Origin of the sequence: Nonomuraea sp. NPDC048916, assembly GCF_040649575.1 — a bacterium.
GTDB lineage: Bacteria > Actinomycetota > Actinomycetes > Streptosporangiales > Streptosporangiaceae > Nonomuraea.
The window spans coordinates 223011-275146 of sequence record NZ_JBEZFS010000013.1; the positions used below are offsets into that span (position 1 = coordinate 223011).

Below are 52136 nucleotides of genomic sequence, written 5' to 3' on the forward strand. Positions count from 1 at the left end.
GGGTCGTTTTCGCGTCCAGCGAGCCCATGTTCACCGTGACGCCGGTCGGCACGGCAAAATCCGCTCAGGCCACCATCGGCAGGCTGCGGTCCAGGCCGTGATGCGCAGCCGGGACATGTACGGGCGGGGAGCCTGCGCCTGCCGGAACTCCGTCCATGCAGTTCAAGCGGCATGCGAGTATTCGTGGAGGACTCCGCCGAGCCGATCTCGTCGGCGTACGTTCAGGCCGACGACTGTGGCCGGATCGGTGGTTGGGTCCGGGACGGCGCGTAGTGGAGCCGCCTGGTCCTGCGCTTGATGGGCTCGGTGCTCGTTGTAGAACTTCTCATGTTCGCGCAGGGCGTGCCGCAGGTGGCGTTCGTTCCAGAGCAGGCAGCGGTCGAGGAGCTCACGGCGGCATGATTGCACCCACCGCTCCATGACCGCGTTCATCCGCGGCATCCGGATACCGGTGAGCACCGTGTGGATACCGCTGTCGGCGAGGATCCCCCTCCATAAGGGCCGGGAACTTCCCATCCCGGTCCCTGATCAGATAGCGCGCCCGGCAGCCCGCGTCCTCCAGATCCATCACGAGATTCTTGAACGCCTGGATGACCCAGGTGGCGGCCGGGTGGGCAGTGGTGCCGAGCATGTGGACCCTGTAGGACCCAGCTGGTTAACTCGCGCGGTGTCGACTGGTTCGTGATCTGATGGGGTGAGGTGTTCGCCGATGAGGCGTTCGCAGGCGCCTTCGGTAAGGAGGGCAGGCCGGGCTGGTCGCCGGGACGGCTGGCGTTGATCACGGTGCTGCAGCGGGTGGGCAACCTCACCGACCGGCAGGCCGCTGAGGCGGTGGCCACCGATCTGACCTGGAAGTACGCTCTCGGCCTGAACCTGGACGACCCGGGCTTCGATGCGAGCGTGCTGAGTGAGTTCCGCCCCCGAGTGATCGCCCACGAGCTGGAGGAAAGCCGCTGGATCTGCTGCTTGCCGCGTTGCAGGAGCGCGGCATGCTGGCGGCGGGCGGCAAGCAGCGCACCGACTCCACGCATGTGGTCTCCGCGGTGCGGGATGTGAACAGGGTGGAGTTGGCCGGGGAATGTGTGCGGGCCGCGTTGGAGGCGTTGGCGGTGGCCGAGCCCGGCTGGGTGCAACAGGTGCTGGAGGTGCCCGGCTGGGCCGGACGCTATCGGCTGCGGGCCGATTCCTGGCGGATGCCCACCTCCGAGACCAAGCAAAAGGAACTGGCGCGGGTCTATGGGGCGGATGGGTATGCGCTGGTCGAGGCCGTGTATGCGCCGTTCTCCCCGACCTGGCTGCGCCACCTGCGGCCGTCGACACTCTGCGCGTCATGCTGATCCAGCACTATGTGCGCACCACTGATCGGCGGGGACGGCAGGTGATCAAACGGCGGCAGGACCTCGCATCGGGCGGCGAGGGCCTGCCGCCGGGCAGATACCGGCTGAGTTCGCCCTATGACCTCGATGCCCGCTGGGCGGCCAAGGGCAGCGAGCTGATGTGGAACGGCTACAAGGTGCACATCAGCGAAACCTGCCAGCGCAGCGCCGACCCCCAAGACATCCTCGCCGACACCGGCGGCACCGACTTCGGCGCCGACCTCGACATGAGGCCGCCGAACCTGATCACGAACGTGGCCACCACCGAGGCCACCGTGCCCGACACGGCGATGACCGAGACCATCCACCAGCACTTGGTCCGGCGCGGCCTTCTGCCCGCCGAGCACTACATGGATGCCGGCTACTCCTCCGCCGAACTGATCGTCGCCGCCCGCCAGCAGCACCAGGTGAGGCTGATCACGCCGTTGCGGAACGACAACTCCGTCCAAGCCCGCACCCGCAACGGCTACGACCGCACCGCCTTCACCATCGACTGGGAACGCCGGCATGGAACAGCTCGCATTCCCTCGACGATCGGCGGACGACGGGCAGGCGATCACCGCTTGTCGGCCCGAGGGAGCGAACAGCGCGGAGAACAGATCGAATCTCGGCCTCGCGCGAGGCTCTCGAGAACCGAGAAATCCCATGTCAGGTGGGGTGTGGGGTGGTAGGGCGCCCGGGGCTCGAACCCGGAACCTACGGACTAAAAGATCCAGTTCGAGCCTTCCGGATCGTTCAATGCAGGTCAGTGGCTGTGTGCGGTCTTCCCAGAACGCTCCTGAACGGCGTGGAACTGCAACAGAAACTGCAACTGGCGACGGCTCCATCCAGCCAGTAGACCGGGCACCGATGACTTCCGGGCGGCAGTGTTGTCTAGAGCATTAGCGACAGGCCACAGACGCCGCGGCCACGCGAGCGCTGCGGCCCGGGACACGCACGCCCCCCCGGCAAGCACGGTCCCCAGACGACCCGAGACCACGGAGTTTTGATCATGCGGAAGCTGATAGCGACAGTGTTCAACTACTCCCTCGACGGCCTCCTCGCCGACGAGGGCACCGAGTTCTGGAAGTTCTGCTTCGACCTGCCCGAAAACCGTGAGCCCGACGACCCGGCGCACCTCGACTTTCTCCAGAGCGCCTACGCGCACATCATGGGCCGCACCGCCTACGAGAGCATCGCCGGGGCCATGACAACGTCCACCGACCACCCGTTCGCCGACATCCTGAACGCCGGCCGCAAGGTCGTCTTCTCCCGGACCCTGAAGACGGCCGACTGGGCCAACACCACTATCGCCGCTGGCGACACGACAGACGAGATCGACAAGCTCAGGCTGGGCGGCGACGGCCACATCGTGGTCTGGGGCGGCGTCAGCCTCTGGCGGTCGCTCATGCGGCTCGACCTGATCGACGAGCTCCAGCTGAGCATGTTCCCCTACGTTTCAGGCGAGGGCACCCGGCTGTTCGACGGCGTCCCCAAGTCCTATCAGCTCGACCTGGTCTCCAGCACCGCCTCCAGCAACGGGCTCGTCTATCTGCAGTACCGGCGACACCGCTAACCCAGCGACCGGACATGCACAACGAGCGGCAGTCACGCGAGCGCCGCTACCTGTCCGAGGAGTCCACGACCCAACTCAAACCAACCAGCGGACACCGGCGGCATCACCGCGATCGACAACGGCAAGTAGACACCGAGGCTCAACCTGAAAACCCACCACTCCTCGGGGCTTTGCCCGCGTTTCCGGTGAGCCAGGGTGAGGAGCGAACCCTGGATCGTCGATCGCCCCCAAGCACGTACGGCGTCCAGCCATGCAGTGGCGATCGTAGGGCTGCATCTGTGCGGCGGCGCGGCAACCCCGGCCGGGGCGTTCGGTTGATACGGCGGGGCCGGCACGCGGCGCCCGGCCCAGGGGTCGGCGATGATGGCGGCGGCTTCGGCGGTCATTCCCGCGGCGAGGATGAGGATGGTTCGGCGGTCCACGTGTGCGTCCAGCCTTCCGGCGATCCAGGCCAGCGTCAGCACGTCCACGTCTTGGGTGTCGTCTTGTTGCCGCTGGCCGACAGCGACTTGTTCCACGCTAAGCAGGGCACTTGTTGGTGTCCCATCCCTCGGCGTGTGCGGCGAAGCGGGACACCGGTGATGACGTGGGGGCAGGCCGAGAGTCAGGCGGGCGGGGTTGGGCATGCGCAGGCCCTCGGCGACGCGTTCGAAGACGTCCAGTGAGGTGACCTGGACGGAGCCCTTCATGATCTCGCTGACCTTGGTCAGCCGATACAACGACCGGTTCTGCCGCATCTGCGGGCATCTGCCGTTTCCCTTGCGTCCTTGGACTGCCGGTGACTACACGCTCACGTTTCGAAGTTATCCCGTCAAGGGATAGCGCACATCCGGCAGAGAGATTCCGCCTCGGGATGGGCTGCGTAAGCGCAGGTGAAGACCCTTGATCCATGACTGGCAAGGGAGAGCCGACGATCACGAGGTGCCGGGCCTGCAGAGGCTCCATTCCGCGTATATTCCGCGATGACTGGCACACGCCTGCTTCCGGCGGCATCCACCTGCCTGCGGGGCACGAGCGGTACCAGCAAGAAAGCCCAGCTCAGCGGCGGGATTCGAGGGTGTGAAGTGGTAGGGCGCCCGGGGCTCGAACCCGGAACCTACGGATTAAAAGTCCGCAGCTCTGCCAATTGAGCTAACGCCCCCTGCAACAGCAAGGGTACAGAGATTACCGCCCTCCACGCGACGCACTTCCCGCCCCCCTCAGCGGTAAGCGGACAGCCCGGTCAGCGCCTCGCCCAGCACCAGCGTGTGGATCTCCTGAGTGCCCTCGTATGTCAGCACACTCTCCAGATTGTTCATGTGCCTGATCACAGGGTACTCCAGCGTGATCCCGTTGCCCCCGAGGATCGATCGTGCCTGCCGGGCGATGTCCAGCGCGGCGCGTACGTTGGCCAGTTTGCCGAAGCTGATCTGCCGCGGCTCCAGTTGCCCCGCGTCCTTCAGCTGCCCCAGGTGCAACGCGGTCAGCCCGGCCTGGGCCACCCCTACGTACATCCACGCCAGCTTCTCCTGCGTCAGCTGGAACGCCCCGATCGGCTTGTCGAACTGCACGCGCGTCTTGGCGTACGAGACCGCGGCCTCCAGGCACGCGCGAGCGGCCCCCACGACCCCCCAGATGATCCCGAACCGCGCCTCCGACAGGCACGACAGCGGCCCCTTCAGCCCGGAGACGCCGGGGAGCACGGCGGAGGCCGGGAGCCGGACGTCGTCGAAGTAGAGGGAAGAGGTGACGGATGCCCTCAGGGACAGTTTCTTGTGGATCTCAGGGGCGGAGAACCCCGGGGCGTCGGTGGGCACGACGAAGCCGCGGATCCCGTCGTCGGTCTGCGCCCACACCACGGCCACGTCGGCGATGGAGCCGTTGGTGATCCACATCTTGGAGCCGTTGAGCACCCAGTCGGACCCGTCGCGCTTGGCGTGGGTGCGCATGTTGGCGGGGTCGGAGCCGTGGTCGGGCTCGGTGAGGCCGAAGCAGCCGATCGCCTCGCCGGCCGCCATCCGGGGCAGCCACTCGTCCTTCTGCTCGTCGGAGCCGTACCGCCAGATGGGGAACATCGCCAGCGAGCCCTGCACCGACACGAACGACCGCAGGCCGGAGTCGGCGGCCTCCAGCTCGCGGCAGGCCACGCCGTACGAGATGGCGTCCGTGCCCGCGCAGCCGTAGCCCTCGAGGTGCATGCCGAGCAGGCCCAGCGCGCCCAGTTGGGGCGCGAGCTCGCGCGCCGGGAAGGTGGCCTTCTCGAACCAGTCGCCCACGTACGGCAGGACGCGGTCGGCCACGAAGGAGCTGACGGTGTCGCGGATCAGCCTCTGGTCACCGCTGAGCCGGTCGTCGAGGCGCAGCAGGTCGTCCATCGCGGATCCTCTCCTCGAAAGTAAGGGGCTACCAGGGTTGTACCAGGGGCAATCCTGATGTGCGAACACCGGGTTCAGGGGCAGGCTTGAGGCATGAACGAACAGAACATCAAGCAACTGCGCAGGACCCACAACGGCCGGATCATCGCCGGCGTCTGCTCGGGCGTCGGACAGTACGTCGGCATCGACGCCAACCTCATCCGCATCGGGCTCGCCATCGCGACGCTGTTCGGCGGTGTCGGGATCGGTGTGTACGCGATCGCCTGGCTCCTCATGCCCGAGGAGGGCAAGGACACCTCGATCATCCAGGACCTGCTGAGCAAGCAGCAGAGCAAATCCAACTGGCAGGGCAACACCGACACGTGGGGTGACGAGCAGAAGCCGCAGCAGTGATCAGGCGGTGGCCTGCGCACTCCCGCGGGCGGCACTCTCCTCACGGGACTCGGCCCAGATCATGGCGAGCACGGCCGCACACGTCACCCCCATGACGCCGGCCAGCGCGACCACGGGCTCCGGGCCGAGTCTCTCCGCGGCCAGCCCGCCGGCCAGGATGCCGATGCCCTGCGCGGCCATCAACCCCGCATGCACGAGACCGAACGCCTGGCCGCGCCGCTCGGCGGGCACGCGCTGGACGAACGCGGCGTTCGCGGCCAGTTGGTAGGCCCCTCCGATGCCCGACACGACCCACGCCACCAGCACCACGGCGAGCGGTGGCCGCATCGCGGTCACGACCAGCGGCAGGCAGCTGAGCATGGCCAGCCAGCCCATCATCCGCAGCCGCCCCGACGGCGACACGAACCTGCTGAACAGGAACGCCCCCAGCACGGTCCCCGTCGGCATCGCGGCCATCAGCAATCCCGTGATCACCGGCACGGGCAGCGCGCCCGTGTAGAGCGCGGCGGCGTACGGGGCGGCGATGCCCTCCGGCAGGATGTAGAAGCCGCAGAGCCAGGCGAACAGCACGAGCGTGCGCAGCTTCCGGTCACCGAAGACCAGCCGCGCTCCCGCTCTCGTCATCGTCCACATGGACGGCTTGGCTCCGTCGCCGCTCGCGGCCGGCCGTCGCCGTACACCGGTGACCAGGATCAGTGCCGAGCCCAGGAACGTGGCCGCGTCGAGCGCGAGGGCCCGGTAGGGGCCCATGGTGGCGATCATCGCGCCGCCCGCCGCGAAGCCGAGCATCTGTACGGCCTGGTTCGTCATGTTCTGCAACGCCGAGCCGGCGACGTAGCGGTCGCCCTCCAGCACCTCCGGCAACAGCGCGGCACGGGCGGCCGAGAACGGCGCGCTGAGCAGCACCACGAAGAACACCAGCACGCACAGCACCGGGAACGGCACACCGGGCAGCGCCATCACCGCGACGAGCGCCGCGCGGATCAGGTCGCAGATCAGCATGACGCCCCTGCGCGCGAACCGGTCGGCCAGGCCCGCCAGGAGGGGGCCGCCGAGGATCGATGGCAGGTAGGTCAGCGCGTAGACCGAGGCGGTCGCGAACGCCGACCCCGTACGGTCGTAGACGAGCACGGCCAGTGCCACCTGCGCGAGCTGGTCGCCGAGCAGCGACAGGCTCTGGCCGTACCAAAGTGCGCGAAACTCCCTGATGGCGATGACCTCGCCATAGGTGGCTTGACGTTCTAGATCACGGCGGTGCCGCCCTGGCAGCCGTCGCGTCCGCATGGCCCCCATTGGACTCCGCTGTGCCTGACTCAGAGTGTTCAGTATGTCACCTAAGGTGCCTGAACACTTGGCAGGCCGCAACCCAAAGCAGTCAACCCGCCGCGAGCGGTTACCAGCCCAGCTCGTGCAGCCTGGCGTCGTCGATGCCGAAGTGGTGGCCGACCTCGTGGACGACGGTGATGCGCACTTCGTCGATGACATCCGCTTCGGTATCGCAGATCTGGCATATCGGATTGCGGTAGATCTCGATCCGGTCGGGCAGAACTCCTGAGTACCAGTCGCCGCGTTCGGTGAGGGGGACGCCGGTGTACAGGCCCAACAGGTGGGGTTCGGGCGGATCGTCGACCACCGTGACGACGACATTGCTCATCACACGGGTCAGCTCTGGAGGAATCGTGTCCAACGCCTCGGCCACCAGCTCCTCGAACTTCTCCCGCGAAACCTCAATCACCCTTGCCATTCTGCCCCGCTGGTCAGGTAAGTAAGAAACTGTATGAAGTTCGTCGACAGGTTGACCGCCGTTGTCCAGTCACGCCTGGCCAGAGCCCTGGTCGTGCTCCTGGTCGCCGCCATCGGCGCGTGGCTGGGCATCTTCCTCAGCGGCACTCTCAGCGCCCAGGTGGGCCCCGTCGAGACCGGCATGTCGCTCCGTCCCGCCTGGGACGGCGAGACCGTCGTCGACGCCAGCCCGCTCGGCACGCTCACGTTCAACACCCACGACGCCCCGCTGCGACTCCGCATCACACTCGAGAACATCGACCAGGAACGTGCCAAGACCCTGTTGGAGGACCCGCGCCTGGCCGACCGGCTCCCCGAGATCATCGAACGCGACCTGCTCGACGGCGCGCGCGCCCTGATCATCCGCTCGCTCCTGTGCGCGGGGGCGGGCGCGCTGATCGCCGTCCTGATGGTGTTCCGGCGCCCGCGCGTCGCGCTGCTCGGCCTGGTGGCCGCCTCCGTGGCCCTCGCCGCCACCGGCGCGCTCGCCGCCCTCACCTTCCGCCCGAACTCCCTGGTCGAGCCCCGCTACACCGGCCTGGTCGCCGCCGCGCCGTCCCTGGTCGGCAGCGCCGAGTCGATCGTGACCAAGTTCGAGTCGTACCGCTCCCAGCTCACCAAGCTCGTGACGAACGTCTCAAAGCTGTACGACACGGTCTCGACCCTGCCCGTGTACGACGCCGATCCCCGCTCCATCCGGGTGCTCCACGTCTCCGACATCCACATCAACCCGATCGCCTGGAACGTCATCCGGTCCCTGAAGGAACAGTTCGCCGTCGACCTGATCATCGACACGGGCGACATCTCCGACCACGGCACCAAGGCCGAGAACAAGTTCGTCGAGGAGATCGGCCGCCTCGGTGTGCCGTACGTCTTCATCCGCGGCAACCACGACTCGATGGTCACCCAGAAGGCGGTCGCCGCCCAGAAGAACGCCATCGTCCTGGACGACAAGACCCAGACTGTGGCCGGCCTGAGGATCTACGGCCTCGGCGATCCGCGCTTCACTCCCGACAAGTCTGTGGCGGCCGACTCGGACCCGAACGCCCTGGCACAGTTCGGTCGTTCCCATCTCGGCAGTCTCGACCAACCCGACCTCGTCGCCGTCCACGACTCGCTGATCGGCCGCGGCTTCTCCGGCGCGACCCCGATGGTGCTGGCCGGCCACGCCCACGCCCGCTCCACCAGCGTGCTCCCCACCGGCACCCGCGTACTCGTCCAGGGGTCCACGGGCGGCGCCGGTCTGCGCGCGCTCGAGCACGCCGAGCCCACCCCCGTGCAGGCCTCGGTTCTGTACTTCGACAAGGAGACCAAACGGCTCCAGGCCTGGGACGACATCACGCTCGGCGGGCTGGGGGAGCAGTCGGCGTACATCCAGCGTCACGTGGAGGAGAACCCTGGACGTATGATTTCTCCAGAGCCAACGAACGCCCCGTCGCCAACGGGATCCGTGAGTGGCACGCCAACGCCGGCCGCGGGTCCGCCACTTTGGCATCAGGGGCGATCGTCCCCTATGCTTCAGAGGTCTCCGACGGAAGGCGACCGGGAATCCTAGCCCCCATCGTCTAGCGGCCTAGGACACCGCCCTTTCAAGGCGGCGGCACGGGTTCGAATCCCGTTGGGGGCACGGCGAGCGTATAGCGTTACTGGGAAAACGGTTGGTCGAAGACCACCGGAAGACTGGTAAGCTAAGCGAGTCGCAAAGCAAGGTCCTGTAGAGCAGTTTGGAGTGCTCGCCACCCTGTCAAGGTGGAGGTCGCGGGTTCAAGTCCCGTCAGGACCGCTTTTGGTCAGGTAGCTCAGTTGGTACGAGCGTCCGCCTGAAAAGCGGAAGGTCGGCGGTTCGACCCCGCCCCTGACCACATCATGTGACCAGCAAAGATGCCCCGGACGGATCAACGTTTGAGGCTTTTTGATCTCTGGTGACAGCAGCCCTGACGACAACGCGCTCAGTTTCGTGAACTCACTGTGGTTCTGGAGGTTCGCTTAACTGGCGTTGTCATCCGATGCTCGCTCTCGAACTTCGAGAGGCCCAGAGCCGGGCCGCTCGCCATGCCGTCAAGGTGGGCTCGATCAACGCCCTGCCCGCCCGCCCCGATACGGGCGAATCAGACCTCTCTCAGAGGGCGGAGGGGGATGACTCGGGCATCGTCCGGGGAAAGGCCCGTCGGTAGTCGCTCGGCGATATCCCGATGTGCCTGAGGAAGTGGCGGCGGAGGTTGTTGGCCGTGCCCAGCCCGCTGAGCTCCCCGATCTTCTCGACCGGGAGGTCGGTCGATTCCAGCAAGATTCGGGCCCGTCCCAGGCGCTGGAAGAGGAGCCACTGCAGAGGGGTCGTCCCGGTGGCCGCCTGGAGCCGCCGGTAGAACGTGCGAGGGCTCATCGCGGCCCTCTGCGCCAGGTCATGCACCGTCAGCGGCTGGTCCAGCTGAGCTCGGGCCCAGTCCAGTACGGGAGCCAGTCCCTCGTCGTCTTCGGCGGGCACGGACACGTCGATGAACTGCGCCTGGCCGCCGGGCCGGTGGGCGGGCACCACCATCCGGCGGGCCATCTGGTTGGCGACGTGCGCGCCGAGGTCGCGTCGTACCAGGTGGAGGCAGAGGTCGAGTCCTGCGGTCAGGCCGGCGCTGGTGAGTACGTCACCGTCGTCGACGTAGAGCACCGAGTCGTCGACATGTACCTTCGGGTAGCGCTCGGCCAGCAGAGCGGTGTGCATCCAGTGTGCTGTCGCGGGACGCCCGTCGAGCAGCCCCGCTTCGGCGAGCGCGAAGGCGCCGGTGCACAGGGAGACCATGCGGGCGCCCCCGTCGTAGGCCCGGCGCAGGGCCGTGATCAGCGCCTGTGGCAGCGGTTTCCCCTCTTCGATACAGGAGTCGGGCACCGAAGGCACGATGACCGTGTCGGCGCCGACCAGGTCGTCGAGTCCATACCGAGTCTGCAGCACCAGCCCGGAGTCGGCCGGCGCGGCGTCCCCCGGCCGTTCCCCCGTCCCGCACAGTCGCAGGTCGTACCAGGGGTCGGCCAGATCGGACTGCGGCTTGCCGAAGACGGTGCAGGGGATGCTCAACTCGTACAGGTCCCACGAGGGGACTCCGATCTCCTCGGACACGACCACGGCCACGGAACCTGCGCTCATGCCTTGAAGGGTATGGCAGGAATTTGGTGGTGATCGTCATCAGTGTCACTGTTCCCAGCCGCCGCATGCTGCGAGTGTGGTCTGCGAGTGATCAACCTTCACGTGCGGATGTACAAGGAGTTGTGGCATGAAAACCGACCGCCAAGCCGTCACTGTCGTCGGACTGGGCTTGATGGGCTCGGCCCTGGCCGGTGCGTTGCTGGACCACGGGCACCCGACCACGGTGTGGAATCGCTCCGAGCACAAGGCCCGGCCGCTGGTCGACAGGGGCGCCGGTCTGGCCGCGACGCCTCGGGAGGCGATCGAGGCGAGCCGACTCATCGTCGCCTGCGTACTGGACTACGAGGCACTGCACACCGTCCTCGAACCCGTCGCCGGATCCCTCTCGGGCAAGGTCCTGGTCAACCTCACCTCCGGCTCCCCCGAGCAGGCTCACAAGTTCGCCGCATGGGCCGGCTCCCACGGCGCCGACTATCTCGACGGCGCGATCATGACCACCCCGCCCGGCGTCGGCAGTCCCGAGATGATGTTCCTCTACAGCGGTCCGCGCGTGGTCTTCGAAGCTCACCGCTCGACCCTGGCGGCTCTGGGCGACCCCCTGCATCTGGGCACCGACCCCGGTCTGGCCTCTCTCTACGATGCCGCCCTGCTCGGCCTGATGTGGTCCACCATGACCGGCTGGCTGCACGGCGCCGCACTGGTCGGCGCGGAGAAGACACCAGCCGCGGTCTTCACTCCCATTGCGATCCGCTGGCTGACCGCCGTGGCCGGTTTCCTCAGCGCCTACGCGCCACAGGTGGACGCCGGCCGCTACCCCGGCGACGACGCCACCATCGATGTGCAGATTGCGGCCATCGACCACCTCCTCCACGCTGCGGAGGCCCGAGGCGTCGACAACGCCCTGCCCGAACTCCTGAAGTCGGTCATGGAGCGGGCCAAGGCCGCCGGCCACGGCTCCGACAGCTACGCGAGCGTGATCGAGGTCCTGAGGGAACCGGCGGACGGCCGATGACTGGGACACCGACGACCACCGATCCCACGCCGGACCCGATGCCTACCGATACCGCCACCGTCACGCCATGGACGGACCTGCTGACGACCGCCGCCGACGACTGTTCGGCCGTTCTCCTCAAGGGAGCCGACCAGGACTGGTCACGCCCCGCCCAGGACCTCGACTGGACCTGTCGTCAGACCCTCGACCATCTCGCCCTCGGACTGGTCGGCTACGCCGGCCTGCTCATCGCCCAGCCCGACGACCGCTACATCACCCTCTTCGCCTCGCTCGACCCCCAGGCCCCGATCCCCGACTGCCTGGACGGGCTCGGCATCGCCGCTTCCCTCCTCACCTCCACCGTCCGCGGCACGGCCGCCCACGTGCGCGCCTGGCACCCGTGGGGCCACTCCGACGCTGCCGGATTCGCCGCCATGGGAATTACCGAACTGATCGTCCACACCTACGACATCACCCGCGTCCTCGGCCTTTCCTGGGCCATGCCCGACAACCTCAGCAGCGCAGTCCTCGCCCGCCTCTTCCCCGACGCCCCGTCAGGGTACGGCCCGTCCGACACCCTGCTGTGGTGCACGGGCCGTATCGGGCTGCCCGGACGGGCCCGACGCGGGGAATGGCAGTGGGCCGGAACCGTCCGCTGAGCCGTCGGCATCGCGGCTGCGCCAGTTCGCTTCGGGGCTTTCGTGTCTCGGACGACAGCGCTGCCGACAACGGTGGCTACGAAGCCGAAGACCAGGTGCTTGCCGCCTGGACTGGGCTGGTGCTGCCGGTCGCTGGGTGGCTGGCTTGCTGCCGGTGTAGACACCCGACTGACGACCCATGGTGTCCGGCCGCCAAGCCTGCGGCTGTTCGCCTGGGCGGGTGTCGTCATACGCCATCTTCCGGCGGTCCGGAGGAGAGTGATGACGGCAACCCTGACGGCAACGTCAGCCACCATGGGCGAGCCGGTAGCACCAACGGCAGCTGTCCTGCTCGTGGTCACGATGGCCCAGTACGCCGATCGCCACACCTGAAAAGCGGAAGGTCGGCGGTTCGACCCCGCCCCTGACCACCTCAACTGACCAGCAAGAATGCCCCGTTCCGATCTCGGACGGGGCGTTTTTTATTGGGCCTGACGACAGCGCTGACGACAACATCCCCGTTCGGCCTGGACCTGACGACGAAAAGAAAAGGGCCTCACAGCGCTGCGCCGGGTTCCTGAGCCGCCCGAACTCGGCCTGTGCGGGTCGAGGAGCGGCGCGTGCGCCGCGTCTCGAGACCCAGCCGTCGGTTTCGATACGCGCCTGCGGCGCTACTCGACCCACGCAGCGCGTCAGCCGAGCGCGATCGACGCCCCTGCCACGACGGTGTACGCCGTCACCGCGGCCAGGATGATCGCGAGCGTGCGCCAGCTCTCGCGGGCGCGGAGGCACTGCGCCCCGCCGAGCGCGAACGCGAGGCCGAGCAGCACGAAGCCGACGACGTCGTCCTCGCGCGGGTTCTCGATGATGCCGCCGGCGAGCCGCCAGACGATCGCGCCGACCGCGATGAGGGCTCCCGCGACGACGAGCGCCCAGAGCGCCGCGAGGAGCAGCCCGCGCGGTCGGTCCTCCGACGCGACACCGCCTGCGGGCAGGCTGCGGCGGTCGGGCGCGAGGAGCACGGTCGGCACGGCGAGCAGCGCGAGCCATCCGACCGCGAAGATCGCGGCGCCGACGAGGTCGTGACCCTGGATGACCGACGAGACCACGCTGGTGATGCCCATCGCCGCGACCATCGCGACGAACCAGGCGGTGAGCGCCGACCGCCGGCGCGGCAGTACGGCGAGGACGATGCCCGCGGCGCCGACCGCGCCCATGACCGCGGCGCTCACGGTGTCGGCCGTCCGGTGCAGTTCCGGCGTGCGGGGCCAGCCGTGGTCTGTGGTGTCGGCGAAGCTCACCCACGGCGTGAGGATCGATAGCCACACGCCGAATCCGACGATGAGCAGCAGCGCGATCGCGGCGACGATGATGCGGAACCCGATGTGGCGACGGACTCGCGTGGGTGACGCGGGCGCGGACGGAAACGCTTCGGCGGACAGGGACATGGGATCTCCTTCGGATCATGAACTGGTGGAAGGGTCGTGCTCGACCAGCGTCGCGGCGCGGGGGCGCCCCGGGACAGGGCGAGGGAACCCGTCGACTCGGGCGATATGCCCGGCCGAACGGGACACTGGCCCCTGGCGTCCCGGGCGCGCGGGCTCCAGACTGATCCCATGTGGGTCCCGAGAGCCGCAGTCGGTGCAGTCGCCGTGCTCGTCGGCGTGGCCGGCCTGGCGGGCGCGGCGGCCGAGGGGTTCGCCACGGCCGCCTACGGCGCCCGGCTCCCCCTCACGCTCGCGCTGGCCGGCACGCTGGTCGGTGTCGGATGGTCCGTCGCCGGTGCGCTCCTCGCCTGGCTCCGCCCCGCCAACGCGATCGGCTGGCTCCTCCTCGTCGTCGGGACCATGACCCAGCTCTCGCTGACCGAGGAGGCGTTCGCCGCGGCCGGATGGCTCGGCCCCGCAGCGCCCGCGGGCGACTGGATGGCACGCGCTCCCGGGCTGGTTCTCACCCTGGTCGGCGGATGGAGCATCATGGCGATGCTGGGCACGTTGCCCGCGTTCTTCCCCACCGGGCGCCCGCCCGGACGTACCTGGTGGTGGCCGGTGGGCGTCGTCGCCCTCGGCGCGGTGCTCATCCAGCTGCACTGGCTCGCGGGGCAGCCGTCGGACGGCCCGCTCGGCGCGGTGTCTTTCGTCGTGTACCTGGCCGGTGCGGCGACGATCTGGGTGCTCGCGATCGTCAGGTTGGCCAGGTCGGCCGCGCCGCGACGCCAGCAGCTCGCGTGGCTGCTCGGCAGCGTCATCCTCATCATCGTGGTGAACTTGCTCGGCGACAGCCTGGTCGCCCAGGTCGCCCAGGTCACGAGCCTGTACCTGCTGCCGGCGGCGATTGCGATCGCGGTGCTGCGCTATCGCCTGCTGGGCATCGACGCGTCACCACGGGCGGATCCGGTGCGGATCGTAGCCGAGATCGGCACGCACGTCGGCGCGCCGGCCGACACCGACGGTGAACTGCTCACCGCGGTACTCGCCGCCGTGCGGCGGTCGGTCGACGCCCCCGGCGCCCGGATCCGCGACGCCTCCCGATCGGTGATCGCGTGCAGCGGCGACCTGCAGCCCGACGCCGAGCTTCCCGCCACGGCGTTCAGCGCCACCCTGGCGGTCGGCGACATGCCGCTCGGCGTGCTCGAGGTCGCGCCGAGATGGCCAGAGGAGGGGTTCGCACGGCGCGAGGAACGGATGCTCGCCGCGCTGGCCGCGCAGGTGGCCGCCGTGCTCCACGCGCGGGGCCTGGCCGAACAGCTGGAAGCGCAGCGGGATGCCGCGATGGACGCCCGCACGTGGGAGCGCGAACGGCTCCGCCACGAGCTGCACGACGGGCTCGGGCCCGCCCTGACGGGGGTGGGACTGGGGCTTGCCGGACTGGAGGACGCGATCCGGGCGTCCAGTGCGACGACTGCGCTGCAGATCACCGGGGTGCTCCGAGCCGAGGTGACCGGGACCGTGTCGGAGGTGCGTCGCATCCTCGACGACCTGCAGCCGGCGGCGCTCGAGGAGCGCGGCTTCGCCGAGGCGATCCGGCGCGGGGTCGTCTCGGTGGCCGCGACCCTGCCGGTCAGCGTGGAGGTCGGTCCGCTGCCCGCGCTGCCGCCGAGGGTGGAGCAGACGGCCTACCGGGTCGTGGCCGAGGCGGTGACCAACGCCGTCCGCCACGCCGGCGCCACGCAACTCGACGTGTGCGTGCGAGGCGACGAGGGCGACAACCTCGTTATCGACGTGCGCGACGACGGCGCAGGATTCGACCCGTCCCGGCCGCCGCGCGGCGGGATCGGCCTGGCCTCGATGCGGGCACGCGCCCGCGAGCTCGGCGGCGAGGTCGCGATCAGCTCGTCGGACGCGGGCACCACGGTGACGCTGAGGGTGCCGACGGCGGTGCGGATCGCATGAGCGCGTCGGTCGATGCACCCGCCCCCGTGCGTCTGGTCGTCGCCGACGACCACCCGATGTTCCGCTTCGGCCTGCACGCGGCGCTGACCTCCTCACCCGACGTCGAAGTCGTCGGTGAGGCCGCTGACGGCGCGGAGCTGGTCCGTCTCGTGGAGGAACTGTCGCCCGAGGTCGCGCTCACCGACCTTGAGATGCCCGGGGTCGACGGGCTCAGTGCCCTCGCCATGCTGACCGCCCGCTTCCCCGACCTCGGGGTGCTCGTGCTGACGATGCACGCCGACGACGAGCGGCTGCTCGCCGCGGTCCGCGCCGGCGCCCGCGGCTACCTGCTCAAGGGCGCGGAGCGCGAGGAGATCACCCGCGCCGTCCTCGTGGTCGCCGCTGGCGGCACCGTATTCGGCGGAGAGGTCGGCCGCCGGATCGCCGCGTACGCGACACGGCCGCTCACCGCCGCGGGCAAGGTCTTCCCAGAGCTCACCGATCGCGAGCACGAGGTGCTCGGCCTCGTGGCGGCAGGGCTCGGCAACCACGAGATCGCGGCCAGGCTCGTCCTCTCCGAGAAGACCGTGCGCAACCATGTCGCCGCCATCCTCGCCAAGCTCCAGGCGCGCGACCGTGCGGCGCTCGTCGCGCGCGCCCGCGACCGCGGACTCGGGCAGCATCCGGTCGAGTGACGTTGTGCGCGGTCGAGGATCGGCGCCTGCGCCGCGTCTCGAGACCTTGCCGTCGGTCTCGAGACGCCTGCGGCGCTACTCGACTCACACAAGTCCGCAGAGGCGGCAACTGCGCGCATGGATCCGGTGCAGGCCATCGAGGAGATCGCGACGCTGCTCGAGGTGCAGCTGGCGCCGCCGTTCAAGGCAAAGGCGTTCCGGCGGGCGGCCGGCGCGATCGCGCCACTGTCGGCAGCGAGTTGTACATACACGACCCATGAGTTCTCGGCCGGCCACTCGAGCGACGCGGACGGGCAGCGCCGCCGAGAGCGCGTTCGGCACCACTGCCCAGTCGCTGGGGACGATGCGCACCCACTGTCCGGTCGCGAAGAGCAGCACCACGTAGCTCACACCGGTGGCCACCCAGAACGCCTCGATCCAGAGGCGGCGAGGCGACGCGGGGCGTGCCCGGTGCGCGGCCAGCGAGTGTTGTCGCGCGTCCAGAACCCGGGCGGGCGGCGCTTGCCGCGCAGCTCGAGGCCAGTCTTCACGAGCAGGGCGAGGAAGAACGCGTTGAGGAAGTGCTGCCAGGCGCGCCACGCGGGGAGGCCGACGGGCGCGCCACCCGGTGGCGCGACCATGCCCGGGTACTCGGCGATGAACGCCTCGACCGCGGGGATGCCGCGGAGCAGGCGTGCGACGACCACCGCGACCACGAGCGCCGCGAGCGCGATGCCGGTGCCCCAGAGCACGCGGATGCGCTGCGCGCTCCACCACGCGGCGGCACGCGAGGGCTTGGTCGCGGTCGCGTCAGATGACGACAGCGGCGGTGTTCTTCTGGCCGGTGCGGACCGGCCAGGCCATCTCCTACGAGGGGTTGGCGACTGCGCTTGTGGCTGCCGACCTGGATCTGATCAGGCACCCTCGCCGGGACGGACCAGCCCGGACTCATAGCCGAGGACTACGGCGTGCACCCGGTCACGCAGGCCGAGCTTGGCGAGTATGCGGGTGATATGCGTCCGGACGGTCGTGGCGGAGATCACCAGCCGGTCGGCGACCTCCTGGTTGTCCAGACCCCGAGCCATCAGCGTGAACACCTCGAGCTCGCGCGCCGTCAGCCGGGAGAACGCAGTCGGCGGGCGGCCCGGCGGCGGGGTGGCGAGGAACCGTTCAATGAGCCTCCGGGTGATGGCCGGCGCGAGCAGCGCCTCGTCACGGACGACGGTCCGGCAGGCATGGACGAGGTCGGGAGGGTCCACGTCCTTGAGAAGAAACCCGCTCGCGCCGGCGCGCAGCGCGTCGTGGACGAGGGCATCGTCGTCGAAGGTGGTGAGTACCAGGACCTTGGCCGTGGCGCTGGCCCTCGCCAGCTCACGCGTCGCGCCGATCCCGTCGAGCACAGGCATCCGGATGTCCATGAGCACGAGGTCCGGTCGGAGCTCGCGGGCGGCAGCGACCGCCTGCCGCCCGTCGGCGGTCTCGCCCACGACCTCGAGATCTTCCTCGGTCTCGAGAATGAGCCGGAACCCGGCACGCACGAGCGACTGGTCGTCGGCCAGCAGGATCCGGATCACGCCGCGCTCACGGCCCGCACCAGGGGCAGCCACGCCCGAACGCGGAAGCCTCCGCCCGGCCGGGGCCCGGCCTCAAGGTCGCCCCCGCACAGCCGGGCCCGCTCCGCCATCCCGATCAGGCCGTAACCGGCCCGCTCGGGCGCCCCGGGCGGGTGTACCCGCGACGCGGGCCGGGTAGCGCCGTCGTCCTCGACCGTGAGACGCACGGCATCCTCATCCACCACCACGAGGGCACGGGTGGGTGCGCCCGTGGCGTGGCGCATGACGTTCGTGAGGGACTCCTGAACGATCCGGTAGGCGGCCAGGTCGACCGCCGACGGCAGCCCGTCGACCGAACCTCTGACTGTCAGCTCAACCGGCACGCCGGCGGCACGCATGTCGTCGGCTAGGTCGCCGAGCCGGGCCAGGGAAGGACGAGGCCCGGCCGCGGGAACGCCATCGAGGCCCAGCAGGAACCGCAGCTCGACGAGCGCGGACTTCGCGGTGGCGCGCACCGAGGCGACCACTGAGCGTGCCGTGCCCGGATCGGACTCCACGATGTGCTCGACCGCGCCGAGCTGGACCACCACCACGCTGACAGTGTGTGCGAGCACGTCGTGCATCTCCCGGGCGATGCGGGAGCGCTCTGCATCCCTCGCCTCACGGGCCCGTTCCTCCCGCTCGTGCTCCAGCTCGCGGGCCAGGCGTCGCAGCTCGGTGATGCGCAGCTGCCGGTCCCGGATGGTGCGGCCCGCGAGCCAGGGCGCGAGCGTGATCAGTCCGGTGAACGCGAAGTCGGCCACTGTCTGTGACGCGGCGAACGGGATCGCGCCCCACACCAGGGCCAGGGCCGCGACCAGGCCGACGAGCGCCCGGCGGAGCGGGGCGTAGACGGCGACCGAGTAGACGGTGAGTATGAGCGCGATCACGGCCGCATAGCCCTGGCTCGTGACGTCCGCGCCCAGGCCCTCCTCGACGAAGAGGGCCGACCACCCGATCAGGACGGCCAGCAGGGGCCGTCGGCGCCGCCACACGACGGGCGCCGTCATGGCGACCGAGACGATCAGCGCCGTCGCGGCGCCGTCCCCGGCCATCACCTGCCCGGCACCGAGCGCGACGAGGACGGCGGCCACCGTGAAGTCCACGAGCCGCGGCCGGGCCCTCAGCCACTGCGCCAGGGCACCGGCGCCGTCGTCGGTCATAGCACGAACCATAGCGGCGCGCTGCCCCGCATCGACCCGGGGAGGTAGGCGCATACGAGCAGGCTCGTATGCGGTTCGGCGTGACCTCCGACGATTCTGGCGCCGGTCGTCCCTAGCGTCGTCGGCACCAACCACTGCTCCCCCGGAGGTCCACATGTCACGCCGAAGCACCGCCGTCGCACTGCTCACCGCCCCCGTCGCCGGCCTGGCCGGTACGATCCTCCTGCCGGCGTCCGCCGACGCCCCCGCCCAGCTCGCCCTGATCGAGGCGCAGCCCGCCCGCTGGATGGGTGCGAACGTGCTGCTCGTCATCTCGTTCCTGTGCTTCGCCGGTGCCCTGCTCGGGCTCACCGGGCTCTTCCGCGCCCAGGGCTCGCGGCTCGGCGTCGCTGCGACGGTCCTCGCGGCGCTGGGGTGGGCGCTCCACATCGGTCCCGTCGCCTACGTGATGGCCCAGTACCCGCTCGCCCACCACCCGGACCGGGCAGGTGCGGCCGAGATCGCCGCGGCGATGTTTACGGCACCGCCCTTCGCCGTGCTCATCGTTCCGGTGCTGCTGGCGACCGTCGCGGGCACCCTCATCCTCGCCGTCGCCCTCTGGCGGACGCGGCTGGCACCGCGGTGGGCGGCAGTGACGCTGGTGGCGGCACTGGCAGCCGACTTCGCAGCGCCCGACGCCGTGTCCGGGATCATGATGTTCGCTCTGATGGGTGTCGCGTTGGCCCCGTTGTCCGCACGGCTGCTCGTGCTGGAGACGACCGCCGGGGCCCGCGTGGCCACGCGGGCCTGACCCGGCCGGCTACGCGGCCATACTGGGCGTCATGGCGGCCTCGAGGGCCGGCCAGTAGATCGCTCTGATCGATGATCATGATTCCACTGTAGGAGCGGCGAGAAAACGCCGGGCTGCTCGGCGACGTGACCCAGCCTGAGTCGACGGGCGCCCCTCGGGGACTGGCGATCGGTTGTGGCTGGCCCTGCCTTCGATCGGCCACTGACGCGTGCTTCGGAAGCAGTGGCATGGCCAGCCATGGAGCCTCCGGACCAGCCAAAGATCAGATGGCTAGCCGGGGGCCGCACGCAGGAAAAACGGTGCCGCGTCCACCGTGGACGCGTACGGGTGTCGGCTCGGCACCTAGTCTGGACATGCAGCGAACTCCCACGGTTGTCAGCACCGTCCACACGATCGCCTTTTTCGACCAGCCGGCCACCCGAGCGGGTGTGTGGCACCGAAGGTGACCGTGCAAAGAGAACCTCCGAGTACTCGATGGTTGACAGCGGGGGAGAGTGCGGAGCCGAGGGTGACATGAGCAGCCGACGCCATGGCGCATGTGCGACGAGAAGGTAAGTCTCGGGGCGCGTACGATCTGCTGATTGCGGCAACGGCGGCGGCCACTGCGAGAACAGTGATCACGATGGATGCCTCGGCCGCATTCGATGATCTTCCACGCGTCCGTGCTCAGGTGGTTCTTCGCTAACTGTCGGCGGCAGCCTTGACGGCAACGTCGGCCACTAAGACGACAGCGCTGCCGACAACGGTGGCTTGGCCGTTTCTTCCGAACTTCAGCGGCAACGGCGGTTTGAGTCGGCGGTTGAGGTACTCAACTAGCTGATCCAGCGCACCGGCTGTCCGGTCAGGCGGGAGATGGTCTCGAAATCGGCGTCGGCATGCAGCACGGTGAGCTTGTGATGCCGAGCCGTCACCGCCATGAGGAGATCGACCGGAGAGGCGCATTGGTGCCACCCCTTGTCGGCGAGTTCGCGCTGCAACTCGCCCGTCTCGTGCCAAGCAGAATCAGGGATCATGTAGTAGGGGAAGGTCTCCTGAAGTAGATTGCCGGCTTCGTAGAAGGCTGGTCGGCCACTGACAGCTCGGAGATACTCCTGCCTGATCGGCTCACAGATGCCGACGAGCCCGGCACAGACAGTCTGGTCCCATTCCGCACCGACCTGACCACGGTAGAAGCGGATCAAGGCGCTGGTATCGATGAGATAGAGCTCTGTCACGCAACGGCCTGTTGTGCGCCGTCGTCTTTATCGATGGCTGAGAAGTCGATCTCACCCTCGGCCACCATCGCACGCATGCGAGCCACAGCCGCTGCCCGCCTGCGTCGATCGACGATCTCTCGTAGAGCGGCGTTCACGGTGTCTTTCTTGGACGAGGTGCCGAGCAACTTCGCGGCTTCGGCCAGGGCCTCGTCATCGAGATCGATCAGGGTCTTCGTCATGCCACCCCCTCTGTATATACGAATTCAGATTAGTATATCAGCAGGTGTTGGCCTCGGGCGATACTCGCGGTGTGGCCTGTATGCGTGTGACGAAGCCGAAGACCAGGTGCTTGCCGCCTGGGCTGGATTGGGCTGGTGCTGCCGGTCGCTGGGTGGCCGGCTTGATGCGGGGGGTAGGCACCCGACTGACGACCCATGGTGTGCGGCTGCCAAGCCTGCGGCTGTTCGCCTGGGCAGGTGTCGTCATACGCATCTTGCCGGCGGCCCGGAGGAGAGCGATGACGGCAACCCTGACGGCAACGTCCTCCACCAGTAGCACGCCGCCACCACCATCGAGCACCCTCTATCCGCAGCTCATCAAGAAGCGGCAGGGCGATTGCCACACCTGAAAGCGGAAGGCCGACGGTTCGACCCCGCCCCTGACGCAGATGGGTGGCAGCGGGACGGTTCGTTCCGAGTCCGAGGTCTTGGGGCGGACGAACTGGAGTCGGCCCGCGACCCGCTGGAGGCTCTGAACCACTTCCAGCTTGGCGGCGTCGAGGTCGATGTCCGTCCAACGGAGCCCGAGGAGTTCCCCACGGCGCAGGCCGAGGCAGAGCGCCAGGACGTACAGCGCGTAGAGCCGATGATCCCGGGCCGCCTTGAGAACGGCATGGGATTGCGGAACGGTCAGGCCGCGATTGACCTTGTGCTTGGGCATTGGGACCTTGACGAGCTTTGCGACGTTGCGAGCGGTGATCTCCTCGCGTACGGTCGCACTCCAGGGCGTTCCGGAGGACGGCATGGATGGATTGGACCATGCGAGTGGAGAGCCGGGATTCGCAACACTGGCCGCCCTTGAGGGCGCAGCATGTCGGCTTCTCGCGGGAGGCGTGCTCGGGGATGGTGTTCTTTGAGCGCCGCCTGGCGATCCTGCTAGTTAAGTGCCAACAACGGCTCTGGGCAACTGTGGAAGGCACAGGCCAGCGGCTCCCCAGGGCCGAAGCGTTCTCGGATCATGAGATGGCGGGCGGTTGGGAGTGGCCTGACCGGGAGCCGAGTCGCAAAGCGAAAGCGCAACCCTCCGATGGTCGTCTAAGCCGATCGATCAGGAACAGGGGCTGGGTGAGGAGATGGAACGCGGCGAACGGCCGCAGTACCGACCATCGGCCGCGTTAGAAGCGGAACCGCACGATGCGGGTGGACCGCTTCATGCCAGGCAGCAGGTTCATGAGGCGGTACATGCGGCGTATGTTCGCGGGTGCCTTGGCCATCAGCAGCGGTGAGTCGTACATCGGCGCCTCGTCGACGTACTCGAGCCGCGGGTGCCAATCGGCCAGCTTGCTCGGGTCGTTGAAGCCGCAGTGGAACTGGGCGTCGTATTTGCGCAGCATGGGATCCCATTTCGAGGTGCGCCACGCCCAGACCGGCACCGTGTCGAACTGTATTTGGCCAGTGGGGAAGGCGTCGACGACGCTGGTCAGCAGCCGCCGGACGTCAGTCTCGGTCAGGTAGGGCACCAGTCCCTCGGCGATCATCAGCACCGGCCGGCCGCGGGGGATGCGTTCCAGCCAGGTCAGGTCGGTGACCCTGGAGTCGATCAGGGTGTAGTTCTCGCGCGGCGGCAGGAATTGTCGCCGCAGTTCGATAACGGAGGGGTAGTCCAGGTCGTACCAGTCGACGGTGGCGGGCGGGTCGATCCGGTACACCCGGGCATCGAGGCCGCAGCCCAGGTGCAACACCACCGCGTCGGGGTGTTCGGCGAGGAAGCCTCGGGCCCAGTCATCGTGGGCCTTGGAGCGCACCACGGCGGCGAGGCCCATCTGGCTGGTGCCGAATCTGCGCTTGTCGTAGCCGGAGTCGAGGCGGCGCATCGCCTGCTCGGCGTATTCGTCGCCGAGAATCGGGTCCGGCAGTCGGTTGTCCAGTGCTTTGGCCTTGAGGACGGGGCTTAGGGTCTTCTGCACTCCGATGAGTTCAGTGTCCTTCACGACAGCGACGCTACTCCTATTTCACGAATTTCGTGAAGTTTGTGAAGCATCTTAAACTGGTGAGGCCGCCACGAGGAGGGAGCTTCGGTGACGCGAGCGGACGAGGGCGCTATCGCCGGCTTCCGGGAACGGTTCGCGCAGATCATGGTCGAATCCGGCATGCCCCGGATGGCCTCACGCGTGTACGCCGCGCTGCTGGTCAGCGACTCCGGCAAGCTGTCGGCCGCCGAACTCGCCGAGCGACTGGAGGTCGGTGCGTCGGCGATCTCGGGGGCGGTCAAGTACCTGGTGCAGGTGCGGCTGGTCGAACGTGGCCGCGAATCCGGTACCCGGCACGACTTCTGCCGAATCCACGAGCACACCTGGAGCCACTTTGTCAGCCAGTCTGACCCGGTGCTGGTCCGGGTGCAGGTCGGCGCCGACGAGGGCGTCGCGCTGTTGGGTTTCGACTCTCCCGCCGGACGGCGGCTGGACGAGACCCGCCGGTTCTTCGCGTTCATACGCGAGGAGATCAACCAGTCGATGGCGAAGTGGCGGCGGCTTCAGGCGGCCGAACGCGAGACCGGCTAGGATTCGCGCGCTGTGAATTCGCTGGTGACGCGAGCGTTCTCTGCGGCGGAGATGCGACGCTTGACAACATCCTCTTGAACCTGGACGAAGCCCTCCAGGTTCCGGGCTGTTGAGTTCGTCGAGGAGCACGGCCCTGCACGTGAAACGGCGGCCACGGGGCCCGCGACCTGAGGTGCCCGGGATTCCGCGATGCGCGATCTGAGAGGCGGGCGGTCTCAGGGGTGCTTGGTCTCAGGAGCGGGCGGTCTCAGGTGCCGATGGCGCGCACGACAACACCGACGAGCCGCTTCTGAGTGACCAGGCCGTAGTCCCGCGAGTCGTGGCTGGCGTCGGGGTTGTCTCCCAGGATCGCCATCCAACCCGGAGGAACCTGTGTGTTCGACGGCGATGGTACGTGCTCCGGTACGAGATCCCCTGGTACCGCAGCCAACCGCTTGATCACGTAGCCGGTACGCGGTCGCGGGCCTGCCATCCGCGCGTCCGGCACGACCACAACGATGTCGCCCACTCTCAGGCGCGACAGGGATGCCCGGCGCACCAGCAGACGATCGCCGGGATGCAAGGTGGGCGCCATGCTGAAGCCCGCAACCGTGGCCAGCACGAACCTGCGCCGCAGCACCGCGACGAAGGCGGCCACGCCGGAACCTATCAGGAGTACTGCAATCACGGCCTGCACGGAAAGCGCCTCACTAATCGGCGAGTTGCACTGCGGGTACTCGGAGCACCATGGCAGCCGGCAGCGATCCGGCCGCCACAGCCGCCACCTCCGTGACCCGTGGCGCCCATGGCGACAGCGACCACTAAGGGAGGTGAGACCGTTGGTGAAGACGCAGACCGCGACGGGAGCGACGGCAACTCCCGCCATGCCGCCGAGCACGCCGGGTGACATACGGACCATGGCCGCCGGCAAGGTGAGAGACGATGACCCGAATCACGGCCATCCCTGTCATGCGGAAGCGGCCACCGACTCCGGCCGGCGGCCGCTCCCGCCTACGTGTCAGTTAGCAGCGGCCGTCGTACACCCTCGAGGTGCAGCCCCCGCAGGTCGTGCCAGTGCTGTCGCAGCCGCGGTCGCACCACCGGTAAACAGAATAGCTACCGCTGCAGTAGCAGAATTCCTTCCAGGTCGTGCAGGCGGCTTGAGCAGTGACTTTCGGGACGAAGGCCGACAACATCCGGTCGCCGAGCGTGTGGAAGAGTCGCAGCATGCTCTACTCCCTCGTGAATTGACGGGCCGCTTTCGAGATGCCGGTAGACATCGTCTGATCTTGACCCGTTTTGATCTACAGTAGAGATCAGTTCGGGTTCTGGTCAATCGCGATAACCGGCGGCCTGGAGGGAAAACAACTCGGCGTAGGGCCCTGGTGCCTCGACCAGCTCGTCGTGCCGCCCAGCCTGCACCACGGTGCCGGCGTCGAGCACCAAAATCAGGTCCGCGTCCCGGATCGTGCCGAGCCGGTGCGACACCAGCAGGCTTGTGCCGCCGTTGCGTAGCCGTTGGAAGCCCTGGTGGATCTCGTGTTCGGCCTCGGCGTCGAGGCGCGCGCTCGGCTCATCGAGGATAAGCAGGTCACGGCCGCCGCGCAGGAAGCTGCGCGCGATGGCGACACGTTGCCACTGCCCGCCGGAGAGCATGGTGCCCGGTGTGGTTCCGTTCAGTTCGTCGCCGGCGAAGTAGATGCGGCTGAGCAGCGTGTCGTACCCATGCGGGAGCGTGCGCAGGATGTCGTGCACACCCGCGTCCCGCCCAGCGGTCTCGATGCGTGACCGATCCGCCAAGGCCTCGACATCACCGATGCCGATATTCTCGGCGGCCGACAACTCATAGGAGACGAACTCTTGGAAGACCCCCGCGATCCGGGCGCGCAACTGCACCGGGTCGAGGTCCCGCAAATTGACACCGTCCCAGAGGATCGCGCCACGATCCGGGTCGTAGTAGCGGCACAAGAGCTTGATGATCGTGCTCTTACCGGCACCGTTGTAACCGACAAGGGCGACCGCCTGACCCCTTGGGATCGTTATGGTGACGCCGCGCAGCACCCACGGGAGATCCTCACGGTACCGAAACCAGACGTCACGCAGCTCGATGCCGTGCCGCAACGGTGCCACCGGACGGGAGCGGGCCAGCACCGGCAGATCCGGTTCCGCTTCCACGACGGCGAGGTAGTGACTGAACATCAGCAGCTGGGTGTGCGCTCCGGCCAGATCGCGCACCATGCCGAGCAAAGCCGTCTGCACTGCGGCGACCGCGGCGACCAGCATGGCCACGTCACCGATGGTTACCGTTCCGTTGGCCGCGGCGTTGACCACCCAGACCAGACAGCCGCCCGCCACCGCGGTTGAGAGCATGGTGAGCAGCGCCTCTGTGCTCAGGGCCCGCCGGTCCATCGCCCGCTGCACCTGGTTCGCGGTACTGCGTTCGCGGAGCATCCGTTGCCTGAGAAAGGAACCGACGCCGAACAGCCTGATCTCGGTAGCCGCCTCGACATCGGAGAGCAGCTGGCCGTAGAACAACTCGCGCCGCTCGATCGGTCCCACGGTATTCATTGCCTCGGCCCGCCGGCGCGCGAGAGCGAACTCGGCGCCGACGGCGGGGAGCGTACCGACCAGGACGACGATCGCCAGAGCAGGGCTGACGGTGACCAGTGAGACGACGAACCCCGCGGTCACCAGGACCTGCTGGAGCAGGTTCAAGCTCACGGCCACGATCTCGGCCGGTCCGGACCCGCCGGCGTGACGGGCGAAGCGTAACCGATCCGCGAACTGCGGGTCCTCGAACCGCCCCAGACCGACCAACCTGTTGACCGCGGCGTAGAGCTGGTCGAGGGCGGCGAGTGCGACGATCCGTCCCTGCTCGGCCCGCAGGTAGCGCAGCACCTGCGCCAGCAGAGCCGTCATGACGCCTGCGGCGACCAGACCGATGATCGGCCACATCAGGTCCGCGGGTCCGCCGGGGGCGCTCAGCTGATCGAAGACAACCTTCGTCAGCCACGCCACGGCGACGGGCGCGCCTGCGCCCAGCACCGTCAGCACGAACTGAGCGATGGTCGTACGCGCCGCGACCCGCCAGGCCAGCCGCCAGGCGGCGACGGCCACCCGCATGCCGGTGGTCACAGGGCTACGGACTCAGGAAGGACGTCGACCCGGAAACCTGTCACCGCGAGGACGCCGTCCTGGCCTATAAGGCAGAAGGCCGGGTATCCGCGGAGGCCGAACGCCGTGGACATCTCACCGTCGACGTCCGCCTCGATGACAATCTGCGCGACCCCGCTCAGCTCCTCACGCAGGCCCCCCCACTCCTCGGGCGAGCCCAGCAGCACCGCTATCACATTGTCGCGCCCGCCTGACAGGCCGGACGCGTACCGTATAAAGGCGGGTTTCTGCTCCTCACAGGCCGGGCAGCGCGGCGAGAAGAAGGCCACGAGCATGCCCTGCCGGAGATCATCACGGGTCACCACCCGGTTGTCACCCGTCACGACGCGGAAGTCGCCGACCCGAGCTCCGGCGGGCAGGGTGATCTCCTCCTGTTCGGAGGACTGCACGCTTCCTCGGTTGATCAGCTCGGTGTGCTCTCGAAGGCGCCGGATCACTGCGACGGTGAGCAAGAGATTAAGCAGGCAGATGACGCAGACAATCGCTAATGCGGCCCACAAGACTGGCATGGCGAAATCCTCAACGTTTGATCCTTTCCGGCGCGGCCAGGATAGTACAGGTCTAGCCGCGCGAAGCGGCCCATGATGATCGGCAGGACAGGCTCTGCGCACATCGCGTCAACGGGGCAGACAGGCCGATACGTGACGGTCAATACGGCCGTTCGGCAAGGCGAACCGGGCGCGGGAGCTGCTGGCGGCCGTCGGGACCAGGGGCACGCGAATCAGCGGTTCCGTCCCAACTGTCCGGTTGGGCAGCAGCACCGGGCGCCACCGCGCGGGATGGACGGCTGGTGGCCAACGCCGCTATCCAGCTGGCCTGATCAACGTGATGATGTCCTCGAACGCCGTGATCAGGATGCCGGCAACCAGTCCGCCGGCACCGGCGAGCAGAGCGTACGGTGCGTCGAGTGTGCCCGATGCCGAGGCGCCGGCCAACCCGAGAACGGCGACACAGACGAGCATCAGGTTCCGCAACACGTGGCTTAGACCCAGAGGTGTGCTTGATGCCCCGAAGCACCGGCAGGGAGCGCGGTTACCGTGCGACAGCGCTCGTCCGATCACTAGCGTGAAGGACAGTAGGAGGCAGCCTGCCAAGGCGAAGCCGATCCAACCCGCCACCCGCACCGGGACGAGCAGCAGCACGGCGACGATTGCCTCGATCGCCACCACAGCAAGCGCCACCGGCTGCAGGAGAGGGCTCGGCACCTGGTCCAACTGGCGCAGCGAATGGACGAAGGCGAGCCAGGCGCCCTTCCCAGAGACCTTGGTGAAGGCCGCCATAATTAAGACCGCCGCCAGCAAAAGCCGACACGCCACTTCCAGATACTGCACGGTGGGCAAACCTATCCACTGCACCGCGCTACAACAACAACTGCTGCCGCTGCCGGTCAGCAACAAGTTAGAACTAAGTGCCGTAGAAGACGTCCGGGCGCGTGATGCGGAGCGCTCGTGCGTGCGGCGCGATGATCGATGCCACCGAACGGCGTGTGTCACGGCACTACCAGGGCTGTGACTCCACCACGCTGGAGTCGGCACCGGCGTGATCGCGCGCCGGCCGTGAACGATGCCGAGGGTGCCCGTCCGCGAGCCCGTTGTGCTTTTCGGTCCGTTACTTGACGGTTCTTTGGGGCGAACGTCATGCTCGGGGTGGCTCGGTCGTCGAGATGGCGGTGGAGCGCTGGGATGTGAGTCACCGGTCAGGGCCGGTGGTTGACACCGCATCGTTGCGCCGCTCGACCTAAGCCGGGCCATCACAATGGCTCAAGGAAGGGCGATAGGCGATGAAGGTCGCTTTCGTAGGCGATGTCCACGGTTGTGTGTTGCACGCGCTGGGCGCGGTGGTGATGCTCCAGGCGCGTCGCGGGATTCGGCTCGACGCCGTGATCCAGGTCGGGGATCTGGGCGCGTATCCGTCGTTCGAACGGTTCGACGAGTCCAGCCGCCGGTTCGGGCGGGACCATCCTGCCCAGGGCGATTTCTTTCACCTGCTCGATCCGTCGCCGCCGGTCGCGGAAGGCGTGCGACTGGCCCTCGGGCGGGTCCCCGCGGTGCTGTTCGTCAGCGGCAACCACGAGGATCACGACTGGCTGGCCTCGTTGCACGACACGGCGGCCACCGAGGTCGTGCCGGTGGACCCGCTCGGCGCCTACCGGCATGTCGCCTGCGGGAACGTGGTGGAGGTCGCCGGGCAGCGGGTGGCGTTCCTCGGGCTGATCGAGGCCCCGGGGAAGATGGACCTGGACGAGAGCGCCTACGCACGACTGCTGGCCACCGAACCCGGCGGGGTGGACATCCTGATCACCCATGACGGCCCGTACGGCATGTCGCTCGACAGGCACGGGAACGCGCAGGGCTCGGCGAAGCTGTCCCGGCTCATCGAGCACCTGCAGCCGCGTCTGCACGTCAGCGGTCACTACCACCACCCCAACGGCCCGCGCCGCTACGGCCGTACGACCTCCTACGCGCTCGCCCAGTTGGTGCGACCCAAGGCCACCCGGTGGCAGCCGGAGCCGATCAACCCCGAGCAACGGGTGGCGGCCGGGAGCGTCGGCCTGTTCGACACCGAGACCGCTGACTTCGAGTACATCCAGGACGAATGGCTCGCCGAGGTCAGAGGCGATCATCTCGATCTCGCCGAACTCGTCGCCGCCACCGGCTGACGGCCTCGTCTCGCTCCTCAGCCTTGTGGCTGGCTCCGGAGACGCCCCCCGACATGACCGCGTCGGGGGGCGCTGTGCGGCAACCTGTTCAGCCGAGAGCACCACGAGCATCTGAGGAGGTCAAGCCCAAGCCCGATGAACGCCGGAGCGGAGAGCTTCCTCCATCTCCCTCGTGGAGAGCACCTTGCCGGGACCGCGGCTGAAGGGGTGGATCGCGGCGACCTCGCGGAGCGCGGCCAAGTCGGCGAAGACGCTGGGCGAGGACCGCCGCAACCCGTGAACGTCCGGGCCTTCGTGGGGCTGGTCTACCACCAACCGCCCCAGTCATCCCAGTCGTTCCAGCCGCCCCAGCCCCCGTTGCCCCACCACCGCCTACGGTGGCAGAAGCGACGGCGACGCCAGCGGCCGCCGCAGCCCCAAGAGGTCCTAGCCATGATTCCTCCCCCATTGGCTGCTTCCTTAATTCGGACGCTAACACCCAAATCGGGATTAATCACGGCATACTCTTCGGCTTCACAGAGACTTGGACCGGCACATTTAATCTTCAACGAGACTTGACCGGCACATTCAATGCGGAAAGGGTCTACCCAACCCAGGCCGCTGACGGGCGACGCGTCGCCCGAGCACAGCCACATGACGGCGTGGGCGACCTCCTCCGTGGTGCCCTGCGTACCAGGGGCCACGGCATTGATCCGGGCACCGGAGTCGGCGAAGTCCGCCGCCGCCGTACCGCTACCGGATTGGTGATGTCCGTGGGGACGGCGACCGCACGGCGAGAATGGCACGATAGGGCGCATGACATGCTTACGGGGCGAACCAGGAGAGTCTCATCGGAGGGCGCGAGATACGACGCCCGGCCGCTGGGCGGTGTGATCTGGATATGACCGGCATGGGGTTCGCGGGGGTCTTCGACATCCATCTGACCGTGGCGGCGGCGGACGACGACGTCGAGCGGCTGGGCGGCTGGTCGGCCTCGAACGGGGTGAAGTTCACGCACATCGAGCTCGCTCGGGGGCAGGTCCGGTCGCAGCCCATGCTGACGATCGCGGGGCGCGGCACGCTGAGCGAGCAACGAGCCGCCGCGTCCGCCTGTGCGGCGAGGCTGCGCAAGGAGGGGTTCGAGGTTGTCCGCGTCAAGATCGAGGCGGCGCCCTGGAACGCGGACGTGCCGGAGGATCGCGCGACCGCGACGGCGCTGACCGGCTGCTACTTCGAGCATCACGTCAAGGTGCTACTCCCCGACGACGTCACGGTCCTGGGGGAGCTGGCGGAGCTGGCCGGGGCTCACTCCGCGCACGTGTCGCGCAATGCCCGGCGAGAGCGCGGTGACGACTCGCACGAGCGGTTCGTCACCCAGCGCTGCCGCTCCGTCGGGTTGCCCACGGCCCGGCGGCGCTTGGAGACCCTGCTGGACGCTCTCGAATCACGCGGCTTCGCGGTGCTGGAGGCCGAGCAGGAATTCGTGGTGCACGATGACAACCCCGAGGTCGACCGCGGCTGGATCGAGGAGTGATGGGATCTTCCTGGGAGCAGTTCAAAAAGAACTGCATGCTCGACCCGCAGTGGATCCCCCCACGCGGCACAGAGGAGTTTCCCACGACCTACATCCCCGCCGCACAGGGGGAGGGCGTCCGTCAGCCGCCGATCTTCGATCCCGCGCTGAAGCAGTTCGACCATGCGTTCCGGGCCGGGGACCCGGTCTTCGAGGATGAGGAGATCGGGCGGCGGTGGCGACGGGCCAGACGGTCCGCGATCGATCACCTGGTGGCCGTCGTCGCCGGCTCTCCGTGGAGCGAGAATCTCGTCCTCCGGGGGAGCGCTCTGCTGGAGGCGTGGATCGGAGAGCAGGCCCGAGAGCCGGGCGACCTGGACTGGGTGGTCGTCCCGCACACCGTCAACCTCGACAGCCTCCTGACCGTCGACATGTTCAAGGGGCTCATCGCCGCCGTCGCGGCGACGCCCCGGGCATCCGGCACGGTGGCCATCGACCCCGCCGACATAGCGGTGGACGACATCTGGACGTACGAACGCGTGCCCGGGCGGCGTCTCGTCTTCACCTGGCACTCCGACGGCCTGCCGTCGGGGACGGTACAACTCGACTTCGTCTTCAACGAGCAGTTGCCGGTGCCGCCGACGACGGCGCTCATTCCGCGGGCCGGTGGCACGGAGTCCACGCTCGTCCAGGCCGCCACGCCCGAGCTGTCATTGGCATGGAAGATCCTGTGGCTGGCCTCCGACCTTTACGCGCAGGGCAAGGACCTCTACGACGCCGTCCTGCTCGCCGAACGGTGCACGCTCCCTCGTGAACTCCTGCGCCAGGTTCTGGCCGTTGAGCTGGGCACGCGGGGCGCCGCGGCGTTCGACGCCGACGCGGTCATGTCGTTCGAGATCGACTGGGAGGAGTTCGAGGCTGAATACCCGCAGGTCAAGGGTAGCCCGCGTGAGTGGCTGGAGCGGCTCGCCCGCGCCCTGGCCCCGACGTTCGCGGCGGATGCCCCCGACTGATCCCCGGACGGGAGCGCGGTCGCCCGGCACGTCCGATCAGGCGTCGTCCAAGGAGATGGCCTGGACGGGGCAGGCGCGGGCGGCCTGTTCGAGCTCGGGGCTGGTGGCGTCGTCCGGCGTGGCGTCGTACACCAGCTCGTCGTCATCGTTGAGGGCGAACACCTCCGGAGCGGCGAACACACATTGGGCGTGGGTCTCGCACAGTGTCATGTCGACACGGACGCGCATCGAGGTTCCTTTCGAGTCGAGTGGGTTCTGGGGCTTCAGGCGGGATTGAACCGGGAGTATTTGCCGAACGACCACCGCTGTGGAAGGGCGTCGGTGACCTGGACCACCTGCTCGATGTCGAAGTCGACAAGGCGGTGCGCACCGGGCACCGTCGCCGCCCGATCCGGGTCCCAGTCGACACGGGCGCGGCCGGTCAGCTGCATCGTGTGACCGGCTTCCCAGTCGAGGAACAGCAGGCCGCAGCGTGGATCGAGGTCGAGGTTTCCCAAGGTCATGTACATCGAGTTGCCGGTGTAGTCGGGCCAGGTCAGCCGCCGGTCGCCGGTCAAGGTGACGAAACCGGGGTTTCCGCCGCGGTGCGAGGCGTCGGCGCCCAGGCCGGCGACCTGAGTGGCGATGAAGAACGTGTCGGCCGCGGTGATCCACCGCCGTTGGGCGGGGGTCGGCTCGCGAGTGACGTGCGCCGTCCTGTTCACCGGGTGGGCGTCCTCGGTCACGGTGCGGGTCTGGATGTACTTCGGGCAGTTCGAGTACACCTGCTCGGTGCGTACCGAGAGCCGGTCGCCGTCCATGCGGGCGCGGCCGTTGACCCGCATCCTCCTGCGGCTGGCCGGCTCGATGGCGAGCATGCCGATGTCCCGTTCGGTGGCGAACCGCCCGGCGAGCGGATCACCGTCGCCGGGCAGCCCGTCGGCGATGATGGTGCGGTCATCGGGCGTGGTGATGAAACCGGGTGGGCCGGTGAGCACGCTGGCCCAGACCGCCCCGCTGTCGCCGGCGGCCGCGATCACCATCATGGGCTGCCGGCTCAGGAACTCGGCGGCCACCGGTGGGATGACGTTGCCCACACCGGCCGATCCCCAGCCGTCGACGGTGAGGCCGGCGCGGCGCCGCACCGCACGTTCGCCTTCGTGGAACACGGGGCACTCCTTGTGGATCGCCGGGCCGGACCACCCGATGCGGTCCGCCCCGAGGGGGTGTTAGAAGAAGCCGCAGGTCGGCGCGTTCTGTGTGGGGGCCGGTGCGCCCTCTGCGCCGGCCGGGGCGAAGATCTCCAGGCGAATGCCGTCCGGGTCGGTGAAGAACACCCCGCCGGAGGACGCGCCTTCGCCGTGCGGAACGATCCCGTCGTAGACCAGCTCGGCGCCGAGCTCGCGCAGGGTGGCCTCGGCGCGGCGCACCGCGTCGATGTCGGCCACCTGGAACGACAGGTGGTGAAGCCCGGGGAGGCCGGTGGCGAACGTGCCGCTGCTCTGCTGCCACAGCGTGACCAGCAGGGCGCCTTCGTGGCCGAGGAAGGCGAATTTCCGGTCACCGTCGGTCTGCCGGCCCATGATCTCGAAGCCGAAGACCTGACGGTAGAAGGCGATCGAACGAGCCAGGTCGGTCACGTTCAACCCGACGTGGCCGGTCTGCAGGATGGGGGTGCTCATGCGGAATCTCCCTGGATGTGGTCGGTTGTCGTGAACAGGCGGCGGTCGGCCGTACGTCTTCTAACGGTCTATGTGCCGCTATACCGCTAGATAATGCTCGATACTTCTCACGGAGTCAACAGGTGGGTACCATTAGAAAAATGGATGTGGCTAACCTCGCCGGTGGCGGAGGCCCGATCCTGGGCCAGCCGTTGCCGATCGAACTCGGCAACACCGTGTACGCGGTGCGCGGCCGTCCCCGGGAGGGTCTGCAGTCCGCCGAGCAACTCGCCGCATGGCTACGAGACGTGCGGGCACGCCTGGCGGTCACTCTCACGGACGACGACCTGCGCGGCGTGACCGACGACGACCTGATCGGCGCCCGGGAGCTCCGCGACGCCATCCGGCTGCTGGCGGACGCGGCGGTGACCGGTCAGAGCGCCGACCCCGACGCGGTCACGACGCTCAACCGCCACACGCGGCAGACCCCGCGATGGTACGAACTGCGCGTCGACCCAGAGCCGCACGTGACGGTGGGCACTTCGGGCCGGCCGGTCGCCGCCGCCCTCGCCGCGATCGCCGAGGACGCGGTCCACCTCTTCGCCGGCCCCCTGCGCCACGAGGTGCGCGCCTGCCACGGCCCCGGCTGCGTGCTGCACTTCGTCCGCGACGCGCCACGGCGTGAGTGGTGCTCGCCCGGCTGCGGCAACCGCGCGCGGGCGGCCCGCCACTACGCCAAGGTGCGGAAGACCTGAGCCCGCCTCGAAGTGGCAGGTCGTGCGGGGTCGGAGGCCCGCGGGTGTGCCGGGTCACGCCTGGAGGCGGAACGTCGGTGATTCGCCCCGGGAGGGCTCAAAGCCGCTCGTCCAGGAAGTCTTCCCAGGTCCGCTTGCCCACGACGGCCCCCGAGCGCGACAGGTTGTCGCCGGCCCGGTACGCGCGGCCGGCCTTTCCCGGCATCCGGACCGGCATCGTCAACCGGCGCTTGCCGCGCGCCCGCAGGTATCCGCGGATCAGTTCGGCCATCCCGTACACCTTCGGCCCGGCCAGGTCGGGCACCAGGCCGGCCGGCTTGTCGAGCGTCAGCTCCACGAGCCGGTCCGCCACCTCGCGTGCGTCGACCGGCTCGAACCGGAGCCCGCCCGGGATCGGTATCACCGGCAGCTTCGCCATCTGCCGCACCACGTTCAGGGCCAGGTCGTGGAACTGAGCGGCACGCAGCGTCGTCCACGGCAGGCCGGAGTCGGCCACGGCCCGCTCCGCGCCCAGCTTGGACCTGAAATAGCCGAGCGGGACCCGGTCCGCCCCGATGACCGAGATGTACACCAGGTGCCGCACCCCGGCCCGCGACGCGGCCCGCACCAGGTTCCGGGTCGCCTCGTCGTCACCCTTGGGGCCGCCCGCGAGGTGCAAGATGATCTCGGCTCCGTCTACCGCGGGCCCGATCCCCTGGTCCTTGAGCAGGTCACCGGTCACGTACTCGACGCCGTCCCCGGGCTCGTGGCTGTGCCGGCTGAGCACCCGCACCTCGCGGCCGGCGTCCCGCAGGAGCGGCACGACGAGGCGTCCCAGTGTGCCCGTGCCGCCGGTGAGCAGGATGGATGACGTCATGGCTTCCTCCGCGATCGTTCGGTAATGATCTTCCGGCCCCATCGGCTGGTTTTCGGGGTCTACTGTTACGACCCCCCACGAGGAAGGAACGTGACACGGTGGACGAGCGCGAGTGGCTGAGCGAGCGGTTCGAGGAACATCGCACTCGTCTGCGAGCGATCGCCTACCGGATGCTCGGTTCGGTGAGTGAGGCCGATGACGCCGTGCAGGACACCTGGCTGCGGCTCAACCGCGCCGACACGGGCGGCGTGGAGAACCTCGGCGCGTGGCTGACCACCGTGGTGGCACGCGTGTGCCTGAACGTGTTGCGCTCGCGCGACCGGCGGCGTGAGGAACCTCTCGACGTGCTCGTGCCCGATCCGATCATCAGCCCGGAGGGCGGGATCGACCCCGAGCACGAGGCGCTGCTGGCCGACTCGGTCGGGCTGGCGCTACTGGTGGTGCTCGAGACGCTGTCGCCGGCCGAGCGGCTCGCGTTCGTGCTGCACGACATGTTCGCTGTGCCGTTCGAGGTAATCGCTCCGATGATCGAGCGGTCTCCCACCGCGGCCAGGCAACTCGCGAGCCGCGCCCGCCGCCGGGTGCAGGGGCGGGCGCCGGTTCCCGACCCCGATCTCGCCCGCCAGCGCGACGTCGTCGACGCGTTCTTCGCCGCCGCGCGCGACGGCGACTTCGACGCGCTCATCGCGGTGCTCGATCCCGGCGTCGTGCTGCGGTCCGACGGGGGTAGGGTCCGCGCCCGCCACACCGTCACGATCCGCGGCGCACAGGATGTGGCCGGACAGGCGGTCACCTTCGGACGGTTCTTCCCGTTCGCGCGACCGGCGCTGATCAACGGAACCGCCGGCGTGGTGGTCGCCGCGCACGGACGGCCGTTGTCGGTCATGGGCTTCATCGTCACAGGCGGCAAGATCATCGAGATCGACGTGATCGCGGATCCGGATCGCCTCCACCGGCTCGACCTGGCCGTTCTCGACGAGTGAGGGTGAGGGCGGAGAGCCGGCGGGTGGATTCGAGTCCATTGACCACCTCGTCCTCACGGTCGCCGCCGGGTAGGGAAGTGCCCGGCCGGCCATACGGCATCACCGGCCGCCGCGACGGCTGTGGACAGACACCAAGTCGATCTGTCACTATTTCCGACATGATCATTGGAAAGGACGACGCCACCCTCATCTGGTGAGCGCTCTCCTGCAGCGGGAAGCTGCCGAAATCCGCGAAGAATGGCTGGGCTGGGCGTTGTCGACGCTGCCCGCCGACCGTCCGGCCGCAGAGGCCGCCATCTCGGGGCTGTATCACCTGATCGGGCTCGGCCCACCACGGTTCCACTGGGTCTCGTCGCCGGTCGCGGCCCTGGTGACCGTGCCGCCGGGTGTGCGTATACGGCCTTCGGAGTCCGCCGAGCGCATGTCCGAATGGCCGGTGCCCCCTCGGCTCAGGTCGCTGAGCACGATCCTGTGCCGCGAGCTCGACGGCCAGGTCAGGTGGGTCCAGCGGCCGATGGAACAACTGATCCGCCAGAAGGTCCGCGGCTCGCTCTCGCGATCCGGCAACAGCGTGCTCATGCCGGTCCAGGCGGCCCACGACTTCCGGAATCCTCGGGAGACCTCCTGGTACGGGACGCAGTGCGTCTCCTGGGTCGCCCACTACGACGCCCTGCGCCGGGCGGCCGGTGTGGTCTTCACCCCCGAGCAGACCCGGCACCTCGATCTCTGGGCGGCGGCGGCCAGGTCATGCGGCTGGTGGTGGCCCCGCGAAGACGTGTGCGTCATCTCCGAGCGCCCCGTCGCCCTGCACACGGAGGTGTGGGGCGATGACGGCGAGGTGCGGCCGCACTGTGCGGACGGCCCCGCGGTGCGATACGCGGACGGATGGGACGTCCATGCCTGGCACGGCATCCTGGTGCCCTCCTGGGTGATCGCGGATCCCGGTGTCGAGCGGATCGCGCAGGAGGCCAACGTCGAGGTCAGGCGGTGCGCGATCGAGCGCATCGGCTGGCAGACCTACATCGACCGGGCCGGGCTGCGACTGGTCGCCACCGCGCCCGACCCCGGCAATCCCGGCTCCGAGCTGCGGCTTTTCGACATGCGCAAGGAGACCAGGGTGCTCCTGGCGGTCAACGGGTCCGTCGAACGAGACGGGCACCGCCGGAGATACGGGCTGACCGTGCCGGGCTTCCTCGACGACCCCGTCGCCGCCGCCGGCTGGACCTACGGGCTGTCCGCCGAGCAGTACTCCCTACTCGTACGCCGAACCTGAGGTGATCTCCATGACTGTGACTCTCGCATCGCTCTCCCAGCGGACCGGACTCGCCGTGCTCGACCACCTCGAGCGGTCGGCGCGCATCCCCGTCGTCGACGGCCTCCAGGCCCAGGGCGACCTCATCGTCATCCCGCACGCCGTCGTCGCGTCGTCGGTGAAGTTCTGGCCCGACAGCATCTGGAAGGACGTGCCCCCGGAGGGCGTCGAGCTGCTCCGCGGGGCGGCCGGGGGCAACCCGCACACGCTCGTCGCCGACCCGGGCACCTGCCGGTGGACGACCCACGTGCTGGACACCGACCGGCTGGCGCTCGGCGTCTTCCAGACCTCGGCCGTGGCCTACCTGCTGCACCCCGAGCACGGGGCCACGGGCTGCACCCCTGGCACGTACGTCATCCGGCGCCAGCGCGAGCACGAAGGACGCTGGGAGCGCCTTGTCGCGGACTGATTCCTAGTTGTACCTGTACAGCCTGGTGGCCACCTGGTGGTCGTCGTCGAACACCGAGGCACGGTACATGCTGATGGCGAGGTCGCCGTGTTCGGCCTTCCCGCAGGTGTTGACCCCGGCCAACTGGTGGATCTCGTAGCGTGCCGTCGGGTCGCCGGCGACGAAGTATTCGGCCCGCGCCTGGTGCTTGTCGGCGCCTGTGTCGCACGCGAAGACGAACGTGTTCTTCTCGGCGAAGCAGGTGCTGGCGGCGCCCCTCGTCGACACGCAGATCTCGGACCGGGCCCGGGCGCCGGCCGGGGTGACGCGTGTTTCTCTTTTCACCGGATATTTGGTGACGTCGCGGACCGTCTTCCATCGGCTGACCTTGAGCAGTTTGTCGCCTCTGTAGAGTGCCGCTCTGAACGTGATGGTCTTGCCGATTTCGCGGCTTCCTCGAATCTCGCCTTCGCGGGCCAGATTGTGGATGACGTACTTCGTGCCCAGGTAGCCGTTCAGGTAGTACTCGACCGCGGGATGGAGCCGGTCGTTCCTCGTGTCCTCGATCGAGATGCCCGGCCGGCTGCTCTCGTCGTCCCCCACACAGGCCGCCGCGCCCTTGACCCGTACACAGGATGGCTCATCGGCGCGGGTCTCGCCGGTTTCGCGGGTCTCGCCGGTCTTGGCGGGCGTCGCGACCGCAGTGGACGCCACGGCGGGTGCCTTGCCCACGGGACGGGCGTCACCGCTCGCCGCGGCTCCCTCGACGCCGAACGCCGCGGCGGCGAGCACGACCACTACCAAGGATCTGCCTAATGTCACTTTGGCCTCTCCAGGCTCAGGAGTCACGAAGTTTGCGTGAGTGTGACGTACGGAGCCCTTTATGTGGTTCCGAATGTGTGAACCAATGGGCCCCCGCCGGTCGCCTTTCCTGTGTGGCTGGTGAGGCGTTAACCGCGGGCGGCGTCGAGCAGGTGTTCAAGCACACGTCAACGTCCGGTAAACCTAGAAGGTCGAACGAAAAGGGGGAGCCCGGGTGGCCAACGCGCTTGACCTGCTCCGATCCGACCCGCGGACCGCGGGCTGGCTGGCCGGCGTGGAGGCCGGCGACTCCCCGGAGGTCGAGATCGTCCTGCCCGACCCCACCACCCTGCTCGACCTGGCCGTGCCGCACGAGGACGTCAACGAGCTCCTCGCGCTGGCCGGGGAGCTGCGGGCCGACCCGGAGCTGTGGTGGCTGCTGCGACGCTGCGTCCAGCGGCTGGCGGGCGGCATCGGGACGATCGGCGACGCCTTCGACCTGCCCTACCTGCCGGAGGGGCTGGGCCCGGTCGGCCGCTACTTCCACGCCTACGTGTTCGCCGCCACGCTCCCTTACGTTCGGGCCTACCACCGCGAGAGGGGAGTGCCGGCCGACGTGTCGCGGCACACCCTCGCCGACCTCGGCCGCAACCTCGCCCTGCACCGCAGGCGGCACGGCACCGGCGGCGTGCTGCAGCCCTTCTGGATCAAGCTGCACTTCCGCGGCGAGCTCTACCAACTGGGACGACTGCAGTTCCAGCGCGGGACACTCGGCCGGCGCACCGGGCAAGCGGTCGCCGCGGTCCTGCCGCTCGGTCCCGGAGACCCCGCCCTGCACCTGCACATCCCCGACTTCTACGGCCCGCTGACCCGGGCCGCCTGCGACGACTCGCTGGCCCGCGCCCGCGAGTTCTTCCCCCGCCACTTCCCCGAGGAGAAGTACGCCGTCGCCGCCTGCCACTCCTGGCTGCTCGATCCGCAACTGGGCGACCACCTGCCGGAGACCTCGAACATCGTCGGGTTCCAGCGCCGCTTCCGTCCCGCCTACCGGGCCGAGTGGACCAACGACACCGGGCCGATCGAGTTCGTCTTCGGCGACCCGGGGCTGCCGGTGGAGACGCTGACCCCGCGGACCACGCTGGAGCGCGCGATCGTCGATCACCTGCGGGCCGGCGGCCACTGGTACGAGGGCAACGGCTGGTTTCCGCTCTGACGGCTGCCGTGACGCGTAATCAGGTATGCGGATACCAGGTGTGCAGATCCGCCCAAAGCGGGATCATGTGGGCATGCTGTCCATCCTGGCCGCAGTCCTCGCCGCCATCGCCCTCCTGCTGAACGGCATCATGGCGGGCATCTTCTACGCGTTCTCCAACTCCGTCATGCCGGGGCTCGACGCGGTAGAGCCCGCGCAGGCGGCGACCGTCATGCGAAGCATCAACCGGAAGATCCTCAACCCGGGATTCCTGCCCGTCTTCACGCTCTCGCCGCTCGCCTCGGCGGGCGCCGGCCTGCTCCTGCTGCTGGACGACCAGACCGGGGCCGCGACCTGGTTCTTCGCGGCGGGCGTGGTCTACGCGCTGGGCGCGTTCCTGCCGACGGCCGCGCTCAACGTGCCGATGAACAACGCCCTGGACGCCGACCGGCTGGACTGGAAGGCGTACTCGCCCCGCTGGACGCGCTGGAACTCGGTCCGCGCCGCCGCGAGCGTCGTCGCCGTGTTGCTGATCGGCGCGGGACTGTACGTATGGCGGTGATCGGTACGGCCGGCCGTACCGATCACTGATGCCGCGGCCTTCGGATCACATGTTGATCATGTGACCGGCCAGGCCGTGGATCGCCTCCTTGACCGCTTCGCCGAGGGTCGGGTGGGCGTGCACGTTGCGGGCGACCTCGTGGACCGTGAGGTCCCACAGCTGGGCCAGCGTCAGCTCCGGCAGCAGCTCGGTGACCTCGGGGCCGATCAGGTGGGCGCCGAGCAGCTCGCCGTACTTGGCGTCGCTGACGAGCTTGACGAAGCCGACGGTGTCGCCCAGGCCGTGGGCCTTGCCGTTGGCCGTGAACGGGAACTTGACCGTCTTGACGTCGTAGCCCAGGTCGCGGGCCTGCGCCTCGGTGTAGCCGAAGCTGGCCACCTGCGGCTGGCAGTAGGTGGCCCGCGGGATCATCACGTAGTCGAGCTCCATGGTCTCGGCGTCGCCGATCGTCTCGGCCGCGATGACGCCCATCGCCTCGGCGGCGTGGGCCAGCATGAGCTTGGCCGTGACGTCGCCGATGGCGAAGATGTGCGGCACGTTGGTCCGGCACCGGCCGTCGATCGCGATCGCGCCCCGGTCGGTGAGGGCCACGCCGGTCTTCTCCAGACCGTAGCCGTCGATCCGCGGCTGGAAGCCGATCGCCTGCAGCACCTTGTCGGCCTCGAGCACCTGCCGCTGCCCGTCACGGCTGACGGTCACCTTGACCGACGAACCGGTGTCGTTTATGTCCTCCACCCGGGTCGAGGTCAGCACCTCGATGCCGAGCCGCTTGTAGCGCTTGGCCAGCTCGGCGGAGACCTCCTCGTCCTCCAGCGGCACCACCCGGTCGAGGAACTCCACGATCGTCACCTTGACGCCGTAGTTGTGCAGCACGTACGCGAACTCCACGCCGATCGCGCCCGCGCCCGCGATGATGATGCTCTCCGGCAGCCGCTCGGAAAGGATCTGCTCCTCGTACGTCACCACCCGCTCCGACAGGGAGGTGCCCGGGATCAACCTGGTGGTGGCGCCCGTGGCGATGATGCAGTGATCGAAGGTGACGGTCTCGCCGTTGACCTGGATCGTGTTGGCGTCCAGGAACGTGCCGCGGCCGTCGTACTCGGTGATGGCGTTCTTCTTCATCAGGTAGTGGACGCCCTTGACACGGCCGTCGGCCACCTTGCGGCTGCGCGTGTAGGCGGCGCCGTAGTCGAAGGTCACCTCGCCGCTGATGCCGAACGTCTTGGCCTCGTTGGTGAAGATGTGGGCCAGCTCGGCGTTGCGCAGCAGCGCCTTGGACGGGATGCACCCCACGTTCAGGCAGACGCCACCCCAGTATTTCTCCTCGATGACCGCTGCGCGCAGCCCGAGCTGGGCGGCGCGGACCGCGGCCGTGTATCCTCCAGGACCCGCGCCGAGAACGACGACGTCATAGTGAGAGCTCATGAGTCGGACCATACCGCCCGCCCGGCTCCACCCCTGACTGTCGCCCCTGTGCCGATCTCCTGCCCGGCGCCGCTCGATCGAGGTCAGCCGGAGACGGCCGCCCGGACATGGTCACGCAGCACGCGGGCCTGGTTGTGCTCGGTGTCCTTGGCCGCGTAGAGCAGCGTCACCGGGCCACGCTCGGCCGCGTCGAGCAGGGGCCGCAGCGCCTCGGGATGCTCGTCGAGCTCGGCGCGGTAACGCTTGGCGAACTCCTCGAAACGTTCGGGACGGTGACCGAACCACTCGCGCAACTCGGTCGAAGGCGCGAGATCCTTCAACCAGCCGTCCAGGTGCAGGTCGCTCTTGCGGACGCCGCGCGGCCAGAGGCGGTCCACCAGGAACACCGTTCCCTCGGTCGGCTCGTGGTCGTAGACGCGCTGGATGTTCACAGGTCCCATGCCCCACGCATACCCCGTCGGAGCCATGACCACCACCGGGCGCGGGTCGCGATCATCGCGCGCCGGGCCGGCTTGGTAGCCTGACCCCTGATGTATCGCCTCGTATTCACGCAGGTCTTGCGACGTTTCGACGCCGAGGCCGTGCACCACCTGACCATCCGGGCCCTCGCGCTCCTCTCGGCGCTGCCGCTGCTCAAACGGCTGCTCCACAGACTGCTCGCGCCTCGCGACCCGGCCCTTCGCGTCAGCGCGTTCGGAGTGCACTTCCCCGGGCCGCTGGGCCTGGCCGCCGGCTTCGACAAGGAGGCCGCCTGCGCCGAGGGCATCGCCGCGCTCGGCTTCGGCCACGTCGAGGTCGGCACCATCACCGCCCACGGCCAGCCCGGCAACCCCCGCCCACGGCTGTTCAGGCTGGTCCAGGAGCGGGCGATCATCAACCGGATGGGCTTCAACAACGCCGGAGCCGTGGCCGCCGCCCGCCGCCTGCGCCGCCCGCGTGGGGTGCCGGTCGTGGTGGGCGTCAACATCGGCAAGACCAAGGTGGTGCCGGAGGCGCGGGCCGCGGCCGACTACGTGGAGAGCGCCAAGGAGCTGGCGCCGCTGGCCGACTACCTCGTGGTCAACGTCAGCTCGCCCAACACACCCGGGCTGCGCGACCTGCAGGCCGTGGAGCTGCTGCGGCCGCTGCTGGCCGCGGTCAAGGAGGTCGCCGACGGCACGTCCCGCCGCACGCCGCTGCTGGTGAAGATCGCCCCCGACCTGGCCGACGACGACGTGGACGCGGTGGCCGACCTGGCGCTGGAGCTCGGGCTCGACGGCATCATCGCGACCAACACCACGATCAGGCACGGCGGCGAGACCGGCGGCCTGTCGGGACGGCCGCTCAAAGCGCGCTCGCTGGAGGTGCTGCGACGGCTGCGGGCCCGCGTCGGTGACCGGCTCACCCTCGTCTCGGTGGGCGGCGTGGAGGACGTCGACGACGTGTGGGAACGGCTGCTGGCCGGGGCCACGCTCGTGCAGGGCTACACCGGCTGGATCTACGGCGGCCCGTTGTGGGCCTCGCGCATCCACCGGCAGCTGTCGCGCCGCCTCCGCCGCCACCGCCTGACCTCCATCACCGAGATCATCGGCCGCACCGCCTGAGGCCGCCGCCTGAGACAGCTCTCTGAGACGCCATCTGAGACCGCTTGAGATCGCACCGCCTGAAGGGGAAACCGGTCGGCGCCGTACGGAGGCGTGGCGTGGGTCCTAGGGTTGGACGGTGACCTTGCCACTCGTTGACGACGTCGTCCTGCGCCCGGTCGCGGTCGATGACGCGGAGGCCCTGACCGAGGCCTACGTGCGCAACCGCGAGCACCTTCGCCACTGGGACCCTCGCCGCCCCGACGACTTCTTCACCCTGCGGGGCCAGGTCATCCGGGTGGAGGACCAGCTCGAACAGCGGAACACCGGGCGCCTGATGCCGTGGGTGCTCGCTGACGGCGACTCCGTCGTCGGCTGCGTCAACCTCTCCAACATCGTGCTCGGCCCGTTCCGCAGCGGCAGCCTGGGCTACTGGGTCGATGCCGCCTACAACGGGCGCGGCCTCGCGACCGCCGCGGCGCTGGCCGCCTGCCAGGTAGCCGACGAGCGGCTGCGCCTGCACCGGATCGAGGCGGGCACGCTGCTCGACAACGTGGCTTCCCAGCGGGTGCTGGCCAAGGCGGGATTCGAGGCCATCGGCGTCGCCCCGCACTACCTGCACATCGACGGCTCATGGCGCGACCACAAGCTCTTCCAGCGCATCCTCAACGAGCGTCCGCCCGGAGGCTAGATGCTGGGGCGGGTCGACTCCGCGTCGTGGGTCATCCGGTCGAGACGCTCCATGATGTCGGCCATCGTGTGCGGGCTGGGCCGGTGCGGCCTGCGGCGCTGCCACGGACGGGGCCCGCCGGAGGGGCGATACTCCACGCCGAGGGCGTCGAGCCGTCGCAGGTGCGCCTCCAGCCGCTCCGCGAAGCCCTCGCCCGCGGCCCCGTGCCAGGCCACCTCGGCCAGCGCGCACGCCCGCGGCCAGGCGCGGTAGTCGAGTGTGCGGGCGTCGGCGGTGTATTCGCTCCAGAGCTGCGCCTGGGCGCCGACGACGTGTGAGCGTTCCTCCTCCGTCCAGTCGTCGGGGGCCGGGGCGAAGGCGGCCACATCGGCCACCGTGATCACGTCGCCGAGGGATTTCGGCTCGTCCCGTGACGCCGACTCGGCGTAGTCGAAGTAGAGCGGGAACACCGGCGTGGCGACCACGTCGTGGCCGGCCGCGGCGGCGCGCCGGCCGACCCCCATGCCCCGCCACGGCATCACCAGGGTGTCCTGGCGCAGCCCGCCGCTGACGAACGCCTCGTCCCAGACGACCGCGCGCGAGCCCCGCTCGGCCAGCAGGTCGGCCAGCCGCCGCAGGAACCACGACTGCAGCGAGCTCACGGAGGCCAGCCCCAGCGAGTCGCGGTAGGCGGTGATCTCGGGGGAGGCCGCCCAGTGGTCGAGCACCACCTCGTCGCCGCCGATGTGGACGTAGGGCGTCTCGCCGAGGGCGCCGGCCAGCTCGTCGAAGATCGTGGTCAGGAACTCGACCGTGGGCGGCAGCGGCGACAGGATCGCGGGGGAGATGCCCCAGCGATCGAGCACCGTGTGGCTCTCGCCGTCCACCCCCAGCGACGGGTAGGCGGCCAGGATGGCCGAGGCGTGACCGGGGACGTCGATCTCGGGCACGATCACGATCTCGCGGGCCCGCGCGTAGGCGGCCATCTCGGCCAGGTCGTCGAGTGAGTAGTGGCCGCCGTGCGGCAGGTCGTCGTAGGTCTCCGGCTCGCCGCGCAGGTTGGTCATGGTGCGCGGCCGGTGCGAGGAGATCTCGTTCAGCAGTGGGTAGGCCCTGCTCTCCACCCGCCACCCCTGGTCGTCGGCCAGGTGCAGGTGGAGCCGGTTGAGCTTGTGCACGGCCATCAGGTCGACCAGGCGGAGGATCTCCCGCTTGGGGAAGAAGTGCCGGGCCACGTCCAGGTGCAGCCCCCGCCAGGCGAAACGGGGAGAGTCTTCGATCCGCACCCCGGGAACGCTCCACGTGGCGCCGGCCGAGAACCGGTAGGAGGCGTCGGGCAGCAACTGGTGCAGCGTCTGCCCGGCGTAGAACGCGCCGGCCCGCCCGCCCGCGGTGATCTCCACCCCGCGCGACCCCACGACCAGTTTGTACGCCTCGGAGCCGAGCGCCGGGTCGTGCCGCAGGTCGATCGCCCCCGAGTCGCCGGGCAGCGGATCGAGCCCGGCGAGCGCCACCCGAACGGCGCCGACCATCTCGGCAGGCCCCGACACGGTGGCGCCGGAGGCCAGCTCGTAGGAGCCGGAGAGCGGGTTGAACAGGCGAGGCCGAGGGATCACGATCTGAAATACTGCTGCAAACCGTTCGACAAAGCCAGTGCGATCTTCTGCCGGAACTTCGGATCGCCGAACTTCGCCGCCTCGGCGGGGTTCTTCATGTTGCCGGCCTCGATGAAGATCTTCGGCACGGTCGACAGGTTGAGCCCGCCGAGGTCGTTGCGGAAGTCGAGCGCCTTGCTGCCGATGTAGGTCGAGTAGGGCAGCCCGGTGCCCTTGCGATAGGCGTCGCGTACGGCGATGCCCAGCTTGCGGGAGTCGCCCACGACCGGGTCGACCGGCCCGTTGATCTTCTTGGGCATGATCACGTGGAAGCCCTGGTTGGCCGGGGCGCTCCCGTCGGCGTGCACCGAGATCGCGGCGTCGGCCTTGGCCCGGTTGGCGATCGCGGCCCGCTCGGTGATGCACGGGCCCACGCTGTCGTTGTCGCTCCTGGTCAGCTTGACCGTGGCGCCGCGGCTCTTGAGGATCTTGGCCATCCGGTTGGCGACGTCCCAGGTGAAGGCGGCCTCGGTGTAGCGGCCGGCGGTCTGCGTGCCGGTGGTGTCGCAGGCCTTCCACTGGGTCAGCACGTTGACCTTGCGATTGATGGCCTTCGGGTCGCGGTAGTTGCCCCCGTTGTGGCCGGGATCGATGACGATCACCTTGCCGGCTAGCGGCTCGGCCCCGGTGGCCGCCGCCGTTGCGGGCGCGGCGCCGGCCCTGGCGGGTGGGTTGGCCTGACCTGCCGCGGCGCCGCCGGTGGCGGCACCGCCGCACGCGGAGACGATCAGGCCGCAGGTGGCGAGGACGGTGGCGGGTAGTGCACGCATAGGTTCCAACTTACGTCAGCGCCGGTTCTCACCAGACGTGTTCGCCGACCTCCTGCCGCTGGAGCAGCGCGGCCAGCTCCCGCGCGTCCTCGGCGTCGAGGCCGAGCACGACGCGGGGGCGGCCCCACGGGTGGTCGAGGGAGTGGGCGACGTAGCTGGCCACGGACTCGGCGTCGGCGCCCAGCCCCCTGCCCGCCCGCCAGTGGCCCCACGCCCGCTCGAGCTCGGCCGCCGCCCGTTGGGCGCAGGACACCAGTTCTGGATCACGCATGACCGTTCCCCCGGATCAGATCGTGACCGAACCATATTCGGCCACACTTTGCATGACCCTGGTGAGTAAACCGCCGTACGGGGAGGATGCCGGGCGGGTTGACCGAGCCTTGGCCAGTTCTTAGACGGGTCCCGTGCTGCGCCGTACGATCAGCTCGGGGGTCACCTGGCGCAGCCGCGCGCCCTTGGCGGGGTCTCCGATCCGGTCGCTGAGCAGGGCCGCCGCCGACCTGCCCATGGTGCGGCGCGGTTGGTCGACCGAGGTGAGCGAGATGTGGTGCGAGGCCGATAGGTGGGTGTTGTCGTAGCCGACCACCGAGACATCGTCGGGCACGCGCAGGCCCAGGTCGCCGGCGGCCGACAGCACACCGAGCGCCACCATGTCGTTGGCGGCGAAGATCGCCGAGGGCCGGGGATCCCGGGTCAGCAGGGCGTGAGCCGCCTCCCTGCCACCCTCCTCGGTCGAGGCCGCGGCCTCGACCATGATGTACGGGGCCAGGGCGTGCCTGCGCATCGCCACGAGGTAGCCCTCGCAGCGGGAGGGGCGCGGGCCCTCGATGTGCGCGATCCGCTTGTGGCCCAGCTCGACCAGGTGGTCGATGGCCAGGCGGGCGCCGAGCTGGTCGTCGTCGACGACGATGTCGACGCCTTCGAGCTCGATGTCACGTTCCCCCACGACGACCGTGGGAGTGTAGGAGGTCGCCTCGATCAGGGTCTCGCTGGTCGGAGCGATGCCCAGCAGCACCAGCCCGTCGACCCTGAGCTCCAGGAAGGCCTCGACGGCCTCGTCCTCGAACGCTGGGTCCCACTGGCTGTTGCCGATCAGCATGCGCAGCCCGTCGCCGTGCAGGCTCTCCTGCAGGCCGTCGAGGAACTCGGCGTAGAACGGGTTGTGCAGGTCGGCGACGAGCGCGCCGACGAGGTGGGTACGGCCCTCGACGAGGCTGCGCGCGACCGCGTTCGGCCGGTAGCCGAGCTCGCGGGCCGCCTGCAGCACGGCCTGCCGCCGGTGCTCGCTCACGTGCGGCGAGCCGCGTAACACGAGTGAGACCAGCGACTTGGAGACGCCGGCACGCTCGGCGACGTTGCGGATGGTGGGTCTTGGACGAGGCAGTGCGTCTACCTCTCGAAGCTCGGCGATAGTTGAAGACTTGACGGGTGGTCCTGACATGTGTCTCCCCCGCGATGCGAAGTTGGGCACCTGTCTCACCAAACGATCGAGTCAGCCGCAGGGTACGGCCTGAGATAAGGGAAGCCTGTTATTGACCGGCTCGCCACAGGTCCGCTATTGGGGATCGCGTCGGATAGTGTGCAGGTGTGACACCCGGTAAGTCGGCCGAGACCGCACGACCCGCGCGGCGCCGGCTGAGCGTCGACCGCCGCCGCGAGGAGCTCATGGCGGCGGCCCTGGAGCTCTTCAGCAAGCGCGATGCCGAAGACGTCTCGATCGACGACGTCGCCTCGGCCGCGGGCGCTTCGCGGGCGCTGGTCTACCACTACTTCGGTGGCAAGCAGGAGCTCTACGTGGCGGCGCTGCGGAGCGCGGCCGAGCAGTTGGAGTCGCGGCTGCGCCCTCAGGAGGGCGGCCGGCCGCTCGACGAGCTGTCCGCCGGGCTCACCCGCTACTTCGACTTCGTCGAGGAGCACGCCGCCGGCTTCGCCGCACTGCTGCGCGGTGGCCCCGCCAACCGCGCGGGTGAGGTGGGCGAGATCGTCGACGGGGTCAGGCAACGCCTCTTCCGGCTCATCCAGAGGCAGATGCGGGTCGATCAGCCGAGCCCGGTGCTCCGCATCACGCTGCGATCGTGGATCGCCTCGGTCGAGACCGCGGGTCTCGACTGGCTCGAACATCGTGACATCGAGCGCCCCGCGCTCGAGAAGATGCTCGTCGACCAGATGGTGTCGCTACTCGGCGTGGCCGCCGGCTACGACGCCGACGTCAACCGGCTCCTGGCACTCCTGACACAGGAGCAGGTGGCGTAGCCGTCAGGAAGGATGGCGCCGGGCGGGCGGCGCCAACTCCCGTATGCGACGCTTCGTCGTCACAGAGGTGGACCGGGCCGTCCAGCCAGGCCCACCGTTCAACCCCCCTGAGGTTCGTGACGACCTCGGCATTACTCCGAGCGCTGCTGCGGAATCCCCGCCAGCAGTGCCCGAACCTCGGTCTCGCGGTAACGCCGGTGACCGCCGAGGGTACGAATCGACGTCAACTTGCCCGCCTTGGCCCACCGGGTAACGGTCTTGGGGTCGACCCTGAACATGGTCGCGACCTCGGCGGGCGTGAGCAGCGGCTCGGCCTCGGGTGTACGAGCTGACATTTGTGCGGCCTCTCCTCCGTGTGGACCGGCTTAGCGATCCTGTGACTGCCTTTGCGCGTGTCACGGATGTCCCCCTATGAGCCAGAGCGTGCGGCTTTTCCGGCTCATATGCGGCATCACCCGAAGTGACCATACAGCCACGCTGAGCGATTGGCGAGCCCTTCTTTGACCCAACTGCCCGCCCCCGTGGCGATGTCACGCTCGGTGATTCTAGCGACACGTTTCGTGGTATCGCAGTGAAAACGGCAAACTACTCAGTTCGCAGAAGTGAGTAGTCGGGAGTCATGACCGACTCATGCAGGTCAGAGGGTTGTTTTGGGGCTCAGTTGGCAGATTCCAGGAGTTGCATTGACTTCCAGCGCAGGATGACCCTCTGATACATGGCGAAGGCAAGCTCTTCTTGACCCGTGTCCAGCCCCGTGAGGGCCGCCGACAGCTCGGCCACCGACTGGTCGGCCTGCAGCGCCCCGTCGTCCATGAGGTGCACGAGACCGCCGTAGTCGAGCTCGACCAGCGAGTGGGGGTGGAACTCCTCCAGCCAGCGGGCGACGTCCTCCACGTCGAAGTTGGCCGACACGTCGCCCAGGTGCCGGCGCAGCACCTGCAGCGCCCGCGCCGCCCGCCTGCGGGCCTGGGCCATGGAGGTGACGTAGATGAGGTTGCGTCCCGTCGCCGTCGTCACGTCCTGTCCCGGTGTCGAGGAGCCGAGCACCAGCCAGCGCTCGTTTCCATCAAACGGCACGAACCACGAGGGTGGCACATGCCACGCCGTGGTGCGGATGTGGGTGCGCAGCGCGGAGGAGCCACCCCCGCGTTTGTACCTGTCGAAGTCGTCGGCGGTCTGGTCGGCGATGGCCTTGGGGACGAGGCGGTCCATCAGCTTCACCGGGGTGCCGCCGCGCAGCCGTGAGAACGCCAGCCACGACCGCAGCCGGGTCTGCCAGGGGCAAACGTAGAGCCGGTCCTCAACGCGCCGCAGGTAGGCGTTGGGGCTCTCCTGGGCGGGCACGGGCTGCGGAGGCGTGCCGAGCAGGCGCAGGACGGCCTCGCCGTGCTCGGCGTTGAGGGCGTTGGCGCGGCGCGGGCGGTCGCGTGAGTCGGCGTAGTCGGCCCACACCTTCCGCTCAGTCTCGGCAAAGGCGCTCAACGGCTCGTAGACACGGAGGTACGCGGCATAGGGCAGCACGGAGGCATCGTGTCATGAAGACCACTGGCTTGCACCGTGGTGGCCATTACGCTGGGAGGCGATCTCCGCCGCGAAGAGGCGGCGGACCGGACCAGGAGTCACTACCGTGACCGACGTCTTCAGTCCGTCCCACAAGGACGTGCACGAGCAGGTCGTCTTCTGCGCCGACGCGCACAGCGGCCTGCGAGCCATCATCGCCATCCACAACACGGCACTCGGTCCCGCCCTCGGCGGCACCAGGTTCTACCCGTACGAGAGTGAGCAGGCGGCGCTGACCGACGTGCTCAACCTCGCGAGGGGGATGGCCTACAAGAACGCGCTGGCCGGGCTCGACCTCGGCGGCGGCAAGGCCGTCATCATCGGCGACCCGGGCCGCGACAAGAGCGAGGCGCTGCTGCGCGCCTACGGCAGGTTCGTCGAGTCGCTCGGCGGCCGCTACATCACCGCCTGCGACGTGGGCACCTACAGCGAGGACATGGACGTCATCGCCCGCGAGTCGCGCTTCGTCACCGGCCGCACCCTCGCTCACGGCGGCGCCGGCGACTCCTCCATCCTGACCGCCTTCGGCGTCTTCCAGGGCATGCGCGCCTCGGCCGAGCAGGTCTACGGCACACCGTCGCTGCACGGCCGCCGGGTCGGCGTCGAGGGCGTCGGCAAGGTCGGCCACCGGCTCGTGGAGCTGCTCCGCGAGGACGGCGCCGACGTGGTGATCTGCGACGTCAGCGAGCAGGCCGTCGAGAGGGTGCGCCAGCGCCGTCCCGAGGTGGACGTGGTGGCCGACGCCGAGGCGCTGACCTCGGCCGACCTCGACGTCTTCGCCCCCTGCGCGCTGGGCGGAGCGCTCGACGACGACACGGTCGACAAGCTGCGCGCGAAGATCGTCTGCGGTGCGGCCAACAACCAGCTGGCCCACCCCGGGGTCGAGAAGCAGCTGGCCGAGCGCGGCATCCTCTACGCGCCCGACTACGTGGTCAACTCCGGCGGCGTGATCCAGGTGGCCGACGAGATCGAGGGTTTCAGCATGGAGCGGGCCAGGGCCAAGGCGGCGCAGATCTACGACACCACGCTGAAGATCTTCGCCATCGCCGCCGAGGAAGGCGTCCCTCCGGCGGCGGCAGCGGATAGGCTGGCGGAGCGCAGAATGTCGGAAGTCGGGCGCGTTAGGGGCATTTGGCTGGGCCACTGACGCCCCGCGCCGGTACGACGTACCGAGCTGGGCACAAAACAGGTACGGTAATAGGCGAACGATAGGCTGACGTCCATAGTCAGGGCGGCGTCAGTGTGTGGTGCGTTAGCGACGAGGGGTCGGGGACGACCCCACACGAGGGGGTCGAGCCAATGGGGCGCGGCCGAGCAAAGGCCAAGCAGGTCAAGGTTGCTCGCCAGCTGAAGTACAACAGCGGTGGCACGGATCTTGACCGTCTTCGCGACGAACTCGGGGTCGGAGACTCCAGCCGCAATGACGACACCGACGACCTCAACGATGAGCTGGCGGATCGCTATGCCGATTACTCCACGAACGAGCCCTCGTCCAGCAGGGTCAGCACGCGCTCGCGGGCCGCGTCGACCGTGCCCACATGTGGGAGCAGGTGCCCCGATTCGGCCTGGCAGGCCTCCGCGAACTCGCGCGAGGCGCGCTCCAGCACGGCCCGCTCCTCCGGGTCGTCGGGGGTGGCGTCCAAGG

General features: G+C 69.0%; 57 protein-coding genes, 4 tRNA genes and 1 pseudogene. 29 read left to right on the forward strand and 33 right to left on the reverse strand.

Annotated elements, in window-relative coordinates; all coding sequences use genetic code 11:
• Positions 1-162 precede the first annotated feature (162 nt).
• On the reverse strand, positions 163-459 hold the full coding sequence (locus AB0C16_RS16755) for an integrase core domain-containing protein (RefSeq protein ID WP_357683571.1): 297 nt from the start codon (positions 457-459) through the stop codon (positions 163-165).
• A gap of 240 nt (positions 460-699) precedes the next feature.
• On the opposite strand from AB0C16_RS16755, the gene AB0C16_RS16760 reads away from it, so the two are divergent.
• From AB0C16_RS16760 to AB0C16_RS16775, 4 genes are all read left to right on the forward strand, one after another.
• Positions 700-1056 carry a transposase gene (locus tag AB0C16_RS16760; RefSeq protein ID WP_357683574.1) on the forward strand — a complete coding sequence of 119 codons (357 nt, stop codon included), beginning with the start codon at positions 700-702 and terminating at the stop codon, positions 1054-1056.
• Positions 975-1337, forward strand: coding sequence for a hypothetical protein (locus AB0C16_RS16765; RefSeq protein WP_357683577.1), 363 nt, complete (start codon positions 975-977; stop codon positions 1335-1337). The genes AB0C16_RS16760 and AB0C16_RS16765 overlap by 82 nt, the downstream gene beginning before the upstream one ends.
• Positions 1331-2047 (forward strand): hypothetical protein, encoded by a 717-nt coding sequence (locus AB0C16_RS16770; RefSeq protein ID WP_357683580.1) that lies wholly within the window; start codon positions 1331-1333, stop codon positions 2045-2047. Before AB0C16_RS16765 ends, AB0C16_RS16770 begins: the two co-directional genes overlap by 7 nt.
• A gap of 320 nt (positions 2048-2367) precedes the next feature.
• A complete protein-coding gene (locus AB0C16_RS16775; protein ID WP_357683582.1) occupies positions 2368-2931 on the forward strand; it encodes a dihydrofolate reductase family protein in 564 nt (187 codons plus the stop codon).
• Positions 2932-2963: 32 nt separating this feature from the next.
• On the opposite strand, the gene AB0C16_RS16780 is transcribed toward AB0C16_RS16775, so the two are convergent.
• The 3 genes from AB0C16_RS16780 to AB0C16_RS16790 form a co-directional block, all read right to left on the reverse strand.
• Positions 2964-3668, reverse strand: coding sequence for a hypothetical protein (locus AB0C16_RS16780; RefSeq protein WP_357683584.1), 705 nt, complete (start codon positions 3666-3668; stop codon positions 2964-2966).
• Positions 3669-3996: 328 nt separating this feature from the next.
• Positions 3997-4072, reverse strand: a tRNA-Lys gene (locus AB0C16_RS16785).
• 58 nt (positions 4073-4130) lie between these two features.
• A complete protein-coding gene (locus AB0C16_RS16790; RefSeq protein WP_357683587.1) occupies positions 4131-5285 on the reverse strand; it encodes an acyl-CoA dehydrogenase family protein in 1155 nt (384 codons plus the stop codon).
• 93 nt (positions 5286-5378) lie between these two features.
• Between AB0C16_RS16790 and AB0C16_RS16795 the strand changes: the two genes are divergently transcribed.
• The gene (locus AB0C16_RS16795; protein WP_357683589.1) at positions 5379-5678 is read left to right on the forward strand and encodes a PspC domain-containing protein; all 300 of its coding nucleotides are present in this window, start codon (positions 5379-5381) and stop codon (positions 5676-5678) included.
• Here the strand turns inward: AB0C16_RS16795 and AB0C16_RS16800 are convergent, their stop codons facing one another.
• Together AB0C16_RS16800 and AB0C16_RS16805 are read right to left on the reverse strand one after the other, a co-directional pair.
• Positions 5679-6962: an MFS transporter gene (locus tag AB0C16_RS16800; protein ID WP_357683592.1), complete on the reverse strand. Its 1284-nt coding sequence runs from the start codon at positions 6960-6962 to the stop codon at positions 5679-5681.
• Positions 6963-7071: 109 nt separating this feature from the next.
• Positions 7072-7413: a metallopeptidase family protein gene (locus AB0C16_RS16805; RefSeq protein ID WP_357683595.1), complete on the reverse strand. Its 342-nt coding sequence runs from the start codon at positions 7411-7413 to the stop codon at positions 7072-7074.
• Positions 7414-7455: 42 nt separating this feature from the next.
• Here AB0C16_RS16805 and AB0C16_RS16810 point away from each other — a divergent pair, with 42 nt between their 5' ends.
• The 4 genes from AB0C16_RS16810 (at position 7456) to AB0C16_RS16825 (ending at position 9322) form a co-directional block, all read left to right on the forward strand.
• Positions 7456-9015 carry a metallophosphoesterase gene (locus AB0C16_RS16810; protein ID WP_357683598.1) on the forward strand — a complete coding sequence of 520 codons (1560 nt, stop codon included), beginning with the start codon at positions 7456-7458 and terminating at the stop codon, positions 9013-9015.
• Positions 9015-9087 (forward strand) — tRNA-Glu (locus AB0C16_RS16815). Before AB0C16_RS16810 ends, AB0C16_RS16815 begins: the two co-directional genes overlap by 1 nt.
• 81 nt (positions 9088-9168) lie before the next feature.
• Positions 9169-9243 (forward strand) — tRNA-Asp (locus tag AB0C16_RS16820).
• A 5-nt stretch (positions 9244-9248) separates the two neighbouring features.
• Positions 9249-9322 (forward strand) — tRNA-Phe (locus tag AB0C16_RS16825).
• A gap of 257 nt (positions 9323-9579) precedes the next feature.
• On the opposite strand, the gene AB0C16_RS16830 is transcribed toward AB0C16_RS16825, so the two are convergent.
• Complete coding sequence (locus tag AB0C16_RS16830; RefSeq protein WP_357683600.1) at positions 9580-10596, reverse strand: helix-turn-helix domain-containing protein; 1017 nt, start codon at positions 10594-10596, stop codon at positions 9580-9582.
• 127 nt (positions 10597-10723) lie between these two features.
• Here AB0C16_RS16830 and AB0C16_RS16835 point away from each other — a divergent pair, with 127 nt between their 5' ends.
• Together AB0C16_RS16835 and AB0C16_RS16840 are read left to right on the forward strand one after the other, a co-directional pair.
• On the forward strand, positions 10724-11608 hold the full coding sequence (locus AB0C16_RS16835) for an NAD(P)-binding domain-containing protein (RefSeq protein WP_357683603.1): 885 nt from the start codon (positions 10724-10726) through the stop codon (positions 11606-11608).
• A gap of 38 nt (positions 11609-11646) precedes the next feature.
• Complete coding sequence (locus AB0C16_RS16840) at positions 11647-12246, forward strand: maleylpyruvate isomerase N-terminal domain-containing protein (RefSeq protein WP_357683605.1); 600 nt, start codon at positions 11647-11649, stop codon at positions 12244-12246.
• Between the two features lie 671 nt (positions 12247-12917).
• Here AB0C16_RS16840 and AB0C16_RS16845 read toward each other — a convergent pair.
• Positions 12918-13673 (reverse strand): hypothetical protein, encoded by a 756-nt coding sequence (locus AB0C16_RS16845; protein ID WP_357683607.1) that lies wholly within the window; start codon positions 13671-13673, stop codon positions 12918-12920.
• 168 nt (positions 13674-13841) lie between these two features.
• On the opposite strand from AB0C16_RS16845, the gene AB0C16_RS16850 reads away from it, so the two are divergent.
• Positions 13842-15617 (forward strand): sensor histidine kinase, encoded by a 1776-nt coding sequence (locus AB0C16_RS16850; protein ID WP_357683610.1) that lies wholly within the window; start codon positions 13842-13844, stop codon positions 15615-15617.
• Positions 15614-16291, forward strand: coding sequence for a response regulator transcription factor (locus AB0C16_RS16855; protein ID WP_357683612.1), 678 nt, complete (start codon positions 15614-15616; stop codon positions 16289-16291). Before AB0C16_RS16850 ends, AB0C16_RS16855 begins: the two co-directional genes overlap by 4 nt.
• A gap of 84 nt (positions 16292-16375) precedes the next feature.
• Here AB0C16_RS16855 and AB0C16_RS16860 read toward each other — a convergent pair whose 3' ends face one another.
• From AB0C16_RS16860 to AB0C16_RS16875, 4 genes are all read right to left on the reverse strand, one after another.
• Positions 16376-16681 (reverse strand): hypothetical protein, encoded by a 306-nt coding sequence (locus AB0C16_RS16860; RefSeq protein WP_357683614.1) that lies wholly within the window; start codon positions 16679-16681, stop codon positions 16376-16378.
• The gene (locus tag AB0C16_RS16865) at positions 16678-17022 is read right to left on the reverse strand and encodes a hypothetical protein (protein WP_357683616.1); all 345 of its coding nucleotides are present in this window, start codon (positions 17020-17022) and stop codon (positions 16678-16680) included. The genes AB0C16_RS16860 and AB0C16_RS16865 overlap by 4 nt, the downstream gene beginning before the upstream one ends.
• A gap of 162 nt (positions 17023-17184) precedes the next feature.
• A complete protein-coding gene (locus tag AB0C16_RS16870; protein WP_357683618.1) occupies positions 17185-17844 on the reverse strand; it encodes a response regulator transcription factor in 660 nt (219 codons plus the stop codon).
• A complete protein-coding gene (locus tag AB0C16_RS16875) occupies positions 17841-19025 on the reverse strand; it encodes a histidine kinase (RefSeq protein WP_357683620.1) in 1185 nt (394 codons plus the stop codon). The genes AB0C16_RS16870 and AB0C16_RS16875 overlap by 4 nt, the downstream gene beginning before the upstream one ends.
• A gap of 154 nt (positions 19026-19179) precedes the next feature.
• On the opposite strand from AB0C16_RS16875, the gene AB0C16_RS16880 reads away from it, so the two are divergent.
• Positions 19180-19815 (forward strand): hypothetical protein, encoded by a 636-nt coding sequence (locus AB0C16_RS16880; protein ID WP_357683622.1) that lies wholly within the window; start codon positions 19180-19182, stop codon positions 19813-19815.
• Between the two features lie 812 nt (positions 19816-20627).
• Here the strand turns inward: AB0C16_RS16880 and AB0C16_RS16885 are convergent.
• From AB0C16_RS16885 to AB0C16_RS16900, 4 genes are all read right to left on the reverse strand, one after another.
• Positions 20628-21029 carry a PIN domain nuclease gene (locus AB0C16_RS16885; RefSeq protein WP_357683624.1) on the reverse strand — a complete coding sequence of 134 codons (402 nt, stop codon included), beginning with the start codon at positions 21027-21029 and terminating at the stop codon, positions 20628-20630.
• A complete protein-coding gene (locus AB0C16_RS16890; RefSeq protein WP_357683626.1) occupies positions 21026-21250 on the reverse strand; it encodes a type II toxin-antitoxin system VapB family antitoxin in 225 nt (74 codons plus the stop codon). Before AB0C16_RS16890 ends, AB0C16_RS16885 begins: the two co-directional genes overlap by 4 nt.
• Positions 21251-21593: 343 nt before the next feature.
• Entirely contained in the window at positions 21594-22034 is a 441-nt protein-coding gene (locus AB0C16_RS16895; RefSeq protein WP_357683629.1) for a site-specific integrase, read from the reverse strand.
• 370 nt (positions 22035-22404) lie between these two features.
• The gene (locus AB0C16_RS16900) at positions 22405-23220 is read right to left on the reverse strand and encodes a class I SAM-dependent methyltransferase (protein ID WP_357683632.1); all 816 of its coding nucleotides are present in this window, start codon (positions 23218-23220) and stop codon (positions 22405-22407) included.
• Between the two features lie 87 nt (positions 23221-23307).
• Here AB0C16_RS16900 and AB0C16_RS16905 point away from each other — a divergent pair, with 87 nt between their 5' ends.
• Positions 23308-23790 carry a MarR family transcriptional regulator gene (locus AB0C16_RS16905; protein WP_357683635.1) on the forward strand — a complete coding sequence of 161 codons (483 nt, stop codon included), beginning with the start codon at positions 23308-23310 and terminating at the stop codon, positions 23788-23790.
• Positions 23791-24037: 247 nt separating this feature from the next.
• Here AB0C16_RS16905 and AB0C16_RS16910 read toward each other — a convergent pair whose 3' ends face one another.
• From AB0C16_RS16910 to AB0C16_RS16925, 4 genes are all read right to left on the reverse strand, one after another.
• Entirely contained in the window at positions 24038-24466 is a 429-nt protein-coding gene (locus AB0C16_RS16910) for a S26 family signal peptidase (RefSeq protein ID WP_357683637.1), read from the reverse strand.
• Positions 24467-25101: 635 nt separating this feature from the next.
• Positions 25102-26904: an ABC transporter ATP-binding protein gene (locus AB0C16_RS16915; protein ID WP_357683640.1), complete on the reverse strand. Its 1803-nt coding sequence runs from the start codon at positions 26902-26904 to the stop codon at positions 25102-25104.
• Complete coding sequence (locus AB0C16_RS16920) at positions 26901-27332, reverse strand: redoxin domain-containing protein (protein ID WP_357683642.1); 432 nt, start codon at positions 27330-27332, stop codon at positions 26901-26903. The genes AB0C16_RS16915 and AB0C16_RS16920 overlap by 4 nt, the downstream gene beginning before the upstream one ends.
• A gap of 414 nt (positions 27333-27746) precedes the next feature.
• On the reverse strand, positions 27747-28274 hold the full coding sequence (locus AB0C16_RS16925) for a MauE/DoxX family redox-associated membrane protein (RefSeq protein WP_357683645.1): 528 nt from the start codon (positions 28272-28274) through the stop codon (positions 27747-27749).
• A gap of 449 nt (positions 28275-28723) precedes the next feature.
• On the opposite strand from AB0C16_RS16925, the gene AB0C16_RS16930 reads away from it, so the two are divergent.
• From AB0C16_RS16930 to AB0C16_RS16940, 3 genes are all read left to right on the forward strand, one after another.
• Positions 28724-29602, forward strand: a complete 879-nt coding sequence (locus AB0C16_RS16930) for a metallophosphoesterase (RefSeq protein WP_357683648.1) — start codon at positions 28724-28726, stop codon at positions 29600-29602.
• Between the two features lie 880 nt (positions 29603-30482).
• The gene (locus tag AB0C16_RS16935; RefSeq protein ID WP_357683651.1) at positions 30483-31115 is read left to right on the forward strand and encodes a hypothetical protein; all 633 of its coding nucleotides are present in this window, start codon (positions 30483-30485) and stop codon (positions 31113-31115) included.
• The gene (locus tag AB0C16_RS16940) at positions 31115-32107 is read left to right on the forward strand and encodes a nucleotidyl transferase AbiEii/AbiGii toxin family protein (RefSeq protein ID WP_357683654.1); all 993 of its coding nucleotides are present in this window, start codon (positions 31115-31117) and stop codon (positions 32105-32107) included. The genes AB0C16_RS16935 and AB0C16_RS16940 overlap by 1 nt, the downstream gene beginning before the upstream one ends.
• A 36-nt stretch (positions 32108-32143) precedes the next feature.
• On the opposite strand, the gene AB0C16_RS16945 is transcribed toward AB0C16_RS16940, so the two are convergent.
• Genes AB0C16_RS16945 through AB0C16_RS16955 form a run of 3 tightly spaced genes read right to left on the reverse strand, consistent with a single transcriptional unit; the run spans position 32144 to position 33768 of the window.
• Positions 32144-32335: a ferredoxin gene (locus tag AB0C16_RS16945; protein ID WP_357683656.1), complete on the reverse strand. Its 192-nt coding sequence runs from the start codon at positions 32333-32335 to the stop codon at positions 32144-32146.
• Positions 32336-32370: 35 nt separating this feature from the next.
• Entirely contained in the window at positions 32371-33255 is an 885-nt protein-coding gene (locus AB0C16_RS16950; RefSeq protein ID WP_357683659.1) for a pyridoxamine 5'-phosphate oxidase family protein, read from the reverse strand.
• Between the two features lie 60 nt (positions 33256-33315).
• Positions 33316-33768 (reverse strand): VOC family protein, encoded by a 453-nt coding sequence (locus AB0C16_RS16955; protein ID WP_357683661.1) that lies wholly within the window; start codon positions 33766-33768, stop codon positions 33316-33318.
• Positions 33769-33908: 140 nt separating this feature from the next.
• On the opposite strand from AB0C16_RS16955, the gene AB0C16_RS16960 reads away from it, so the two are divergent.
• Complete coding sequence (locus AB0C16_RS16960) at positions 33909-34502, forward strand: CGNR zinc finger domain-containing protein (protein WP_357683664.1); 594 nt, start codon at positions 33909-33911, stop codon at positions 34500-34502.
• A 97-nt stretch (positions 34503-34599) separates the two neighbouring features.
• Here the strand turns inward: AB0C16_RS16960 and AB0C16_RS16965 are convergent, their stop codons facing one another.
• Positions 34600-35358, reverse strand: coding sequence for an NAD(P)-binding oxidoreductase (locus AB0C16_RS16965; RefSeq protein ID WP_357683667.1), 759 nt, complete (start codon positions 35356-35358; stop codon positions 34600-34602).
• Positions 35359-35456: 98 nt separating this feature from the next.
• Here AB0C16_RS16965 and AB0C16_RS16970 point away from each other — a divergent pair, with 98 nt between their 5' ends.
• The 3 genes from AB0C16_RS16970 (at position 35457) to AB0C16_RS16980 (ending at position 38062) form a co-directional block, all read left to right on the forward strand.
• Complete coding sequence (locus AB0C16_RS16970; protein WP_357683669.1) at positions 35457-36341, forward strand: sigma-70 family RNA polymerase sigma factor; 885 nt, start codon at positions 35457-35459, stop codon at positions 36339-36341.
• A gap of 193 nt (positions 36342-36534) precedes the next feature.
• Positions 36535-37614, forward strand: coding sequence for a DUF6745 domain-containing protein (locus AB0C16_RS16975; protein ID WP_357683672.1), 1080 nt, complete (start codon positions 36535-36537; stop codon positions 37612-37614).
• A 10-nt stretch (positions 37615-37624) separates the two neighbouring features.
• The gene (locus AB0C16_RS16980) at positions 37625-38062 is read left to right on the forward strand and encodes a hypothetical protein (protein ID WP_357683674.1); all 438 of its coding nucleotides are present in this window, start codon (positions 37625-37627) and stop codon (positions 38060-38062) included.
• Between the two features lie 3 nt (positions 38063-38065).
• On the opposite strand, the gene AB0C16_RS16985 is transcribed toward AB0C16_RS16980, so the two are convergent.
• Positions 38066-38863, reverse strand: a complete 798-nt coding sequence (locus tag AB0C16_RS16985) for a hypothetical protein (RefSeq protein WP_357683677.1) — start codon at positions 38861-38863, stop codon at positions 38066-38068.
• A 214-nt stretch (positions 38864-39077) separates the two neighbouring features.
• On the opposite strand from AB0C16_RS16985, the gene AB0C16_RS16990 reads away from it, so the two are divergent.
• Together AB0C16_RS16990 and AB0C16_RS16995 are read left to right on the forward strand one after the other, a co-directional pair.
• The gene (locus AB0C16_RS16990) at positions 39078-40055 is read left to right on the forward strand and encodes an acyltransferase domain-containing protein (RefSeq protein ID WP_357683680.1); all 978 of its coding nucleotides are present in this window, start codon (positions 39078-39080) and stop codon (positions 40053-40055) included.
• A 73-nt stretch (positions 40056-40128) separates the two neighbouring features.
• Positions 40129-40596, forward strand: coding sequence for an anthrone oxygenase family protein (locus tag AB0C16_RS16995; protein ID WP_357683682.1), 468 nt, complete (start codon positions 40129-40131; stop codon positions 40594-40596).
• A 45-nt stretch (positions 40597-40641) separates the two neighbouring features.
• Here the strand turns inward: AB0C16_RS16995 and lpdA are convergent, their stop codons facing one another.
• Positions 40642-42021 carry a dihydrolipoyl dehydrogenase gene (gene lpdA, locus AB0C16_RS17000; RefSeq protein WP_357683685.1) on the reverse strand — a complete coding sequence of 460 codons (1380 nt, stop codon included), beginning with the start codon at positions 42019-42021 and terminating at the stop codon, positions 40642-40644.
• Positions 42022-42104: 83 nt separating this feature from the next.
• Positions 42105-42461 (reverse strand): DUF488 family protein, encoded by a 357-nt coding sequence (locus AB0C16_RS17005; RefSeq protein ID WP_357683687.1) that lies wholly within the window; start codon positions 42459-42461, stop codon positions 42105-42107.
• Positions 42462-42551: 90 nt separating this feature from the next.
• Between AB0C16_RS17005 and AB0C16_RS17010 the strand changes: the two genes are divergently transcribed.
• Together AB0C16_RS17010 and AB0C16_RS17015 are read left to right on the forward strand one after the other, a co-directional pair.
• Positions 42552-43604 (forward strand): quinone-dependent dihydroorotate dehydrogenase, encoded by a 1053-nt coding sequence (locus AB0C16_RS17010; RefSeq protein WP_357683690.1) that lies wholly within the window; start codon positions 42552-42554, stop codon positions 43602-43604.
• A gap of 118 nt (positions 43605-43722) precedes the next feature.
• On the forward strand, positions 43723-44274 hold the full coding sequence (locus AB0C16_RS17015; RefSeq protein WP_357683692.1) for a GNAT family protein: 552 nt from the start codon (positions 43723-43725) through the stop codon (positions 44272-44274).
• On the opposite strand, the gene AB0C16_RS17020 is transcribed toward AB0C16_RS17015, so the two are convergent.
• The 4 genes from AB0C16_RS17020 to AB0C16_RS17035 all read right to left on the reverse strand — a co-directional run bounded on the left by AB0C16_RS17020 (position 44271) and on the right by AB0C16_RS17035 (position 48119).
• Positions 44271-45869: a beta-N-acetylhexosaminidase gene (locus AB0C16_RS17020; RefSeq protein WP_357683694.1), complete on the reverse strand. Its 1599-nt coding sequence runs from the start codon at positions 45867-45869 to the stop codon at positions 44271-44273. The two genes, AB0C16_RS17015 and AB0C16_RS17020, sit on opposite strands and share 4 nt — an antisense overlap.
• Positions 45866-46678, reverse strand: coding sequence for an N-acetylmuramoyl-L-alanine amidase (locus tag AB0C16_RS17025; RefSeq protein WP_357683696.1), 813 nt, complete (start codon positions 46676-46678; stop codon positions 45866-45868). Before AB0C16_RS17025 ends, AB0C16_RS17020 begins: the two co-directional genes overlap by 4 nt.
• Before the next feature lie 28 nt (positions 46679-46706).
• Positions 46707-46949, reverse strand: coding sequence for a hypothetical protein (locus AB0C16_RS17030; RefSeq protein ID WP_357683699.1), 243 nt, complete (start codon positions 46947-46949; stop codon positions 46707-46709).
• Between the two features lie 120 nt (positions 46950-47069).
• Complete coding sequence (locus AB0C16_RS17035) at positions 47070-48119, reverse strand: LacI family DNA-binding transcriptional regulator (RefSeq protein WP_357683702.1); 1050 nt, start codon at positions 48117-48119, stop codon at positions 47070-47072.
• 146 nt (positions 48120-48265) lie between these two features.
• On the opposite strand from AB0C16_RS17035, the gene AB0C16_RS17040 reads away from it, so the two are divergent.
• Positions 48266-48931 carry a TetR/AcrR family transcriptional regulator gene (locus AB0C16_RS17040; RefSeq protein ID WP_357683705.1) on the forward strand — a complete coding sequence of 222 codons (666 nt, stop codon included), beginning with the start codon at positions 48266-48268 and terminating at the stop codon, positions 48929-48931.
• Positions 48932-49062: 131 nt separating this feature from the next.
• Here the strand turns inward: AB0C16_RS17040 and bldC are convergent, their stop codons facing one another.
• Positions 49063-49266: a developmental transcriptional regulator BldC gene (gene bldC, locus AB0C16_RS17045; protein WP_013133571.1), complete on the reverse strand. Its 204-nt coding sequence runs from the start codon at positions 49264-49266 to the stop codon at positions 49063-49065.
• Between the two features lie 322 nt (positions 49267-49588).
• Positions 49589-50452, reverse strand: coding sequence for a hypothetical protein (locus AB0C16_RS17050; protein WP_357683708.1), 864 nt, complete (start codon positions 50450-50452; stop codon positions 49589-49591).
• A gap of 106 nt (positions 50453-50558) precedes the next feature.
• On the opposite strand from AB0C16_RS17050, the gene AB0C16_RS17055 reads away from it, so the two are divergent.
• Positions 50559-51638: a Glu/Leu/Phe/Val dehydrogenase gene (locus tag AB0C16_RS17055; RefSeq protein ID WP_357683711.1), complete on the forward strand. Its 1080-nt coding sequence runs from the start codon at positions 50559-50561 to the stop codon at positions 51636-51638.
• A gap of 152 nt (positions 51639-51790) precedes the next feature.
• A pseudogene (locus AB0C16_RS17060) lies at positions 51791-51967 on the forward strand (DUF3073 domain-containing protein); the annotation flags it as partial.
• Between the last annotated feature and the right edge of the window lie 169 nt (positions 51968-52136).

Excerpts from the sequence above, each read along its gene's own strand:
- AB0C16_RS16770 (WP_357683580.1), top strand. The coding sequence starts at position 1,331 with ATGCTGATCCAGCACTATGTGCGCACCACTGATCGGCGGGGACGGCAG.
- AB0C16_RS16775 (WP_357683582.1), top strand. The coding sequence starts at position 2,368 with ATGCGGAAGCTGATAGCGACAGTGTTCAACTACTCCCTCGACGGCCTC.
- AB0C16_RS16780 (WP_357683584.1), bottom strand. The coding sequence starts at position 3,668 with ATGCGGCAGAACCGGTCGTTGTATCGGCTGACCAAGGTCAGCGAGATC.
- AB0C16_RS16790 (WP_357683587.1), bottom strand. The coding sequence starts at position 5,285 with ATGGACGACCTGCTGCGCCTCGACGACCGGCTCAGCGGTGACCAGAGG.
- AB0C16_RS16795 (WP_357683589.1), top strand. The coding sequence starts at position 5,379 with ATGAACGAACAGAACATCAAGCAACTGCGCAGGACCCACAACGGCCGG.
- AB0C16_RS16800 (WP_357683592.1), bottom strand. The coding sequence starts at position 6,962 with ATGCGGACGCGACGGCTGCCAGGGCGGCACCGCCGTGATCTAGAACGT.
- AB0C16_RS16810 (WP_357683598.1), top strand. The coding sequence starts at position 7,456 with ATGAAGTTCGTCGACAGGTTGACCGCCGTTGTCCAGTCACGCCTGGCC.
- AB0C16_RS16830 (WP_357683600.1), bottom strand. The coding sequence starts at position 10,596 with ATGAGCGCAGGTTCCGTGGCCGTGGTCGTGTCCGAGGAGATCGGAGTC.
- AB0C16_RS16835 (WP_357683603.1), top strand. The coding sequence starts at position 10,724 with ATGAAAACCGACCGCCAAGCCGTCACTGTCGTCGGACTGGGCTTGATG.
- AB0C16_RS16840 (WP_357683605.1), top strand. The coding sequence starts at position 11,647 with ATGCCTACCGATACCGCCACCGTCACGCCATGGACGGACCTGCTGACG.
- AB0C16_RS16845 (WP_357683607.1), bottom strand. The coding sequence starts at position 13,673 with ATGTCCCTGTCCGCCGAAGCGTTTCCGTCCGCGCCCGCGTCACCCACG.
- AB0C16_RS16850 (WP_357683610.1), top strand. The coding sequence starts at position 13,842 with ATGTGGGTCCCGAGAGCCGCAGTCGGTGCAGTCGCCGTGCTCGTCGGC.
- AB0C16_RS16855 (WP_357683612.1), top strand. The coding sequence starts at position 15,614 with ATGAGCGCGTCGGTCGATGCACCCGCCCCCGTGCGTCTGGTCGTCGCC.
- AB0C16_RS16875 (WP_357683620.1), bottom strand. The coding sequence starts at position 19,025 with ATGACCGACGACGGCGCCGGTGCCCTGGCGCAGTGGCTGAGGGCCCGG.
- AB0C16_RS16880 (WP_357683622.1), top strand. The coding sequence starts at position 19,180 with ATGTCACGCCGAAGCACCGCCGTCGCACTGCTCACCGCCCCCGTCGCC.
- AB0C16_RS16890 (WP_357683626.1), bottom strand. The coding sequence starts at position 21,250 with ATGACGAAGACCCTGATCGATCTCGATGACGAGGCCCTGGCCGAAGCC.
- AB0C16_RS16895 (WP_357683629.1), bottom strand. The coding sequence starts at position 22,034 with ATGCCGTCCTCCGGAACGCCCTGGAGTGCGACCGTACGCGAGGAGATC.
- AB0C16_RS16930 (WP_357683648.1), top strand. The coding sequence starts at position 28,724 with ATGAAGGTCGCTTTCGTAGGCGATGTCCACGGTTGTGTGTTGCACGCG.
- AB0C16_RS16935 (WP_357683651.1), top strand. The coding sequence starts at position 30,483 with ATGACCGGCATGGGGTTCGCGGGGGTCTTCGACATCCATCTGACCGTG.
- AB0C16_RS16940 (WP_357683654.1), top strand. The coding sequence starts at position 31,115 with ATGGGATCTTCCTGGGAGCAGTTCAAAAAGAACTGCATGCTCGACCCG.
- AB0C16_RS16945 (WP_357683656.1), bottom strand. The coding sequence starts at position 32,335 with ATGCGCGTCCGTGTCGACATGACACTGTGCGAGACCCACGCCCAATGT.
- AB0C16_RS16955 (WP_357683661.1), bottom strand. The coding sequence starts at position 33,768 with ATGAGCACCCCCATCCTGCAGACCGGCCACGTCGGGTTGAACGTGACC.
- AB0C16_RS16960 (WP_357683664.1), top strand. The coding sequence starts at position 33,909 with ATGGATGTGGCTAACCTCGCCGGTGGCGGAGGCCCGATCCTGGGCCAG.
- AB0C16_RS16965 (WP_357683667.1), bottom strand. The coding sequence starts at position 35,358 with ATGACGTCATCCATCCTGCTCACCGGCGGCACGGGCACACTGGGACGC.
- AB0C16_RS16980 (WP_357683674.1), top strand. The coding sequence starts at position 37,625 with ATGACTGTGACTCTCGCATCGCTCTCCCAGCGGACCGGACTCGCCGTG.
- AB0C16_RS16995 (WP_357683682.1), top strand. The coding sequence starts at position 40,129 with ATGCTGTCCATCCTGGCCGCAGTCCTCGCCGCCATCGCCCTCCTGCTG.
- lpdA (WP_357683685.1), bottom strand. The coding sequence starts at position 42,021 with ATGAGCTCTCACTATGACGTCGTCGTTCTCGGCGCGGGTCCTGGAGGA.
- AB0C16_RS17005 (WP_357683687.1), bottom strand. The coding sequence starts at position 42,461 with ATGGGACCTGTGAACATCCAGCGCGTCTACGACCACGAGCCGACCGAG.
- AB0C16_RS17010 (WP_357683690.1), top strand. The coding sequence starts at position 42,552 with ATGTATCGCCTCGTATTCACGCAGGTCTTGCGACGTTTCGACGCCGAG.
- AB0C16_RS17025 (WP_357683696.1), bottom strand. The coding sequence starts at position 46,678 with ATGCGTGCACTACCCGCCACCGTCCTCGCCACCTGCGGCCTGATCGTC.
- AB0C16_RS17030 (WP_357683699.1), bottom strand. The coding sequence starts at position 46,949 with ATGCGTGATCCAGAACTGGTGTCCTGCGCCCAACGGGCGGCGGCCGAG.
- AB0C16_RS17035 (WP_357683702.1), bottom strand. The coding sequence starts at position 48,119 with ATGTCAGGACCACCCGTCAAGTCTTCAACTATCGCCGAGCTTCGAGAG.
- bldC (WP_013133571.1), bottom strand. The coding sequence starts at position 49,266 with ATGTCAGCTCGTACACCCGAGGCCGAGCCGCTGCTCACGCCCGCCGAG.